Annotated in this window: 51 protein-coding genes and 1 pseudogene (2 of these 52 cut by a window edge); 21 read left to right on the plus strand and 31 right to left on the minus strand. The window is 59.7% G+C overall.

Translation table 11 applies throughout. The features are described from left to right. Both IEY47_RS00245 and IEY47_RS00250 read right to left on the minus strand, forming a co-directional pair. Positions 1–424, minus strand: the 5' portion of a protein-coding gene (locus IEY47_RS00245; RefSeq protein ID WP_188981751.1) for an alpha/beta family hydrolase. Its footprint begins 209 nt before the window's first position; only the first 424 of its 633 coding nucleotides appear in the window; its start codon is at positions 422–424; its stop codon lies beyond the left edge, outside the window. A gap of 93 nt (positions 425–517) precedes the next feature. Beyond that, positions 518–946, minus strand: a complete 429-nt coding sequence (locus IEY47_RS00250; RefSeq protein WP_188981146.1) for a 3-isopropylmalate dehydratase — start codon at positions 944–946, stop codon at positions 518–520. Between the two features lie 179 nt (positions 947–1,125). Here IEY47_RS00250 and IEY47_RS00255 point away from each other — a divergent pair, with 179 nt between their 5' ends. Next, positions 1,126–1,806, plus strand: a complete 681-nt coding sequence (locus tag IEY47_RS00255) for a DUF4197 domain-containing protein (RefSeq protein WP_188981147.1) — start codon at positions 1,126–1,128, stop codon at positions 1,804–1,806. Between the two features lie 90 nt (positions 1,807–1,896). Here the strand turns inward: IEY47_RS00255 and IEY47_RS00260 are convergent, their stop codons facing one another. The 3 genes from IEY47_RS00260 to IEY47_RS00270 form a co-directional block, all read right to left on the minus strand. Further along, positions 1,897–2,331 carry an HIT family protein gene (locus IEY47_RS00260; protein ID WP_188981148.1) on the minus strand — a complete coding sequence of 145 codons (435 nt, stop codon included), beginning with the start codon at positions 2,329–2,331 and terminating at the stop codon, positions 1,897–1,899. A 233-nt stretch (positions 2,332–2,564) separates the two neighbouring features. Next, positions 2,565–3,278: a CatB-related O-acetyltransferase gene (locus IEY47_RS00265; protein WP_188981149.1), complete on the minus strand. Its 714-nt coding sequence runs from the start codon at positions 3,276–3,278 to the stop codon at positions 2,565–2,567. 417 nt (positions 3,279–3,695) lie between these two features. Beyond that, a complete protein-coding gene (locus IEY47_RS00270) occupies positions 3,696–3,926 on the minus strand; it encodes a hypothetical protein (protein ID WP_188981150.1) in 231 nt (76 codons plus the stop codon). A gap of 212 nt (positions 3,927–4,138) precedes the next feature. Here IEY47_RS00270 and IEY47_RS00275 point away from each other — a divergent pair, with 212 nt between their 5' ends. Together IEY47_RS00275 and IEY47_RS20575 are read left to right on the plus strand one after the other, a co-directional pair. After that, complete coding sequence (locus tag IEY47_RS00275; RefSeq protein ID WP_188981151.1) at positions 4,139–4,453, plus strand: hypothetical protein; 315 nt, start codon at positions 4,139–4,141, stop codon at positions 4,451–4,453. Positions 4,454–4,628: 175 nt separating this feature from the next. After that, positions 4,629–4,760: a hypothetical protein gene (locus IEY47_RS20575; protein WP_268240404.1), complete on the plus strand. Its 132-nt coding sequence runs from the start codon at positions 4,629–4,631 to the stop codon at positions 4,758–4,760. Positions 4,761–4,766: 6 nt separating this feature from the next. On the opposite strand, the gene IEY47_RS00280 is transcribed toward IEY47_RS20575, so the two are convergent. Further along, on the minus strand, positions 4,767–5,240 hold the full coding sequence (locus IEY47_RS00280) for a GreA/GreB family elongation factor (protein WP_188981152.1): 474 nt from the start codon (positions 5,238–5,240) through the stop codon (positions 4,767–4,769). Positions 5,241–5,476: 236 nt separating this feature from the next. On the opposite strand from IEY47_RS00280, the gene IEY47_RS00285 reads away from it, so the two are divergent. Further along, positions 5,477–5,989 (plus strand): C40 family peptidase, encoded by a 513-nt coding sequence (locus IEY47_RS00285; protein WP_229779108.1) that lies wholly within the window; start codon positions 5,477–5,479, stop codon positions 5,987–5,989. Between the two features lie 60 nt (positions 5,990–6,049). Here IEY47_RS00285 and IEY47_RS00290 read toward each other — a convergent pair whose 3' ends face one another. The 6 genes and pseudogenes from IEY47_RS00290 to IEY47_RS00315 form a co-directional block, all read right to left on the minus strand. Further along, positions 6,050–7,882 carry an ABC transporter ATP-binding protein gene (locus IEY47_RS00290; RefSeq protein ID WP_188981153.1) on the minus strand — a complete coding sequence of 611 codons (1,833 nt, stop codon included), beginning with the start codon at positions 7,880–7,882 and terminating at the stop codon, positions 6,050–6,052. Positions 7,883–8,041: 159 nt separating this feature from the next. Beyond that, positions 8,042–8,596, minus strand: a complete 555-nt coding sequence (locus tag IEY47_RS00295) for a peptidylprolyl isomerase (RefSeq protein WP_188981154.1) — start codon at positions 8,594–8,596, stop codon at positions 8,042–8,044. Between the two features lie 42 nt (positions 8,597–8,638). After that, positions 8,639–9,556 (minus strand): LysR family transcriptional regulator, encoded by a 918-nt coding sequence (locus IEY47_RS00300; RefSeq protein ID WP_188981155.1) that lies wholly within the window; start codon positions 9,554–9,556, stop codon positions 8,639–8,641. Positions 9,557–9,672: 116 nt separating this feature from the next. Continuing rightward, complete coding sequence (locus IEY47_RS00305) at positions 9,673–11,169, minus strand: MFS transporter (protein WP_188981156.1); 1,497 nt, start codon at positions 11,167–11,169, stop codon at positions 9,673–9,675. Between the two features lie 96 nt (positions 11,170–11,265). Beyond that, positions 11,266–12,387 (minus strand): GNAT family N-acetyltransferase, encoded by a 1,122-nt coding sequence (locus tag IEY47_RS00310; protein ID WP_188981157.1) that lies wholly within the window; start codon positions 12,385–12,387, stop codon positions 11,266–11,268. A gap of 298 nt (positions 12,388–12,685) precedes the next feature. After that, positions 12,686–13,990 (minus strand): annotated as a pseudogene (locus tag IEY47_RS00315) (MFS transporter); the annotation flags it as partial. Positions 13,991–14,230: 240 nt separating this feature from the next. Between IEY47_RS00315 and IEY47_RS00320 the strand changes: the two are divergent. Together IEY47_RS00320 and IEY47_RS00325 are read left to right on the plus strand one after the other, a co-directional pair. Continuing rightward, positions 14,231–14,944, plus strand: a complete 714-nt coding sequence (locus IEY47_RS00320) for an AzlC family ABC transporter permease (RefSeq protein WP_188981158.1) — start codon at positions 14,231–14,233, stop codon at positions 14,942–14,944. Further along, positions 14,941–15,270: an AzlD domain-containing protein gene (locus tag IEY47_RS00325; RefSeq protein WP_188981159.1), complete on the plus strand. Its 330-nt coding sequence runs from the start codon at positions 14,941–14,943 to the stop codon at positions 15,268–15,270. Before IEY47_RS00320 ends, IEY47_RS00325 begins: the two co-directional genes overlap by 4 nt. A gap of 35 nt (positions 15,271–15,305) precedes the next feature. Here the strand turns inward: IEY47_RS00325 and IEY47_RS00330 are convergent, their stop codons facing one another. Beyond that, complete coding sequence (locus IEY47_RS00330) at positions 15,306–15,875, minus strand: GNAT family N-acetyltransferase (RefSeq protein WP_188981160.1); 570 nt, start codon at positions 15,873–15,875, stop codon at positions 15,306–15,308. Between the two features lie 388 nt (positions 15,876–16,263). On the opposite strand from IEY47_RS00330, the gene IEY47_RS00335 reads away from it, so the two are divergent. From IEY47_RS00335 to IEY47_RS00370, 8 genes are all read left to right on the plus strand, one after another. Next, on the plus strand, positions 16,264–19,737 hold the full coding sequence (locus IEY47_RS00335; RefSeq protein WP_188981161.1) for a hybrid sensor histidine kinase/response regulator: 3,474 nt from the start codon (positions 16,264–16,266) through the stop codon (positions 19,735–19,737). Positions 19,738–20,288: 551 nt separating this feature from the next. Beyond that, positions 20,289–22,859 carry an intermembrane phospholipid transport YdbH family protein gene (locus tag IEY47_RS00340; protein ID WP_188981162.1) on the plus strand — a complete coding sequence of 857 codons (2,571 nt, stop codon included), beginning with the start codon at positions 20,289–20,291 and terminating at the stop codon, positions 22,857–22,859. Beyond that, a complete protein-coding gene (locus IEY47_RS00345; RefSeq protein WP_188981163.1) occupies positions 22,859–23,047 on the plus strand; it encodes a YnbE family lipoprotein in 189 nt (62 codons plus the stop codon). Before IEY47_RS00340 ends, IEY47_RS00345 begins: the two co-directional genes overlap by 1 nt. A gap of 11 nt (positions 23,048–23,058) precedes the next feature. Then, the gene (locus IEY47_RS00350; protein WP_188981164.1) at positions 23,059–23,400 is read left to right on the plus strand and encodes a YdbL family probable chaperone protein; all 342 of its coding nucleotides are present in this window, start codon (positions 23,059–23,061) and stop codon (positions 23,398–23,400) included. Between the two features lie 213 nt (positions 23,401–23,613). Beyond that, positions 23,614–24,990 (plus strand): oxygen-independent coproporphyrinogen III oxidase, encoded by a 1,377-nt coding sequence (hemN, locus tag IEY47_RS00355; RefSeq protein WP_188981165.1) that lies wholly within the window; start codon positions 23,614–23,616, stop codon positions 24,988–24,990. A gap of 78 nt (positions 24,991–25,068) precedes the next feature. Then, complete coding sequence (gene fnr, locus IEY47_RS00360; RefSeq protein ID WP_188981166.1) at positions 25,069–25,800, plus strand: fumarate/nitrate reduction transcriptional regulator Fnr; 732 nt, start codon at positions 25,069–25,071, stop codon at positions 25,798–25,800. Between the two features lie 214 nt (positions 25,801–26,014). Then, positions 26,015–27,097: an HPP family protein gene (locus tag IEY47_RS00365; RefSeq protein WP_188981167.1), complete on the plus strand. Its 1,083-nt coding sequence runs from the start codon at positions 26,015–26,017 to the stop codon at positions 27,095–27,097. Positions 27,098–27,210: 113 nt separating this feature from the next. After that, positions 27,211–28,449 carry a DUF2254 domain-containing protein gene (locus tag IEY47_RS00370; protein WP_188981168.1) on the plus strand — a complete coding sequence of 413 codons (1,239 nt, stop codon included), beginning with the start codon at positions 27,211–27,213 and terminating at the stop codon, positions 28,447–28,449. Positions 28,450–28,651: 202 nt separating this feature from the next. Here IEY47_RS00370 and oadA read toward each other — a convergent pair whose 3' ends face one another. Both oadA and IEY47_RS00380 read right to left on the minus strand, forming a co-directional pair. Beyond that, positions 28,652–30,460 carry a sodium-extruding oxaloacetate decarboxylase subunit alpha gene (gene oadA / locus IEY47_RS00375; RefSeq protein WP_188981169.1) on the minus strand — a complete coding sequence of 603 codons (1,809 nt, stop codon included), beginning with the start codon at positions 30,458–30,460 and terminating at the stop codon, positions 28,652–28,654. Positions 30,461–30,470: 10 nt separating this feature from the next. After that, positions 30,471–31,886 carry an acetyl-CoA carboxylase biotin carboxylase subunit gene (locus tag IEY47_RS00380; RefSeq protein WP_188981170.1) on the minus strand — a complete coding sequence of 472 codons (1,416 nt, stop codon included), beginning with the start codon at positions 31,884–31,886 and terminating at the stop codon, positions 30,471–30,473. A 246-nt stretch (positions 31,887–32,132) separates the two neighbouring features. Here IEY47_RS00380 and IEY47_RS00385 point away from each other — a divergent pair, with 246 nt between their 5' ends. After that, positions 32,133–33,119, plus strand: a complete 987-nt coding sequence (locus IEY47_RS00385; protein WP_188981171.1) for a LysR family transcriptional regulator — start codon at positions 32,133–32,135, stop codon at positions 33,117–33,119. Between the two features lie 266 nt (positions 33,120–33,385). Beyond that, the gene (locus tag IEY47_RS00390; protein ID WP_188981172.1) at positions 33,386–34,630 is read left to right on the plus strand and encodes an NAD(P)/FAD-dependent oxidoreductase; all 1,245 of its coding nucleotides are present in this window, start codon (positions 33,386–33,388) and stop codon (positions 34,628–34,630) included. Here IEY47_RS00390 and IEY47_RS00395 read toward each other — a convergent pair whose 3' ends face one another. Next, positions 34,631–34,948, minus strand: coding sequence for a DUF3817 domain-containing protein (locus IEY47_RS00395; protein WP_188981173.1), 318 nt, complete (start codon positions 34,946–34,948; stop codon positions 34,631–34,633). A gap of 314 nt (positions 34,949–35,262) precedes the next feature. Here IEY47_RS00395 and pdxY point away from each other — a divergent pair, with 314 nt between their 5' ends. After that, a complete protein-coding gene (pdxY, locus tag IEY47_RS00400) occupies positions 35,263–36,153 on the plus strand; it encodes a pyridoxal kinase PdxY (protein WP_188981174.1) in 891 nt (296 codons plus the stop codon). 49 nt (positions 36,154–36,202) lie between these two features. Here pdxY and dusA read toward each other — a convergent pair whose 3' ends face one another. Then, positions 36,203–37,204, minus strand: a complete 1,002-nt coding sequence (gene dusA, locus IEY47_RS00405) for a tRNA dihydrouridine(20/20a) synthase DusA (RefSeq protein WP_188981175.1) — start codon at positions 37,202–37,204, stop codon at positions 36,203–36,205. A gap of 748 nt (positions 37,205–37,952) precedes the next feature. Between dusA and IEY47_RS00410 the strand changes: the two genes are divergently transcribed. Beyond that, complete coding sequence (locus tag IEY47_RS00410) at positions 37,953–38,888, plus strand: sigma 54-interacting transcriptional regulator (protein WP_229779111.1); 936 nt, start codon at positions 37,953–37,955, stop codon at positions 38,886–38,888. Positions 38,889–38,974: 86 nt separating this feature from the next. Here IEY47_RS00410 and IEY47_RS00415 read toward each other — a convergent pair whose 3' ends face one another. Both IEY47_RS00415 and IEY47_RS00420 read right to left on the minus strand, forming a co-directional pair. Continuing rightward, a complete protein-coding gene (locus IEY47_RS00415) occupies positions 38,975–39,376 on the minus strand; it encodes a FliM/FliN family flagellar motor switch protein (protein WP_188981176.1) in 402 nt (133 codons plus the stop codon). Positions 39,377–39,526: 150 nt separating this feature from the next. Continuing rightward, entirely contained in the window at positions 39,527–40,975 is a 1,449-nt protein-coding gene (locus IEY47_RS00420; RefSeq protein ID WP_188981177.1) for an EscN/YscN/HrcN family type III secretion system ATPase, read from the minus strand. A 450-nt stretch (positions 40,976–41,425) separates the two neighbouring features. Between IEY47_RS00420 and IEY47_RS00425 the strand changes: the two genes are divergently transcribed. After that, the gene (locus IEY47_RS00425; protein ID WP_229779142.1) at positions 41,426–41,935 is read left to right on the plus strand and encodes an RNA polymerase sigma factor; all 510 of its coding nucleotides are present in this window, start codon (positions 41,426–41,428) and stop codon (positions 41,933–41,935) included. Beyond that, positions 41,935–42,525: a GNAT family N-acetyltransferase gene (locus IEY47_RS00430; protein WP_188981179.1), complete on the plus strand. Its 591-nt coding sequence runs from the start codon at positions 41,935–41,937 to the stop codon at positions 42,523–42,525. The genes IEY47_RS00425 and IEY47_RS00430 overlap by 1 nt, the downstream gene beginning before the upstream one ends. A 46-nt stretch (positions 42,526–42,571) precedes the next feature. Here the strand turns inward: IEY47_RS00430 and rssC are convergent, their stop codons facing one another. Together rssC and rssB are read right to left on the minus strand one after the other, a co-directional pair. Continuing rightward, positions 42,572–43,054: an anti-sigma factor antagonist RssC gene (gene rssC / locus IEY47_RS00435; RefSeq protein WP_188981180.1), complete on the minus strand. Its 483-nt coding sequence runs from the start codon at positions 43,052–43,054 to the stop codon at positions 42,572–42,574. Then, a complete protein-coding gene (gene rssB / locus IEY47_RS00440; protein ID WP_188981181.1) occupies positions 43,051–44,235 on the minus strand; it encodes a two-component system response regulator RssB in 1,185 nt (394 codons plus the stop codon). Before rssB ends, rssC begins: the two co-directional genes overlap by 4 nt. Positions 44,236–44,495: 260 nt before the next feature. Between rssB and IEY47_RS00445 the strand changes: the two genes are divergently transcribed. Further along, entirely contained in the window at positions 44,496–44,795 is a 300-nt protein-coding gene (locus tag IEY47_RS00445) for a PilZ domain-containing protein (RefSeq protein WP_188981182.1), read from the plus strand. A 43-nt stretch (positions 44,796–44,838) separates the two neighbouring features. Here the strand turns inward: IEY47_RS00445 and IEY47_RS00450 are convergent, their stop codons facing one another. The 10 genes from IEY47_RS00450 to IEY47_RS00495 form a co-directional block, all read right to left on the minus strand. Beyond that, entirely contained in the window at positions 44,839–45,537 is a 699-nt protein-coding gene (locus IEY47_RS00450; protein ID WP_188981183.1) for an MlaA family lipoprotein, read from the minus strand. A gap of 129 nt (positions 45,538–45,666) precedes the next feature. Beyond that, positions 45,667–47,160 carry a M81 family metallopeptidase gene (locus IEY47_RS00455; protein WP_229779113.1) on the minus strand — a complete coding sequence of 498 codons (1,494 nt, stop codon included), beginning with the start codon at positions 47,158–47,160 and terminating at the stop codon, positions 45,667–45,669. Between the two features lie 260 nt (positions 47,161–47,420). Further along, positions 47,421–48,881 (minus strand): amidase, encoded by a 1,461-nt coding sequence (locus tag IEY47_RS00460; protein ID WP_188981184.1) that lies wholly within the window; start codon positions 48,879–48,881, stop codon positions 47,421–47,423. Next, positions 48,878–50,047 (minus strand): M20 aminoacylase family protein, encoded by a 1,170-nt coding sequence (locus IEY47_RS00465; RefSeq protein WP_188981185.1) that lies wholly within the window; start codon positions 50,045–50,047, stop codon positions 48,878–48,880. Before IEY47_RS00465 ends, IEY47_RS00460 begins: the two co-directional genes overlap by 4 nt. A gap of 34 nt (positions 50,048–50,081) precedes the next feature. Then, positions 50,082–51,761, minus strand: a complete 1,680-nt coding sequence (locus IEY47_RS00470; protein WP_188981186.1) for an ABC transporter ATP-binding protein — start codon at positions 51,759–51,761, stop codon at positions 50,082–50,084. Further along, a complete protein-coding gene (locus IEY47_RS00475) occupies positions 51,761–52,657 on the minus strand; it encodes an ABC transporter permease (RefSeq protein WP_229779115.1) in 897 nt (298 codons plus the stop codon). The genes IEY47_RS00470 and IEY47_RS00475 overlap by 1 nt, the downstream gene beginning before the upstream one ends. Further along, complete coding sequence (locus IEY47_RS00480) at positions 52,657–53,598, minus strand: ABC transporter permease (protein ID WP_188981187.1); 942 nt, start codon at positions 53,596–53,598, stop codon at positions 52,657–52,659. Before IEY47_RS00480 ends, IEY47_RS00475 begins: the two co-directional genes overlap by 1 nt. Positions 53,599–53,686: 88 nt before the next feature. Next, entirely contained in the window at positions 53,687–55,285 is a 1,599-nt protein-coding gene (locus IEY47_RS00485; RefSeq protein WP_188981188.1) for an ABC transporter substrate-binding protein, read from the minus strand. Next, positions 55,282–56,691 (minus strand): amidase, encoded by a 1,410-nt coding sequence (locus IEY47_RS00490; protein ID WP_188981189.1) that lies wholly within the window; start codon positions 56,689–56,691, stop codon positions 55,282–55,284. The genes IEY47_RS00485 and IEY47_RS00490 overlap by 4 nt, the downstream gene beginning before the upstream one ends. A 101-nt stretch (positions 56,692–56,792) precedes the next feature. Then, on the minus strand, positions 56,793–57,671 hold the 3' portion of the coding sequence (locus IEY47_RS00495; RefSeq protein WP_188981190.1) for a LysR family transcriptional regulator. It continues 42 nt past the right edge of the window; the window shows 879 of its 921 coding nt (coding positions 43–921); the start codon falls outside the window, past its right edge; its stop codon occupies positions 56,793–56,795.

Here is a 57,671-nt window from a genome sequence, read left to right on the forward strand (position 1 = left end):
CGCCTTGCAGGATCAACGTCGGCGTTTTCAAATCGGCCAGATGCGCGACACGCGGTTTGTCCTGTTTGCCCGGCGCATGAAACGGGTAGCCAAGGCACACGAGCGCATCCACTTCGAGCGCATCCGCGAGCATGCTCGCCATGCGCCCGCCCATGGACTTGCCGCCAATAGCGATCGGCCCCTGTCGCGCCTGCCGGACGTGCGCGTAAACCGCCTGCCATTGCGAGAGCAGACTCGCCTGTGGACTTGGCGGACGTTTGCGACCATCGTGCCGCCGCGCCGCCATATAGCCGAACTCGAAGCGAACACAGTTCACACCCTGGCTCGCCAGCCCCAGTGCCATATGCTCCATGAACGGACTATCCATGGGCGCCCCCGCACCGTGGGCCAGGATAAGCGTCCAGGGGCCGCATCCCTCGTTCATCAGCAGGGAGAACTCATTCACGTCGGCGGCTCCATCAAAAAGCCGCCATTATAGGCGGCAATGTCGTCGGAATAGCCGAGCATACGCGTAGCGTCAGGGGGCTTTGGAATCGTCCGGGCGAATGTCGAAACCGCTGCTGGCTTCGCTGACGATCCTGAAGACATAGCGCTGGCCAGGTTCCACGGTCACCAGCTTTTCCCGTTTCAAACGGGCCTTTGCGCACAGACCTTCACCAGCATGATCTCTGCCAATACCGACAATGTGCTGGCCTGGCTCGACGTAGAAACTTGCCGACTCCCCTCGCCCAATGCGCGCCGCGACCTGGCGATCGATCAAGAACTCGACGAAACATCCGCCTCCCAAGTAGCCAACGTCGCGGTTGATGCGCACCTCTCCGCGTTCCCCGGCCGGCTCCTGATGCGTCATCAATCGTTCGGACGGCACTGGGGTGATCTCATCGACCTGGTATGACGAACAGCCGGCAAGAATGGCCAGCGGCAATGCGGCAAAAATCGGACGCATTATTCCCTCCTTGGGAAACGAGCGAAGCGGTAGGTATGTGACCGTGCATCACAAGTGAAGTGCGACCGGTGGTTGGGCACACTACGCTTTTGCGCCATCATTCGCCCATGCAGCCGTTGGCTGTGAAAGCATCCGGCCCGCGGCAAGGCCGGACCCGACCATCTCTAGAAGGCTCCCTCATGCACCGACTTCTCCTAGGTCTATGCGCCACGCTCTTCTGCGTCAGCGCTTCTGCCCTATCGCTTTCCGACGTGTCCCAACGCGACGCCTCGACCGGCCTCAAGGACGCCTTGTCACAAGGCGCCCAGATTGCCGTTAAGCAGCTCGGCAGCCCCGGCGGCTTCAATGACAATCCTGACGTTCGTATCGAGCTGCCGGGCAAACTCGGTAAAGCCGCCAAGACCCTGAAGATGCTTGGGCTGGGGACTCAAGTGGACGCGGTGGAAAACAGCTTGAACGCGGCGGCTGAGGCCGCGGTTCCACAAGTGCAAGCGATCCTGCTGGATTCCGTGAAGAAGATGACGATCTCGGACGCCAAAGCGATCCTGGCCGGCGGTCAGGACTCAGCGACCCGTTACCTGGACAGCAGTAGCCGTGAACAGATCCGCGCGCGCTTCCTGCCTATCGTCAAGCAGACCACCGACAAAATTGGACTTGCCCAGCAATACAACGCGCTTGCGGGACGGGCCGCATCAATCGGTGCAGCCGATGCTAATAGCGTTAGCGTGGAGAACTACGTCACTGAGCAGGCGCTCAACGGGCTGTTCGACATGATTGCGCAACAAGAAGCGAATATCCGCGAAAATCCTGCGGGCGCGGCGACCGCTATCGCGCGAAAGATCTTCGGCGCCGTTCAATAAACGTCGATGCTGGCCGCGCGGTGCCCTGTACAAACGACCGCGTTAGCCAGCAGAGCGCCGGCTTAAAACCCGATTGCCGCGCTCGATCGCTCAGCCGATCCGCTTGACCAGGCGCTCCTGCAAAGCAGCAAGCTCCGCGGGATCGCCCTTGCCACTTGCATGAGCGCCTATGCCTTGGCTCTCCCAGCGCGGCACGATGTGCATGTGGATGTGGAACACCGTCTGCCCGCCCGCTGTGCCGTTGAACTGCATGACTTGCACGCCGTCCGGCTTTAGTTCATCGACGATGATCCCCGTAAGCCGTTGCACGGTCGCCATCATCTTCGCCAGGGTGTCGCCATCCACTTCCAGCAAGTTGCGCGCCTTCGCGTTCTTGGGAATGACCAGCGTATGCCCGTACGCCTGTGGGAACAGATCAAGAAACGCCAGAACGTCGTCGTCTTCGTAGATCTTGTAGCAAGGCGCATCGCCCCGAATGATCGCGGCAAAGATGTTCTGCGAATCGTATTCGCCGAAAAGGCTCATGGTGTTTTCCTTGTATGGTCGATCGCTAACCGAGCGGCTTCAAAACCTCGACGGGGATGATGCCAGCCCGCCGTTTGCATCGAAAGCGGCCAACCTGCCGATGGAGAGTACGTTGGGTCGAAAAGGGCTTCCACCCTTCACCTCGACACGACTCGAGTCGTGCACTCTCGAGGTAAACGGAAAATTACGCTATTGAACGGTTGATCCACGCTACTGACGGGAACGGTTGCGCCTCAGTACCCGGAAACAGCTGGTACGGGTGCACTGGCGTGAGGGTTGCTCTCGCGTGCAGGTGCGCCGAGCTTTTTCTCAAGCCCATCGATATTGCCGTTGCGCACGAGTGCCGCGCACTCCCTGAGCTGCTCGACCGGCGCATTCCACCACTGCAGCTGCTCCAAGCGCTCTATGTCGGCTTCAGCGAAGCGGTGCTTCAATACTTTCGCCGGTACACCGCCGACGATTGCATAAGCAGGGACGTCTTTGGTGACGATTGCGCCGGCCGCAACGATGGCACCGTTGCCAATCGTCACGCCGTCAAGCACGACGACATTCGCGCCGATCCAGACATCGTTGCCGATGGCCGTGCGTTTATATTCGTTAAAGTGGTCACGGTCAGCGAAAGACTCACCGCATTGTTCCAGCGTGGAATAGAAAACCGGATGAGTGCTGAGCATGCTAATCGGATGATCGCCCATCCCGCCCAGCCGAGTGCCGGGGCCGATGCTGCAAAAAGCACCAACGGTGATATTGGACGCTTTGGTACCTGCGAAGTAGGTGAAGCGACCGACACTCGCATTAGTCAGTTTGGTCCCCCCCCACAGCCGAACGTTCTCGCCGAACGTGACGTCAGGGGACGCATAGCTACTCAAGCTGGAACGGAACCCCGGCGTCTGCCGAGCCCGCTTTTTCAGTGACAAGACCCATTTGATGCGATCGATCAATTCCATACTTACGTTCCTACTCAGGATGGAGGTGTGACCGAGCATACGCACGCAACTACAAATCCCTTGGTGCTGGCTGTTCACTAGCACCGTCGATCAAGCTTGCAAACACTCGCTTTTCATAATGCCAGCGAACGCGGCACTCGATAAAGTCGGTTGCACGCCTGCCGCAACGGCCCCCTATAGAACGCCTCGCCCTCGTTTGGTTCGATCACCGAATGCGTGCTGACACAAACCTCAACCGTGACAGGCGTCCCACGGGCTACACTCCACGATCAGAAATGGTGACTTTGCCACATTTCCATTTCACTTTTAGGCAGCCAGCGCTACTTCCCTTGTTGTGGAATCGCTCACTCCAGCGAGGCTGCATTACCGCTGTCTAAAAAACAAAGACCTCAACAGCGAGAACACCGACATCCAGCCCTACCGATTCAGCTTGCGCTCAGCGGCAGCTGCCTTTTCGTTGATGGCTTCAACATCCTGCTCTTTCTTTCGGTTCGACGAAGGGGTAATCGTGCTATCTATCCCATCAGGCTTTCCATCGTCCTGCTTCTCGAAATCCCTTCGAACGACATCGACTGGGCGGCCAGCCTCGTCGCGAGTCGATGCATAAGATTCCGAAGCATTGCCGTTTTTATCGCGGGCATCAGTCATAGCGTTCTCCTTCAGTGTGATGTTTCGAACGCTTTGCGCGCGACGGAGTTCGACACGGCGTTTGGATGGCACTGTCGCAAGCCATGAACCTCCAAACATGATGCGCTGCGGATCACACGATTCGACAAAGCGATTGCCGCTTGTCGTACAACGCCTGAACTAACGGCTCCATACAGGTTCCGAAACTTCAGTTTCATGACACGAATCAAGTTATGCGTACAACGCTCATCAATTTCGCTAAAGCACTGGAAGGCCATTACCAGGTCATGACCGAGGAAATGCCTGATGGCATTGCTGTGGTCATTCGGTCCTTGGATGGAAGATGGGTGACCGAGCGTCGCTTCACGCGTCGCCAGACAGCCAATAAAGAACTGTTGGATATCATCCTTTCCGACGTCAGGAACCAGTTGCTTCACAGCGACCAGCCCCACGCAATGCTGGGCACGTCGCCCTCGCCGATTTCCGCGGCGATGGCTACGATCGACGAGTCCACAGCGGTGGCGACTGCGTTTCCTTTGATTCGCTGAGTAAATCTGCTTCGCCTGAATAGCGTAAGCCAGGTCCATGACTCAGCACGTCTGGCGCCCTCGTCTTAGTCACCCGCCGTCAGCCACCATGCCATCAGGCGCCACCGGCCATTGCCATCGAACGTTAGCCTCCCACATGCCCTCCAATGTTTACCTAGAGCCACTTGAGAGCACCATGCAGCCTATGAATCAAACCCCCGATACGTCAAAGGACGAAGAGCCTGACGTCACCATGACCGATGCACGCGAGAGCGAGACCGACCTCGACCCGGACGATGAATTGGATACTTCGCGGGATGATCGCTGATCATCATCAAGCGATATGAACGATGCTGTATCGGTGCCGACGTCCACCCACATTCACATCGACCTCGTCATCCAACGCCATGCCGAGTATCGCTGCTCCCAACGGAGAACGCGGCGAGATGACGAGAACCTCTGCACCATGCAATGTCACCTTGAGCCCTGCGCCGTCCGGCCCTAGAAAAACCCATCGTTCGGCGCCTTCGCTCTCCAGAAGAACCAGCGCACCTACCCTCACTACGGCGTACTGCGATCCCGCCTGCAGGTTGCGGTAGGCCGCCAACGCCGTCTCGATTTCGGCCAGACGCCGCCGCTGACCATCTGCCAGATAAGCGGCTTCCAATCCGCGGGTGTCGTACTTGTTCTCGGCCTTGCTCTCTTCATGCGTAGCCGCTTCATGGGCCGCCTTCAGCGAAGCGTGCGCCACCGCTCGATCGTGCTCCAGCTGCTCGACGATGAGCGCTACGACGCGTTGAGTCTCCATTTCCTCTTCCTTACAACTGTCGCCTCGTTTCATAGCCTACGCATCACGCCGATTGGCAGGACGTGCACGCCCAAGCGACCTTCCGTCATAAATTCGACAAACATGCGGAACAAAATGGACAATCCCCTGGTCCGCTAGCGGGACGTGCGGAGCACTCGTTTCTTCAATCTCTAAGTTTCCAAGGCGCCACTAACGGAGAAGGTGGGCCCGGTTCATATTTTCAGGTTATTCAATAAGTGAAAAAACTTCTCGCCTCTTTTCTTTTGGGCGGGTCGCTGCTTTTAGGCGTCAATGTTGATGCCGCAGCGTCCTATCGGATTTACCTTCAGAAAGACATCACCCCGTCCACGACACAGGCCGTCGTCGATCGCGCGATGAGCGCCCTGGGCACACCCTACCGTTGGGGCGGCAGCACCTTGGGAAAGGGTTTTGATTGCAGTGGGCTCGTCAAATATGCATTTGGCGATGTCGACGATCTCGACCTGCCACGCACGTCGCGTGAATTGTCCCGCTTCGATGGCCCCAAAGTCTCGCGGAGCAAGCTGAAACCTGGAGATCTACTGTTCTTTAAGATTCGCGGTCGCTCGGTCGATCATGTTGCCATCTATGTCGGTGAGGGACGCTTCATCCACGCCCCCCGCCGCGGCGCCAAAGTGCGGATCGATCGCCTCAGCAACCGCTATTGGCAAAAGCACTTCCAGCTGGCCCGCCGTGTCGTTCCGGCAGAGACACAGCTCGCGGCGAAGTAGCGTCTGTAGCTGCTCAGGCTATCGCAGCGGATTGACCTCTCCTGCGATAGCCTGCAGCGTTTAGTCGACGCCGACGAATCCACCCGTTTGATGCGCCCATAGCCGAGCGTACAGGCCGCCCTGTTCGACCAGTTCTGCATGGGTACCTGCCTCGACGATTCGGCCGTGATCCATCACCACCAGGCGATCCATTCGGGCGATCGTAGACAAACGGTGGGCGATCGCGATTACCGTCTTGCGCTCCATGAGCACTTCGAGGCTTTCCTGAATGGCGGCTTCCACTTCCGAATCCAGGGCGGAGGTCGCCTCATCCAGAACCAGGATGGGCGCGTTCTTCAGCAGCACCCGCGCAATCGCGATGCGCTGCCGCTGACCGCCCGACAGCTTCACACCACGCTCCCCCACCTGAGCATCTAAACCGACGCGGCCTTCGCTGTCCCGTAGCTCGGGCACGAAAACGTCGGCTTTCGCCTTGCGCAACACTTCGGCTATCTCGGCTTCGGTGGCATCCGGTCGACCGTACAGCAAATTCTCGCGAATTGACCGATGCAGCAGCGCGGTGTCCTGGGTCACCACGCCGATTTGCTCACGCAGGCTGTCCTGTGTCACCTCCGCGATGTTCTGGCCGTCCACGCGAATGACGCCACCCTGGACGTCATACAAGCGCAGTAGCACGTTCATCAAGGTTGACTTGCCAGCCCCCGAAGGACCAACCAATCCGATCCGTTCACCGGGGCGCACGGTGAGATCGAGGCCATCGAACACCTGCTTGCCTTCGCCATAGGCGAACCGTACGCCGTCGAACTCGACACCGCCTCGGGGTACTTGCAACGCTTGTGCGCCGGGTCGGTCCGTGAGGGTGATGGGCTGCACCGTGGTACGCATGCCGTCTTGCACCGTACCGACATTCTCGAAGATGCCGTTGACCACCCACATGATCCATTCGGACATGTTGTTGATGCGAATTACCAGCCCCGTCGCCAGCGCGATCGCCCCGGCGCTAATGCTGCCCTGGCTCCATAGCCACAGGGCCAGCGCGGTCGTACCGGCGATGAGCACACCGTTCATGCAGGTGATGGTGATATCCATCGAACTGACCAACCGGGACTGCTGGCGAAAGCGATTCACCAGATCCCCCATCGCCTCCCGCGCGTAGCCTTCCTCGTCACGCGAATGGGCAAAAAGTTTCAACGTGAGGATGTTCGTATAGCCATCCACCACCCGCCCCATCACCTTCGAGCGCGCCTCCGACGCCGCCGCTGAGCACGCCCGCACCCGGGGTACGAAAAAGCACAGCACGAAGATATAGCCAACGATCCATCCCAGCAGCGGGATCGCCAGGCGAATGTCCGCCTGAATGAACAGGAACAACGCGCTGCCAGCGTAGATGACCACATGCCAGAGCGCATCGACGACCTGTACCGCGGACTCCCTCAGCGAAGGCCCGGTTTGCATGACGCGCTGCGCGATGCGACCGGAGAAATCGCTCTGGAAGAACGCCAGACTTTGCCGCAAGAGATAGCGATGGTTTTGCCAGCGAATGAGGTTGGTCAGGTTGGGCGCCAGGGCCTGGTGAGTCAGAAGATCATGCAGCCCGAACGTGATCGGACGAATCAGCAAGGCCACGACGGCCATCCAGACCAACTCCCCCGAGTGAACCTCGAAAAAGTCGCTTGCAGGCGTTTCCTGGACGAGATCGATCAGTCGTCCAAGAAAGCTGAACAGCATCACCTCGATAAGCGCGGCGAAGAAGCCCACTACCATCAGCGCCAGCATGACGGGCCAGACTTGCCGTAGATAGTGCACGTAGAAGCCGATGATCCGACGGGGCGGCGGATGCGCGGGGGCTTCCCGGAAGGGGTTTATGAGGGACTCGAACAGGCGAAAAATCATCCGAAATATCCTTTCGTGCGCACCGTCGAAACAAATGCGCGAGTCGATCCGGGCGACGCGGCAGCTGGAGTGCCGCCCCGCTCGAAGCGAATGTTGGGGCTCGTGGAATCGGCGTTATCGGCCTATAGCAGATGAACATCGCGCCCTCAGCGCAACCGCCTACAGGCGCTTAGCGTGCTCAATCACAACGGGCTCGCGTGGGACGTTTTGCATCATGCCGCGGTTGCTGGTGGGCACACCGGAAATGCGATCGACCACCTCCATTCCCTTGGTCACTTTGGCGAAGACCGCATAGCCGAAATCGCGCGCACCGTGATCGAGGAACGCGTTGTCCTTGCTGTTGATGAAGAATTGCGACGTCGCGGAATCCTTCGCCTGCGTGCGCGCCATGGACAAGGTGCCACGCACATTGCGCAGGCCGTTGTCCGCTTCGTTACGGATCGGCGCCCGGGTCTCTTTTTGCTGCATGTCTTTCGTAAACCCGCCACCCTGGACCATGAAGTCAGGAATCACCCGGTGGAAAACGGTCCCGTCGTAGAAGCCGCTGTCGACATAGGCGAGAAAGTTTTGAGTGCTGATCGGCGCTTGATCGGCCAGCAGTTCGATCTCGACGTTACCCTGGTTGGTTTCCAATACGACCCGCGGGTTTTCGGCCGCCATCAAGGCGCTAGAGAGAAAAAGCGTGCAGGCCGTCAGAACGAGTTTCTTGAACATTGGAGCTCCAAAAATGGTGGATTGCGGAAGGTTGAAATAGGATCAGGCCGATACCGCCGCTGCCATCGCTGGCGGTGCGGCATCGAAGCGCTTGATGAGTTCGACGAGAATTTGGGTCGCCGGCCCTAGCGGTTTGTCCTTGTTGGAGTAGAGATAAAAACGTGGATGTCGCCGTCCGCCCTCTTCCATCACGAGCGGCAAAAGCGTTCCCTCGACCAGTTGGCGCTCGATCATGTGAACGGGCAGCCAGGCGAAACCAAGACCGTTACTGACGAACGTGGCCGATGTCGCCAGGCTTCCTACCGTCCAGCGTTGCTCGGCGCCGAGCCAGCCGACATCCATGGGCTGTTTGCGACCTGAATCCCGCACCACGACCTGCATCTGGGTCTGCAAGTCCTGGAAGGTCACCGGCCTGCCCAGTTTGTGCAGCGCATGCTCAGGATGGGCTACGGCAACGAACTCGATATGGCCCATTTCGAACCCCAGGTAACCAGTTATGTTGGTGGCCGTAATGGCTAGATCAGCCGTGCCCTCCCGCAAAACTTCCTCGACCCCCGACAGCACCTCTTCTCGCAGCCTAACGCGACAGCCGCGGCTCTGCGGCATGAAAGCCGACAATGCATGCACGATGCGCGTACTAGGGTAGGCGCCATCGACCACGAGCCGGACCTCGGCTTCCCACCCCTGCTCCATGTGGTGCGCCAAATCTTCGAGCTGGCTGGCTTGATTGACCAAGTGACGCGACCGCCGCAGCAATACGCTACCGGCATCGGTCAGGACCGCTTTACGACCATCGATACGCAGCAGCGGGACACCAAGCTGCTCCTGCATGCGCGCCACGGTATAGCTCACGGACGATTGCGATCGGTGCAGCACCCCTGCCGCCTGGGCGAATCCGCCGTTATCGACGACCGCTTGCAGCGTCCGCCATTGATCGAGTGTCACCCGCGGGGCTTTCATCACCTACTCCCAAGTCCTGCTGCGAATACGTCCGTCATGGTCAGCCAGGCTTTTAAATCGGCTGGCCCGATAGGTTAGCCCGTTAAATTGCCAATCACCATCGACCGTACCGGTCTTTACACCCTGTCGTGTACTGCAACTGCCGACAACGGCGTTGCCACGGATTCCAGCGAACGGCGCTCGGACGCCACGCCCCAGCGTGCCTGCACACAGCCCGCCACGATCATCAGCACCGCACCGATGATGTAGCCGACATACACGCTTCCCCGCTCGGCCGTTTCGATCAGATGGCCGAACAGCAACGGCCCAATGATGCCGCCCAGCCCCGTGCCGAATGCGTAGAACACCGCGATGGCCAGTGCGCGGATTTCCAATGGGAAGGTTTCCGCCACTGTCAGGTAGGCCGAGCTTGCGGCGGCCGATGCGAAGAAGAAAATCACCATCCAGCACAGGGTCTGCTGGGTGGCATCGAGCACCTCCAAATAGAACAGATGCCCACTGCCCAGCAGCAGAACGCCGGACAGGATATAGGTCGAACTGATCATGATTCGCCGTCCGACCACGTCGAACAGGCGCCCTAACAAGATCGGGCCGCAGAAGTTACCAAGCGCGAACGGCAGGATGTACCAACCCACCTCGTGCGAGGGAACGCCATAGAACTCGGCCAGCACCAAGGCGTAGGTGAAGAAGATCGCGTTGTAGAAAAAGGCTTGCGAGGTCAGCAGTGTCAGGCCTACCAGGGAACGCTGCCGGTGCCGTTGCAGAAGCGTATGGACGACTTCACCCAACGGCGTGCTTTGCCGGGCACGCAGGCGTATACGATCCTCGGCACCGACTGGCGCGAGGGTATATCCCTGTTTTGTGAACCGTGCCTCGATGTCTTCGACGATACGTTCGGCCGCTTCCGGCTGGTTGTGGATCAGCAACCAGCGCGGGCTTTCTGGAATCCACAGGCGCATCAGAACGACGACGATGCCAAGCGCACCCCCGATGCCGAAGCAGAGCCGCCAACCCAGCTCCTGGGACAGGAACTGCGGGTCGAGTAGAAACACCGCGCCTAAAGCACCCAACGCTGCACCGACCCAGAAGGTGCCATTCACGGCCAAATCCACCCAGCCACGGAAGCGAGCCGGCGTGAATTCCTGAATGGTTGAATTGATCGCGGAATACTCACCCCCAATGCCGGCCCCGGTGAGAAAGCGAAATAAAAGGAAGCTCCACAAGCTCCAGGAAAACGCGGTGGCGATAGTGGCCGAGACGTAAACGGCAAGCGTGATGAAAAACAGCTTGCGGCGCCCTAACCGATCGGCGAGCCAGCCGAAGTACAGGGCGCCGAGCACCGCACCGGCGATGTAAGCGCCGCCCGCAAGCCCGATATCGGTATTGCTCAACCGCAATACCGGACTGTCCCGCAACGCGCCGGCGACCGAGCCGGCGAGGGTCACTTCGAGCCCGTCGAGAAGCCAGGTGATCCCAAGCGCGACGACCAGCAGCGTGTGAAACCGGCCCCAAGGCAAACGGTCGAGCCGAGCCGGCAAATCCGTTTCGTACACCCGTCCACTAGACCCGGCCGGCAGGGCGACGGTATGCGGATGGTCGTGCGGTGGGGCCATGTCCGCGTTCTCACGTTTGTCCAAGGTCGACAACGTTGAGAACGAAGCTCCGTGGCCAGAGTTCAGAGTCCCCTATCGCCGGCGCGCCGCCAGCACTCAGGAACCGGTACGAAAGGGCAAAGCCTCCGCCGCCTGCTCCGCATAGGCATGTACGCCCACGCGTTCCTGTTCCAGGAAATCGGCCACGGCGTCGCGTAGGCCTGGGTGAACGAGGTAATGCCAGGAGCGTGTCAGTACCGGCTCGAAGCCCCGAATGAGCTTGTGCTCGCCTTGCGCGCCCGCATCGAAGTGGGCGTAGCCGTTGGCGATGGCGTAGTCCATCCCCTGGTAGAAGCACGTCTCGAAATGCAGCCGATCGTACTCGGCCAGACACCCCCAATAACGGCCATAGAGGGTCTTGGCGCCACACAGGAAAAACGCCATCGCGACTGGGGTCGTGCCCTGCTTGGCAAGCACCACGCGAATCGCCTCTGGCATGCGCTGCGCTAACAGGCTGAAGAACGCTCGCGTCAGGTACGGACGCTGCCCCCGAACGTGATAGGTCGTCGCGTAGCACGCGTAGACGAAGTCCCACTCGGCTTCGTCAAGCGAGTCGCCTTCACGCCATTCGAATGCGATGCCCTGCTCGGCCACCTGCTCGCGCTCTTTGCGCATCTGCTTGCGTTTGCGCGACGTGAGCGCGTCGAGAAAGTCCCGAAAGTCCCGGTACCCCCGGTTATGCCAATGAAATTGACAGCCCAGCCGTTCGAGCCAGCCCGGCTGGGTTTCCAGCGTGCGATCCGAGTCCGGTTGCGTGAAGTTCACGTGCAAACCGGAGAGCCCCCAAGGCGCCAGCGAGGTGACCACATCGCTCAACAGTGCCGCGACAGCCTCGGGATCACCGAGCAAACGCGGCCCGGATACCGGTGAGAACGGAATGCCTACCAGCAATTTTGGGTAATACGCGATGCCAGCACGGTCGCAGGCATCTGCCCAGGCGTGATCAAACACATATTCGCCGTAGGAATGCTGTTTTAGATAGGCTGGAAAGGCGGCGGTCAACCGTCCCTCGCCATCGAAGTGGACCGCATGCCGGGGCGTCCATCCCGTGCGCGACCCTACGCTTCCACTGTCCTCCAATGCGGACAGGAACGCGTGGCGAAGAAACGGCTGTGAATCCGGCAGCAAAGCATCCCACTGCTGAGGGTCGAGCTTTGCAAGTGATTCGAGCATAGGCATAAGACGGCTCGTCTCGACGATGATGCGGCATGATTGCACGCGCCCCGCCTGGCCTAAAACCCTTCACCCAGACGAATCATGATTCGAGCGCCCATAAAAAACCCCTCCGAGGAGGGGCATAAAGAGGAGCAGCACACATGAGGGATGACAATGACAGTTCCATCGTCTCACCCCGTCACGATCGTCTTGAACCCATCTTGGCTAGCCGAGATGACACGCGTGCGGCCGTTGCATGAACATTCCGAGTCACGCGGCGCGGTTACCCAATCGATTCCGCATCGCTTGGCCGGCGCGCAGCCCACGCACGAAAACGCTGTATGAATTCAGGCACCGCGCAGAACAGGTACGCGTTGAGCGCGATATTCAGCAGCGACGCCGTTAGAAACAGCTCGGGAATCGAGCGATCGAGGACCGAAAGCACCACGATCGAAAACAGCGCGGACACGACCATGAACAAGGCGTTGAGAATATTGTTCGCAGCGATGGTCCGCGCCCTTTGATGGGCGGGCGCACGCGCCTGGACCAGGGCGTACAGCGGCACGATGTAGATGCCACCGAACGTACCGAGGCCGAGAATGCAGATCAACGCGCCCCAGGCCTCCCAAAATGCCAGGAGCCCCCACCAATCGTAGGGCACTTGCGGCACCGCCAGCGCACCGGTCAGCCACCACAGCGCCGCCCCGAAGACGCTCAGCCCAATTGCCCCTAATGGCACGAGCCCCATCTCAACGCGATGGTTCGACAGCTTTTCACAGGCCACTGAGCCAAGCGCGATACCAAGGGAGAACGCGGTTAGGATCAATGTCACCACGCTTTCGTCACCATGCAGGTAGTCCTTGGCATAGGCCGGTATCTGGGTCAGATAGATCGCGCCGAGAAACCAGAACCAAGCATTGCCGATCAATGCGCGTGAAACCGACTTGTGTTGTTCGAACAGGCCAAGGCGCACGATCGAGAGCGTCTGCCGCAGCGGGTTGCGGTCGATGACCATCTCCGGATAAGCCGCAGGTGCAGGCGGAATGGAACGACAGGCCAGATATGCCAGCGCCGCAATCAATAACACAGAGCAGGCGACGACGGTCGCGTAATGCTCGCTGGCCAGCATCACACCTGCTGCGATCGTACCGAACAAGATGGCGAGAAAGGTGCCCATTTCCACCAGGGCATTGCCACCAATGAGCTCATCCGGCGCGAGATGCTGCGGCAGAATCGAGTACTTCACTGGGCCGAACAGCGCAGCCTGGAGCCCCATCAGGAACAGAACGGCCAGCATTAGTGTCAGGTTGCCCATCAACAAACCCGCCGCGCCGACGATCAAGATCACCACTTCGGCGAGCTTCAACGCCCGAATGAGCCGATCTTTCGGATATTTCTCACCCAGCTGCCCACCCAGCGCGGAAAACAGAAAGAATGGCAGGATGAACAGTAGCGCACACAGGTTCACCAATACGCTCTTGTCGCCGGCCACCCCAAGCTTGAACAGGATGGCCAGGATCAGCGCCTGCTTGTAGACATTGTCATTGAACGCTGCCAAGGCCTGTGTGATGAAGAATGGCAGGAAGCGGCGGGTCCGCAGCAGCGCGAATTGCGAGTGACTGGCCATGAGCGTTGAAGGCACTCCAGCGAAGGATGGCAATGATCGGACGATCCAATCGAGGCTGGCCGCGATGAGCGTAGCCTGCATGAACCGCTGGGCAGCATAAGGCCGCGCGACCAGGATGGAAACGACCTCGACCGCACGATACCAAGGGCGGAATAAAAGAAAATGACGAGACGTGAGAGCAACATCGCTCAATGCACCACATAGATCGGATGCTTGCCCTACACATCGAAGGAGACACTCATGCCCCGGTCGAAAGAATTCCTGCATGGCGCGCGCGACACATTGCCATTGATCCTGGGCGCGATACCGTTCGGCATCATCTTTGGCGCGCTGGCGATCGCGGCAGGTTTCAGCACGGGAGAAGTCATGGCTCTGTCGCTTTTGGTGTTCGCAGGCTCTGCGCAATTCATCGCAGTCAGCTTGGTCGCTACAGGGGCTGGGATCGGGGTCATCTTGCTCACGACCTTCGTCGTTAATCTGCGCCACACCTTGTACAGCGCGACGCTGCAACCGTTCATAAGGCACTTGCCGATACGGTGGCGCGCGCCCCTCGCGTTTTGGTTGACGGACGAGACCTTCGCCGTCGTGCAGCAGCGCTACGCCACGGTCGCCGCCTCGCCCCACAAGCACTGGTACTTTCTGGGCTCGTGCCTGTCGATGTACAGCAGCTGGCAGCTGTGTTCATTCGTAGGTGCGGTCTTCGGGCAGGCCGTACCGAACCTCGCCGCCTGGGGACTGGATTTCGCGATGATCGCGACCTTCACCGGGATCGTCGTCCCTATGCTGCGTTCCTACCCGCAGGTCGCTGCGGCAGTCGTCGCAGGTGCAACCGCGATGCTGTGTTACGCCCTACCCTACAAACTGGGTCTCGTCGCTGCCGCATTGGCCGGTATCGTGGTAGGCACTGGATGTGAGCGCCTACGCGCTGCGCAAACGGGGAGCGCGCCCCGATGAATGCCTGGTTGATGATAGGTGGGATGCTCGTGATTACCTTCGCTACACGTTATAGCTTCTTCGCCTGGCCGGAGTTACGCTTTCCCCCGCTGCTGCGGCAAAGCTTGAACTACGTGCCGATCGCCATGCTGGCGGCGATCGTGGTGCCAGGCATGTTCATCCCTGATGGCCAAACGCTGAACGTCTCATGGCGTAATGCCTATCTGTTGGCCGGCCTGTTCACCGTCGCTGTCGCCGCCATTACGCGCCACTTGCTGGCGACAGTCGTTTGCGGCCTGGCGGCGTTCTTCTTGCTCCGATGGATGCTCGGGCAGTTGCCGCTGTAGGCGTCTTCTCAGGATCGAATCCGCACTCGCGTTGATCAGCCGGAAAAGCCGGCTTCCAACCGAGCTTTCACATTAGGCCACTCGCGATCGGTAATGCTGAACAGGACGGTATCGTCAAGGCGCCCGTCGGCAAGGCGACGGTGGTTGCGCAACAAGCCTTCGCGTACCGCACCCAGCTTTTCAATGGCGGCCTGCGCTCGAAGGTTGCTGGCAGCCGTCTTCATTTGCACCCGTACAAACTGCCAATTCTCAAAGGCGTGGCGCAGCATCAGGTATTTAATCGTTGCGTTGAGACCACTGCCGTGTTGCGCGACATCGAGCCAGGTCCAGCCGATTTCCGCTGCTGGCAACGCGTTCATGAAATCACCGAAACGCGTCGTGCCGACCAACGTATCGCCCAGCCGAATGGCGAACGGCACGACGAGATTATCCCGTTGATCGGAAATGGCCTGGCGGTACCAGTCCGGACGCAAAGGCCCGTTGATGTAGCGCAGTTCTTCGCGGTTACGATCAGCCAGGCTGACCAGCTCCGCAACGTCCGTCTCGGCCAGCGGGTCCAGGCGCAGAGCGCCGCGTTGCAGGGTGACGGGCTGTGGTTCGAACATTAGGGCGATCTCTCGAACGAAAGGGACATCCGACGAAGCACGCTAACAGGCGCGAAGATTCGACTCAAGGCAACTTCGCACCGATGAATAACGCGCCCTGGCTGCCACGCTTCCATGGTTGAAAACCAACGGGCGCTCAGCATGGAAACGAATGAAGGGCTACTCGGAAGCTTACCCTTCCAAACCGACATGCGCTGAAGATTTTTCCGCGGGCGCGTCGTTGCCTGACACGACGCAACGACCCTACCCCGCACCTATCGACCGCGCGCCGAGCGCGCCGCGATCGATGGCGCCGGGGCACGTGCATTGCTGATTCGGTCGTGACGCCACGCGCCGCGCCGCATAGACTTCCGACGCAAAGCGTCGCCGGGAAGGCCACGGAGCTTGCATGACCCTATCGATCGGATTGATCACCCTCATTGCCCTGGCCTACATGGCGGTGCTCTTTGCCATCGCCTTCTACGGTGACCGCCGCAAGACCCCGCTTCCAGCCGGCCTGCGCGCCTGGGTGTACAGCCTGTCGCTGGCGGTCTATTGCACGAGTTGGACGTTTTTTGGCTCGGTAGGCCAGGCGGCAGAGCAGCTGTGGTCGTTCCTGCCCATCTACCTCGGTCCCGCGCTGCTGATGCTCAGCATGCCCTGGGTGCTGAAAAAGATGGTGATGATCAGCAAACAGGAAAACATCACATCGATTGCTGACTTCATCGCCGCGCGATACGGCAAATCACAGGCGCTGGCCATCGTCGTTGCGTTGATCTGCGTGGTGGGTGTGTTGCCTTACATCGCCCTGCAGCTCAAGGGCATCGTTCTGGGCGTGAACCTGTTGATTGGTGCCAATGCCGATTCTCCGACCACCCAGGCCCAGGACACCGCCCTCATCATTTCCGTAGTGCTTGCACTCTTCGCAATCCTGTTCGGCACGCGCAGCCTGGACTCCACCGAACACCACCGCGGACTGGTTCTCGCGGTTGCGTTTGAATCGATCATCAAATTGCTGGCGTTCCTCGCGGTGGGTGTCTTTGCTGTCTACACGATGCACGATGGCTTTGGCGACCTGTTGAGCCGGGCCCACGCCGACGCGCGACTCGACGCGTACTGGGCGGAAACGGTCAATTGGCCCTATCTGCTCGTGCAGGTCGGCATGTCGATGATCGCGATCCTTTGCCTGCCTCGGCAGTTTCATGTCGCCGTCGTCGAGAATACCGAAGCGCGCGACGTGGACGTGGCGCGCTGGGTGTTTCCCGCATACCTGTTGCTCGCAGCCTTATTCGTAGTGCCGATTGCCCTGGCCGGCCAGATGCATTTGCCGGCAGGCGTGATCCCGGACTCCTTCGTCATCAGCTTGCCGCTGGCAGAGGGGTATCCGATGCTGGCCTTGCTCGCCTTCATCGGCGGCGCATCGGCAGCCACCGGAATGGTGATCGTCGCCAGCGTGGCACTCTCCACCATATTGACCAACGACCTGCTGTTGCCATGGCTGTTGCGACGGCAAAACGCCGAGCGGCCATTCGTGCTGTTCCGCTTCTGGATACTGACAGCGCGCCGGGTCAGTATCGCCCTCATCGTCCTGCTGGCCTACGTCTGTTACCGGCTGCTGGGCCCTACCGCCAGCCTGGCTACCATTGGCCAAATCGCGTTCGCCGCCATTGGGCAGCTTGCCCCAGCCATGGTCGGCGCGCTGCTGTGGAAACAAGCCAACCGCCGAGGTGTATTCGCGGGACTGGCCGCGGGAGCGACCTGCTGGGGATACGTGTTGGTCCTGCCGCAGCTCTCGCGCGCGTTGAATTGGCCACTGAGCACCTTCCCGGGTCTGGAATGGCTGCTCTACCAACCCATCGGTATCAGCGTGGACCCTATTACCCGGGGGGTCGTAATTTCGCTTTCGGCCAACTTCCTACTGTTCGCGGCGGTATCTCTGCTATCGCGGACACGCGTTTCCGAGCATTGGCAGGCCAGCCGTTTCGTTGGTCAGGAACTCGGCAATCGGCTAGGTCAGCGACCACTGCTCGCTGTGCAGATTGCCGATCTTATCCTGCTCGCCGGACGCTTCGTCGGCGAAGAGCGCGCACGCGCCAGTTTCCATGAGTTCGCCAATGCTCAAGGCACACCGCTGACGCCCTCCCAGGCCGCGAACGGCGACTGGATCGCCCATACCGAACGGTTGCTGGCTGGGGTGCTGGGCGCGTCGTCGACACGGGCGGTGGTCAAGGCCGCCATCGAAGGCCGGGAGATGCAGGTGGAGGACGTCGTACGTATCGCCGACGAGACCTCCGAAGTGCTGCAGTTCAATCGAGCACTGTTGCAGGGCGCAATTGAAAACATCACGCAAGGCATTAGCGTTGCAGACCACGAGCAGCGGCTGGTGGCCTGGAACCAGCAATACCTCAAGCTCTTCGAATACCCGGACGAGTTGATCCAAGTGGGCCGCCCTATCGGCGACATCATTCGCTTCAATGCCGAGCGCGGTCTTTGCGGGCCAGGCGATCCCGCCGAGCACGTGGAGAAACGTCTTTTCTGGATGCGCCAAGGCACCCCGCATACGTCCGAGCGCTTGTTCCCCAACGGCCGAGTCATCGAACTCATCGGCAATCCGATGCCCGGTGGTGGCTTCGTCATGAGCTTCACCGACATCACCGAGTTCCGGGAGGCGGAGAACGCCCTCAAGGCGGCGAACGAAGGCTTGGAACAACGCGTGACCGAACGCACCTGCGAACTCTCGGAGCTGAACGCTGCACTCAGCAAGGCCATGGCTCACGCCGAAGCGGCCAACCAGTCGAAAACGCGATTTCTCGCTGCGGTCAGCCATGACCTCATGCAGCCACTGAACGCTGCGCGTCTGTTCTCCGCGGCACTGGCGCATCAGGAGGCGCTAGGCGCCGATGCCGCCTCGCTGGTTCGCCAGCTCGACAGTGCGCTCCGCTCGTCCGAAGACCTCATCACCGATCTGCTCGATATCTCGCGCCTGGAAAGCGGCCGGCTCAACCCCGAGCGCAGTGTGTTTCCTATCCAGATGCTGTTCGAGACACTGGGCAGTGAATTCACGGCATTGGCGCAAGAACAAGGCGTCACGCTGCGAATCGTATGCAGTGGCGCCTTCGTCGACAGCGATATCAAGATGCTGCGACGGGTCCTGCAAAACTTCCTGACGAACGCCTTTCGGTACGCTAAAGGCACGGTATTGCTCGGCATACGGCGGGACGGAATGCGGCTTCGGGTGGAGGTGTGGGATCGCGGCCCCGGCATTCCCAAGAACAAGCAGCAAGAGATCTTCGAGGAGTTCAAGCGCCTGGATAGCCATCAGACCCGCGCCGAAAAAGGCCTTGGGCTGGGTCTCGCCATTGCCGATGGGCTTTGCCGCGTGCTGGACCATCCCCTTTCAGTCAGGTCGTGGCCTGGGCGAGGTAGCGTGTTTAGCGTTGCCGTGCCGCTGGCCGCGCGTCCCGTCACGGCTGTCACCGCGCCGATTGCCGTGCAGAACGACAGCGCGTTGTCTGGCTTACGCGTCCTCTGCGTCGATAACGAAGAAAGCATCCTTGCCGGTATGCACAGCCTGTTGACGCGTTGGAATTGCACCGTGTCCGTCGCGCGTAACCGCATGGAATGTGGACAGGTGCTGGACGGCGCTCAGCCGCCACAGCTCATCCTCGCCGATTACCATCTCGACAGTGGCGATACCGGAACCGCCGTGGTGGATTGGATCCGCTCAGCAGGATTGCCAGGACTGCCCGCCGTGATCATCAGTGCAGATGGTCATCCGGAACGTATTGCCGAAATTCGCGCGTGCCATTGCGACTATTTACCCAAGCCATTGAAGCCGGCAGCGCTGCGCGCACTTATCAGCCGTCATCTCATGAAAGCCTAAGGGATACTGGCCACTGGAATACGCCGTCTGGTTCAAAAAAATGCTTGCCATGACGGCATGCGCACGATCTAGAAATGGCTCAAAAACAATCCACAAAAGCTGTGGATAACTTCGTGGATAAGATGGTGGAAAGTCTCCGAAACCCTTGTTTCACGGGCACTTCACTTAAATTGACGCTTTTTTCATCACTCCAAAAAATCTATATTTTTCAGCAACTTGCGAAACACACTTCGTCAAACCCAGTGTTTTCGGGCCTCTGTGAATGTCAATACCTTTACTGCTTTGTGAATGTGCACAACTTAAATTAAGTGGGCACACACATGCCCCCAAACGGGGCGAAGCGTCGTAGCCCTTGCCGGGTGCGGGATGCCTGAAAATCAAGTGGAAATATCTCCAGTAGTCAGCCTGCACTAGCCCTTGATCTTGTAAAAAAGACATTGCAGGCTCGGCGCGTTGTCAACCCATTTTGCGCTTCGTGTGCCCCCTCTTTCAGGAACAAGGTCCGACGTGTGGTAAGAGACCGGTCCACCTCCCTTTTTCGTAGAGCGGCGATGAGCGCCGCAAGCGCGCTTGCGGCGCTTCTCGTACTTTTATTGATTGCCTATGCCATAGCCGTCGCGGGACTCAAGCGCCAAGGTATCGAACTGGCCTGGCACGGCTTGGGATGGGCAAGCGCGGGCCCCACCGTCGACTATCTGGCAATACGCCAGACGAACGCCGGAGGTGAATGGTTTATAGAACTCGAATCGCTGCGCGTAGGATGGCAAACCGCCTGGCTGCCCGACGACGTCCAAGTTGCCGACGCGCGTATTGCGTGGACGCCCTCGGCCAAAGATTCGGTACCTGATACCCCTGCAGAACTGGATATCGCGCAATTACCCCCGCTGCCCCAGTGGCTACCAGAGCACGTGAACATCCGGCATTTCACCGCAGCGCTGCCCTGTCCCATGGGCCGTTGCCAGCTGAACGGCAACATTCAAACGACCCACGACGGCGCAGGTGGACCGCTAGAAGTACACATTCAACTGGAACGTGCAGCGCATACAGCGGCGCTGGATCTTGAATTAACCAGGTCGCTCGATCGGGTGGGTGTCGTTGGCGATCTTGTATTGGATGGCGTCACTCGCGGGCGTGTAGATACGGCGTTCGAGCTCGACCCCATGCGGCAACGATGGACGGGGCTTCTCGATATTTCAGAGCTGCGGGAAGCGCCCTGGTTGTGGGAGTGGGCAAAGGAATGGCTGACGCTACCGGATGACCGTTTGCCGCCGCAGGACATGACGCTGGCCGCAAATTGGCGACTGGACCTACCGCCGGGCCCTATTGACGTCCAGCGATTGATGGCGGCGAACGGAAGCGCCGCGGTACGGCTGACCGTGCCAACACCCTGGCCCGTGCCGGGCGTTGGCAGCCTGTACGGTAGGCTCGATACCGAATGGTCCGCCGCGGATGGACTCTGGCTGCCACGAAGACTGGACGCCGATCTCCTTCTCGATGAGCCACAAGGCGATTGGCTGAAAGGCATTCCCAGCGGCATGCGCCCTTCACGCCTGGGCTTCAGTGCGCGGCCGCTTCCAACGGCGGCTGCGACCGCGCCAGGCGTGCTGCCGGTCAAAGTGGACGTCCAGGTTTACGGCCCTACCGAACTGCGCGTACAGGGCGATGCGCAGGTCGATACGGCCAATCGCAGCCTTGCACTCGACAATACCCGTCTCACTGCGAAAGCGGCCTCGATTCAATGGGGCGACGTGACCGTGCTGGGCCTGGACATGCAATTGGCGATGGACGCGAAACTCGATCCCGACCGTTTCACCGCGACACTGAATAAAGGATCGCGCGTGCAAACCCGAGAACTCGGGACAGCGGATGCTAGCGGCGGGCTGACACTGGAGCGGCTGGACCTGACCGCAACGCCCATTCACGTTGCCACCGGCTTCGATACGGGTGGCGGTCTCGGCGCGCTGACGTTCAATGGCAACGTGTCGGTGCGCACCGAACGCTTCGTGCAGTCCGCCCTCAAGCCCCAGGGCTGGCGATGGCAAGGCACGGTCCAAGGCGATTTGGACCGGCAGCGCTTGCAGGGCACGTTAACCGGCGACAGCGGGATCGGCATACAAACGGATATCACCAATCGCGCCGGCCAAGGTCAGTCCATCGTTCTGCAAGGCAATGAGCTCTTTTTCCGAGCCGGTAACCCGATACGCGAAAGCCTTGCAGCATGGCCGGAGACGCTGACCCTGGGAAATGGTCGCTTGCGGTGGAATGGGAACCTCACCCTGGCGCCCGGACGGCCCCTTACCGCGACCTTAGTCGCGGATGGCAGCGGTATCGCGGGCATCTACGATCGCTTCGAGTTCGAAGGAATGGATGTGAAAGCGACCGTAAGCATCGAGAACGATCGTTTATCCATTACGTTGCCTGCGGCCCAGGTCAGGGAGTTGAATCCAGGGCTGCCGATCGGGCCGCTCCATTTGGCGGGCGGCTATGCTGCGTCCCTGGACGCGCCTACCCAGGGCAGCTTGCACTGGCAACGTGCGCACCTGCGCTTTGCCCAAGGCCAATTCGAACTCGCGCCAGACCAATGGGACCTTGCGCGCAATACGGGCCGGACACACGTCCGCATGGTCGGCCTGGACCTTGCCGAGCTTTTACGGCTCTACCCCACCGAAGGCCTGACTGGCTCCGGTACGCTTGACGGAGAGATGCCAGTGAGATTCGCCGGCAAGGGGCCAATCATCGAGAACGGCAAGGTAACCGCCCGGTCGCTTGGCGGCGTGTTGAGCTTTCGGTCCGAGCGCATTCGTGCACTGGGCAGCACCAACCCGGGCATGAAGCTGGTGGCCGATGCCTTGCAGGACTTTCGCTATCGCGCGCTGAACAGTGGCGTCGACTATGCCGAAGACGGCACACTTCAACTGTCCCTGCGGCTTGAAGGTAGCAATCCGGCTATCGAGAAAGGACGGCAGATCAACTTCAACATCAACCTGGAAGAGGACATCCCGGCCTTGCTGACCAGTCTGCAACTCACCGATCGCGTGAGCGAAACCATTCAGCGACGTGTCCAGGAAAGCCTGCAACGACGCAACAAACCGGCCGCGCCTGCCACGGAGGTTACCCCCTGATGCCGCTACGCTTGCTTAGCCCTGTGCTTCTGACGTTATTCATCTGCGCCTGCACCCCGACCGTGCAGCTCGCCGTGCCAAACGAGCCGATCAACATCAACCTGAACGTCAAAATCGAGCACGAAATCTATATCAAGGTCGACAAGGCGTTGGACGGCATCATCAGCGAATCCAGCGGACTGTTTTAAGGAGCCTGCCCATGCGTTTGAAATTTCCCTTCATCGTTGCGCTGCTCGCCGCCATCAGCGTTCCCGCGTTCGCGCTTAACCTCAACGAGGCCATGAGCGCGCTAGGTGGCGCGAAGGAAAGCGGCCAGGTAGGCGAACAACCCAACGGTTATTTGGGCGTGGTTCAGGCCAGCCCGCGAGCCCAGGAAATCGCCGAACTCATCAATGGCGCACGCCGCGCCGAATACCAAAAAGTCGCGCAGCAAAACGGTATTCAGCTGGGTGACGTCGAAGCGATCGCCGGACAAAAAGCACTGGACCGCACGCCATCAGGGCAATACATCCAGCTCAATGGCAAGTGGGTGAAGAAGTAGGCATAGGACAGGCGACTGAAGTCGCCCCTACAGGAAGCGGGCGTGCGGAAACACTTTTGATTTTGTCGGGGTGACGGGACGGCCATCCGTGGGGCGGCCATCTGCGGGGCGGCCATCCGCTGTAGTCGCCCCTACAATTTCCTTGACTCAGGTCAATGGCCTCAGCCGAAGCCTCATTAACATGGCGGGCATCCCTGCTTCCCGGAGCCCGCCATGCTCGATGCCATCCGCTGGGACGGCGACCTGATTCGTCGTTACGACCATGCCGGCCCGCGTTACACCTCCTATCCCACTGCACTTCAGTTCCACGATGGCATTGGCGCGTTCGACCTGCTTTCAGCCCTGCGCGACAGCAAGCGCGCCGGCCGGCCTCTGTCGCTGTACGTGCACGTGCCCTTCTGCGCGAACATTTGCTACTACTGCGCCTGCAACAAGGTGATCACCAAGGACCGCTCGCGCGCCACGCATTACCTGGCACGCCTCGAGCACGAGATCGGGCTGGTGGCGTGCCATGTCGGTGCGGGCCAGAAGGTTCAGCAAGTGCATCTAGGTGGCGGTACGCCGACCTTCCTTAACCACGACGAATTGCGGCGCCTAATGCGCACGCTGCGCGAACGGTTCACCTTCGACGAAGGGGGCGATCTAGGTATCGAGCTCGATCCCCGCGAAGCCGACTGGTCGAGCATGGGCCTGCTGCGCGAGCTAGGATTCAATCGCGTGAGCCTGGGGGTACAGGACCTCGATCCAACCGTACAACGCGCCGTCAACCGTCTACAGAGCCTCGACGAAACACGAACCTTGATCGAGGCGGCCCGTACCCTGCAATTTCGCTCGGTTAACCTCGACCTCATCTACGGCTTACCCAAGCAAACACCCGAAGGCTTCGCTCGCACCGTCAGCGAAGTCATCGCCCTCCAACCCGACCGGCTGTCGCTGTTCAATTACGCGCATTTGCCGCAACGTTTTCTGCCTCAACGGCGCATCGAAGCCGCTGACCTACCGCAGCCTGCCCAAAAACTCGACATGCTCCGGCGCAGCATTGAACAGCTGACCGAGGCCGGTTACCGCTATATCGGCATGGATCACTTTGCGCTGCCAGACGACGAGCTCGCGATTGCCCAGGAAGATGGCCGGCTGCACCGTAATTTCCAGGGCTACACGACGCATGGGCATTGCGACTTGATCGGCCTCGGCGTCTCGGCTATCAGTCAGGTCGGCGAACTCTACTGTCAGAACGATACGGACTTGAACCGCTACCAGAGCAACCTCGATAGCGGCCTGCTACCTACCGTACGCGGTGTTCGCACCGGTGCTGACGACCGTGTTCGCCGTGCCGTGATCATGGAATTGATGTGCGCCTTCGGGCTGTCGTTCAGCGACATCGAGCAGCGCTTCGGCATCAACACTCGGACGTACTTCGCCGACGCATGGCCTGGCCTGCAGCAGATGGCCCGCGATGGGCTGCTAACGTTGAACGACGACGGTATCGACATCCTGCCAAGCGGGCGCTTGCTCGTCCGCTCAATCTGCATGCTGTTCGACCGCTACCTCAACGAGGCACGCCACAGCGGGTACTCGCGTGTCATCTAGGCAGCCAAAGACCACACTGACAGAGTGCTTATGTCTGCGTTAATCTCTGTGACTTCGATCACGAATGGAACCCCGAGCATGTCCGACTCCCCTCCCCGGACTTCCCACCAAGCTCACTGCAAGGATTGCAGTCTGGCCTCGCTATGCCTGCCCCTGTCGCTGGAGCTCCACGACATGGATGCGCTGGACGACATCGTGAAGCGTGGTCGCCCCCTGAAGAAAAATGAATACCTCTTCCGACAAGGCGATGCCTTCGGTTCAGTGTTCGCGGTTCGTTCGGGCTCCCTAAGAACGTTCAGTGTCACGGATAACGGCGAGGAACAAATCACCGGTTTCCACCTGCCGAGCGAGCTGGTGGGCTTGTCCGGGATGGATGACGAGCGTTACCCCGTCGCGGCGCAGGCGATGGAAACCACCTCCGTGTGCGAAATCCCGTTCGAGCGCCTCGACGAACTGGCGCTGCAACTGCCGCAATTACGCCGCCAGCTGATGCGGGTCATGAGCCGTGAGATACGCGATGACCAGCAAATGATGCTGTTGTTGTCGAAGAAAACCGCGGATGAACGCATCGCGACCTTCCTCGTCAACCTGTCGGCACGCTTCCATGCGCGCGGGTTCTCCGCCAATCAATTCCGCCTTTCGATGTCCCGCAACGAAATCGGCAACTACCTTGGGTTGGCGGTAGAGACCGTTTCCCGGGTGTTCACCCGCTTTCAACAAACAGGGCTGATCGAAGCAGAGGGCAAGGAAGTGCACATCCTCGATCCTATCGAGCTGTGCGCCCTTGCAGGTGGAGCGGTGCGCGGTTGAATTCGGCGTTTGCGACGCGCCTCTTAGGGTGAAATCTCACAGGGCTTCCCCCCAAAATGATCGCTTTGGCCTAACAGGCGTTTAGCGATGGATCACACCGCGACACGGCTCACCACTCTCTAAGCCAGATCATCGCTGCGATTCATAATTAGCAACATTTTGGTGCATTTGGTACGTTACACGCCCCATTCGTGTGCCACTCACCAACGCAACCATGTTCATTTCCTGGCTGAAACGCTTCAGTCCCCGCCCGCAAACGACGCCTCTTCCCGAGCAGCTGCTGAGCTGCCTAGGCGCCTTCATCGGCCTCGCCATCACGGCGTGGATTTGCCGCACCACATTGGGTCATTCCAGCAGCCCATGGCTCATCGCACCGATGGGCGCTTCGGCGGTGCTCTTGTTTGCCGTGCCGTCCAGCCCGTTGGCCCAACCTTGGTCGATCGTTGCGGGCAACATGCTTTCTGCCCTTGTCGGCGTCGCCTGCGCACACGTCATACCGCTGCCCTGGCTGGCTGCTGCTACGGCCAGTTCACTTGCGATAGCGGCCATGTTTGCCGGCCGATGCGTTCATCCCCCTGGCGGTGCTGTCGCGATGACCGCCGTCCTGGGCGGTGAGCCCATCGCACACCTGGGCTACGCCTTCGCGTTGATACCGGTGGGCCTGAGTTGCGTTTCCATCGTATTGATCGCTCTAACTTTCAACAGGTTGCTCAAGCGCAATTACCCCTCACCCGTCCTCGATGGGTCGGCGAGAACGACCTCGGATATCCGTCCAGAAGAACGCGTTGGCATCCGTTCCGAGGACGTACGCGCCGCTCTGGTGGACCGCCATCTGCAGCTGAACATCAGCGAAAAGGATCTGGAAGGGCTGTTGTTCGAGACTGAAAAGAAGGTATATCGCAGGCGTTTCGGGGGTATGCGCTGCGAAGACATCATGTCCCGCGATGTCATAACACTGGATGTTGGCGCGTCTGCCGGCGCGGCCTTGAGCCTGATGGCAACGCATGGCCTGGACAGCCTTCCCGTGGTGGAAAACGGCGCGTTCAAGGGTGTACTGGCCGCATCACGACTCTATGAGCTCGCAGGGAAACCGGACATGCCGCTAGATGAATATCTGCATTCCGTGGCGCCGGTGTATCCCGATCGATTCATCGAAGACCTCATGACGCCACTTGCAGAGGCGCACGGCCATCGGCTACCGGTCGTGGACGCCGACGGTCAATTGATCGGAATGGTCAGCCAAACCGATCTCGTCGCCGCGCTGTTCAGAACGTCGCTGGAACGCCCATCCGCATAAGGGTGAATACGCGGTATTCGAATGGCCAGCCATTTTGACGTCGCGCAGGCCCACAACCGAAACTCTTCTGTCACCCCCAAGGTCGATTGCAGGTCGTATCTGGAGCGGTATGGATGTTCAGACTCAAGGTTTGGTTGGCGCGCCTGCGCAAGCAGTTATGGTTTCGCCCTACGCTCTGGAGCCTGTTGGCAACCGCGGCCGCCCTGCTTGGCACCTTGGCCAACAGCTACCTTCCTGAATCCAGCGTTCCCAGTATCGAGCGCGACACACTGCAGAACCTGCTCACCATCATCGCGTCGAGCATGCTGACGGTAACCACGTTTTCCTTATCGATCTTGGTGGGCGCCTTTTCCTCCGCCTCTAGCTCAGCAACGCCGCGTGCGACCCGGCTGATGGTCGAGGACGACAGTGCGCAATCGGCCATTGCCAGCTTCATCGCCGCGTTCATCTATTCGATCATTTCCCTATTGGCACTGGGCATCGGCTACTACGGACCCTCAGGGCGTTTCGTCCTGCTGATCGGAACAGTTCTCGTGACGGCGTGGGTCATCGTCGCCCTACTGCGCTGGCTGCAAACCCTGGCATCGCTTGGTCGAATGGGCGATACCATCACCCGTGTCGAACGGGTCGCTGCACGTTCGTTGGAAAGTCACCGACGCCAGCCTTACCTGAACGCAGAATGTGGCCCCCGCGAGGTACACGGTTGGCCGGTACACGCCTCTTCCAGTGGCTATCTCGCCTTCATTGATGTGAACTCATTGCAGTCGCTCGCACAGCGTCTGGACCTGAAGTGCCATGTGCGGGTGCGCCCCGGAGGCTGGATCGATCCAAGCGTTCCCATCGCCATCCTCGACCGGGAATGCAGCGATACGACGGAACGTGACCGTATCCTCGATGCATTCCATATCGCCACTGAGCGCTCCTTCGAGCAGGACCCTCGCTTCGGACTGCTAGTCCTGAGTGAAATTGGCCAGCGCGGGCTCTCTTCCGCCGTCAACGACAGTGGCACGCCCATCGCGGTGCTTTCATCGCTGACCCGGGTATTCATCGATGCCGCACGTATTGAACGGTCACCTGCCGAATGCACACGCGTCACTGTCGTGCCACTCGATGAGCAAGATCTCATGGAAGATGCTTTCGGGGCGCTGGAGCGTGATGGCGCCGCGTCGCTCGAATTGAACGTACGGCTTCAGAAAATGCTCCATGCCATCGCCCGCAATGGCAGCGAGCCGACATCGAAGGCAGCCCAGGGCTTGGCTCAGCGTGCCTGTCGACGCGCAACAGCCCGACTGCCATCCGAAGACAGCGAGCGGTTGACGCAGGTTTACGTCGATACGTGGGGAACCGAGTAAACCGTTCGGTGGGTGACGCCTGCGGCTAACCCACCCTACGGTGGCGTGCCACGTTCGCCGATTGACGTGAAAACCGTAGGGTGGATAACGGCGCAGCCTTATCCGCCGTAACCTCAATGCAACGCCACCAGAAACGCAGGGTGAAGTCCCGCAGGGCTTCCACCGGGGTCTACACCTGTCTTGCGTCGGCTCCAGGCATCCGTCAGCCCTCGATCTCCACCAGGACTTCACCGGGATTGACCCGATCACCCTTGGCCACATGCACGGCTTTGACGGTGCCGGCAATGGGCGCCTGGATTTCAGTTTCCATCTTCATTGCCTCAGTGATGAGCACGGCCTGCCCCGCTTTCACGGTATCGCCCTCCTTCACCAGCACATCGACGATATTGCCCGGCATGCTGGTGCTGACGTCGCCAGGGCCGCCCGCCGATTTGCGTTTGCTGCCCGAGCCGTCGCCGACGTACTCGTTCAAGGACTCGAACACGACTTCTTCGGGCATGCCGTCAATGGTCAGGTAGATCTGCCGCTTGCCCTCGCCACGCACGCCAACCCCGGTGATGTCGACCCGGTAACTTTCACCATGCACATCGATGACGAACTCGGTGGGCACGCCTTCTGCCGACGCTGCTGGAGCACCCGCTTCAGGGATCGGCAGCAACACCTCCGGCTCGAGCGTTCCCGCCGCCCGCTGCTCCAGGAACTTGCGCCCGATATCAGGAAACATGGCGAAGGTCATAACGTCTTCTTCGGATTTCGCCAATTCACCGATATCGGCGCGCAGACGATGCAGTTCCGGTTTCAACAAGTCCGCCGGGCGCACCTCGATGACGTCTTCGTTGCCGATGGCGCGCTTGCGCAGGAGTTCGCAGATCTCACCTGGCGCCTTGCCGTAGCGGCCTTGCAGGTAGAGCTTCACCTCGTTGGTGATGGTCTTGTAACGCTCGCCCGCTAACACGTTGAACACGGCTTGGGTGCCGACGATTTGCGAGGTTGGCGTTACCAGAGGGGGGTAGCCCAGGTCCTTGCGGACTTTCGGAATCTCGTCGAACACCTCATTGATACGGTTGAGCGCGCCCTGCTCCTTCAGCTGATTCGCGAGGTTGGAGATCATGCCACCCGGCACCTGATTCACCTGCACACGCGTATCCACCCCGGTAAATTCGCTTTCGAACTGGTGGTACTTCTTGCGCACCGCATGGAAGTACATGCCGATGTCCTGAATCAGCTCGAGATCCAGCCCCGTGTCGTACTCGGTCCCGCGCAATGCGGCCACCATCGACTCGGTCCCCGGATGGCTCGTGCCCCAAGCCATGCTGGAGATCGCTGTGTCGATGTGGTCGGCGCCGTTTTCCACCGCCTTGAGTTGGCACATGCTCGCTACACCGGCAGTGTCATGGGAATGGATGAACACTGGGAGCGTCAGCGCCTGCTTCAGCGCTTTGACCAAGTCACCGGTAGCGAACGGCGTGAGCAAACCGGCCATGTCCTTGATGGCGATGGAGTCGACGCCTAGCTCCGCCATCCGTTTGGCCTGTGCGACGAAAGCCTCGACGGTGTGTACCGGGCTGGTCGTGTAGCAGATCGTGCCCTGTGCATGTTTGCCGGTCTTTTTCACGGCGGCGATGGCCGTTTCCAGGTTACGCACGTCATTCATCGCGTCGAAGATGCGGAACACATCGATACCGTTTTCTGCGGCACGCTCGACGAAGGCCTCGACGACATCGTCGCTGTAATGGCGGTAGCCCAGGAGATTCTGGCCGCGCAGCAGCATTTGCAGCCGTGTGTTCGGCAAGGCTTCACGTAACGCTCGCAGACGCTCCCAAGGGTCTTCCTTGAGGAAGCGCACGCAGGCGTCGAAGGTGGCTCCGCCCCAGACTTCCAGCGACCAGTAGCCGACTTTATCGAGCTTGTCGCAGATGGGCAGCATGTCTTCCAGGCGCATGCGGGTGGCCAGCAACGACTGATGGGCGTCGCGCAGGATGGTGTCGGTTACGTGGATTTTCTTGCTCATTGTTCGTTCCTCACAGACCGGAGTGCGCGGCGATTGCAGCGGCGATGGCGATGGCCAGATGCGATGGGTTGCGCTTGATCGAGTAGTTCAGCAGTTCGAGGTGGCTTTCCACGAAACTGGTATTGAAGCGACCGCTCCGGAATTCCTGATTGCGTAGGATCTCTTGGTAGTACGGCGAGGTGGTACGTACCCCTTGCACACGCATGTCGTCCAAGGCCCGCAGGCCACGATCCAATGCCTCTTCCCAAGTCAGCGCCCAGACCACGAGCTTCAAACACATCGAGTCGTAGTACGGCGGGATGGTGTAGCCGGTATAGATCGCCGTATCGGTTCGCACGCCAGGGCCACCGGGTGCGTAGTAACGCGTGATCTTGCCGAACGAGGGCAGGAAGTTGTTCTTTGGATCTTCGGCATTGATTCGAAACTGCAACGCGAAGCCCCGGTGCTGCACGTCGTCCTGCTGGATTGACAGGGGCAGTCCCGACGCAATGCGGATCTGCTCCCGCACGACATCGATACCGGTAATCTCTTCAGTAATGGTGTGCTCTACCTGCACCCGCGTGTTCATCTCCATGAAATACACCTCGCCTTCCGCGAGGAGGAACTCCACGGTACCTGCATTCTCATAGCCCACGGCCTGCGCAGCGCGTACGGCGAGGTCGCCGATGTAGGCACGCTGTTCGGGGGTAAGCTGCGGGCTCGGTGCGATCTCGATGAGCTTCTGGTTGCGGCGCTGGATCGAGCAGTCCCGCTCGAACAGGTGCACGGTATTGCCGTGGCTGTCGGCCAGGATCTGCGCTTCGATGTGCTTGGGGTTAACGATGCACTTTTCGAGAAACACCTCGGCCGACCCAAACGCTTTGGTCGCTTCGGAAATTACGCGTGGGTAGGCCTGGGCCAACTCGTCACGCGAGTTGCAGCGCCGGATCCCACGGCCACCACCGCCCGACGTCGCCTTGAGCATCACGGGGTAGCCGATGCGGTCGCCTTCGCGCAGTGCCTCATCGACATCAGCTACGTTGCCATCGGTGCCCGGCGTGCACGGTATGCCAGCCGCCATCATGCTCCGACGCGCTTCGGTCTTGTCCCCCATACGGCGAATGACCTCAGCGCTCGGCCCAATGAACTTAATGCCACGTCCGGCGCAGATCTCGGCCAGCTCCGCGTTCTCGGACAGAAAGCCATAGCCGGGATGCAATGCATCACAGCCGGTTTCGACCGCCAAGTTCACCAGCTTGCGTGGATTGAGGTACCCCGCCAGAGGGTCTTCACCGATGTTATGCGCCTCGTCCGCCCGCTTGACGTGCAACGCCATGCGATCGGCTTCCGAATAGATCGCGACCGAACGAATACCCATCTCGGCACACGCTCGTACGATTCGGACGGCGATCTCGCCACGGTTGGCGATCAGTATCTTCTTGATCACGGTGCATCACCCTCGATCAGCCAATTGTTTTTATTTAAGGCCAGAAGCGACCCCATTGCCTCCAGTCCGGCGCTCGTTCGTCGTGATCGAACGACCCTAGCGGGCGACGTACAGCGCGCCGCGCATTCATGTAGTCAACGCTGGAGAACACTACCCGGCATCAGCAATTAACTAAAATAAATATTTATTGGGCCTTGCATAAGCAATCACTTATGTTCATTCGCTTTAGCCTTAGGAGACAAAGCCATGCGTAAAGCGCTCCTGCGTATGACACTGCGCCAACTTCAGGTCTTTCGCGCTGTGTGCGACAGCCTGTCCTACAGTCGCGCCGCCGAAGAGATGTCACTGACGCAACCGGCCGTAAGCCTGCAGATCCGCCAACTCGAAGAGCTGATAGGACAGCCGTTGTTCGAATACACGGGGAAGAAACTTTACCTAACCGACGCTGCCGAGGCGCTGCAGCGAGCCAGCCAGGACATCTTCGGACGCCTGGAAAACCTCGACATGCAGCTGTCAGATTTGCGGGGTTCACTACAAGGCCAATTGAGCTTGGCGATCGAGTCCAGCGCTCAATATTTCGTACCGCATCTGTTCGCGGCGTTTCGCAGGACGCACCCCGATATCCATTTACGCCTCACGGTGGTGAACCATGGCCAAGCCGTACGACGCTTGGGTGGCGACCGCGATGACCTGCTGATCATTTCGCAAATACCGAACGACGTTCCGCTGGATTTCCTGCCCTTTCTCGAAAACCCAATCATCGCAGTCGCGCCCCCCAACCATCCGCTATGCAAGATGGCGCATATCCACCTTGCAGACCTTACGCGCTGGCCGTTGCTCGTGCGCGAGCAAGGCTCGGGAACACGTCGCGCTTGTGAGGAGTACTGCCATCAAAAGCGTGCGCATTTCCCTCATACGTTGGAACTCGGATCTTCCGAAGCTCAACGCGAGGGCGTGATGGCCGGGCTCGGGCTGGCGTTGTTGCCTCGCCATTCCGTGCGCCGAGAGCTGGATAGCGGCTTGCTTGTGGAACTGCCTGTCGCCGAGCTGCCACTCATGCGCAGCTGGTGCGTCGCGCATCCCAGAGGCAAGTACCTGTCCCCTGTCGCGCAAGCGTTTTTTGCCTACATTCGGGCTCAACGCAGCGCCATCGTCCGCATGGCCGACCGATTTACAACGGGACCGGAAGCAGTTGATGATCGACCAGCGCCTGCAAGCCCTGTCGTGCAGTAAAGCCAGTCGACCGTGCGTGACCGGTATGAGTTTGGGCCTCGCTGGAACACTTGGTCCATTTCCACGGTCCGCCACTAAAGCGGTGCTATCGGCGCCACAGCACCAGGTGCAGCTGCTGGGTGGGTGTTGCAGAAACGGCCGATTGAAACCCTCCGTTTTCTTACCAAGGCTATTTCAACCACTGCCGCTATGGCGCATCAAGACGTGAACAGCCGTCGCGCCGTTGACTACACTCGTACAGACGGAAAGGACAATTTGGGCCACGCATGAAATATGAAGTGATCGTGCTCGGGGCGGGAATGATCGGCGTCAGCACCGCGCTGCAACTCATCAAGCGAGGCCATGCCGTCACCCTTGTCGATCGCCGGCCTCCGGGGCTGGAAACGTCTTACGGCAACGCCGGCATCATCCAGCGGGAAGCCGTCGAGCCGTACCCGTTTCCGCGGGATTTCTCGCTGCTGTTCAAGGTGATGCGTAAGGGCGGGATTGATGTGAACTACCATTTGGATGCCCTGCCCCGCATCGCCCCGAAACTATTGCGCTACTGGTGGTATTCGTCACCCCCGCGGTACCGCGAAATCGCCTTGGCCTGGAGCCGCCTGATCGAACACTCGATCAGCGAGCACGCGCCGCTGATCGAAGAAGCCGGGGCGAATGACCTGATCCGCAAAGATGGATGGCGCGTGGGCTTTAGAACCCCGCTAGCCTTCGAGCTCGCGCAACGGGAAGCAGAGCGAGAAAGCCTCGAGTACGGGATCAAACATACGGTTTTGGATAGCAGCGCGCTGGCTGCGGCCGAACCCGGGCTCGTACGCGCGATGGCCGGTGCGATTCATTGGGTCGAGCCTTGGACGGTTCGCAGCCCTGGTACGCTGGTGGAACGTTACGCTGCGTTATTTCAACGCCTTGGTGGGCGTTTTCTGCAAGGTGATGCGGACTCCCTGCAGCAGGTCGGCGCGGGCTGGAGCGTCAAAACCGACGACGGTGACGTATTGGCCGAGCACGCCGTCATTGCCTTGGGGCCGTGGTCTTCACAGATTACCGATAGGCTCGACTACCAGCTGCCCCTGTTCGTCAAGCGCGGCTACCACCGCCACTACCGCGCGGCGAAGACGCTGACCATGCCACTGCTGGATGCCGAAAACGGCGTCATGCTCGCGCCGATGAATGCAGGATTGCGGCTAACCACAGGGGCTGAATTCGCCGCACTCGGCGCACCGGCAACGCCGCTGCAGCTAAGAAAAGCCGAACGCGCCGTGGGCGAACTCATCGACTTGGGCGAGCCCGTCGAACAGAAACCCTGGCTGGGTGCGCGCCCATGCGTCGTGGACATGAAGCCCGTGATTGGCGCGGCGCCCCGCCATCGCGGCCTATGGTTCCACTTCGGGCACGCGCATCAGGGGTTTACGCTGGGCCCTGCCAGCGGGCGCTTGCTCGCTGAGATGATCAACGGCGAATCGCCGTACATTGACCCTACTCCGTATTCCCCGACGCGCTTCATCCGCTCGTGATCAGGCGTGCTCCATGCGGCGCAACGCCCGTAGCGAAAGAATGAAACCGAAGGGGATGAACGCGCAAAGGAAGAATCCGATCCAGCGGCTGGCAGGCCACTGTCCGCGGCTGCCCGCGAGGAACAGCTGCGAAAGATAGAAAAGGAATGCAAGGCCGTGCACCGGCCCGACTGCGGACACCACTTCGGCATGGCCAGACAGGTGCTTCAAAGGCACGGCGATGAATAGCAAGGTCAACAGGGTCAGCCCTTCCAGCCAAGCGGCAAGACGCAGACGGCCGTAAGCGGAAGTATGTTGCGGAGATGGATTGGCAGGCATCGATTTCGTCCACCGAAACGGGTCGGCTCAGGTAAAGCGTCAGGGCGCGGCAGGCCACGGAAGCATAGTGCGCCAGCGGGGGAAGCAAGCGCCGACAGCATACGTTCGTGGCGAAGGCCGGTAAACGCCGAAGCAATGGGAAAACATCATCCTGTAGGAGCCCACCTGTGGGCGATCAGCTTTTAAATCTAATTGCCCAGAAGCTGATCGCCCACAAGTGGGCTCCTACAAAAAAGCGGTCCAACGCCGCTCGACGCCATCTGCCCTACCCCCTACGATAATGGCCAACACGCACCGAATAAGGCCCATCCGTGATGAGTACTCCGGCAGAAACGCCCTTGGTTCTCTCCATCCAATCTCACGTCGCGTTCGGCCATGTCGGCAATGCCGCAGCGGTGTTGCCGCTGCAATTGCTGGGCATCCAGCCGGTCACAGTGAACACCGTACAGTTCTCGAACCACACGGGGTACGGCGAGTTCAAGGGACAGGTCTTCCCACCCGAACATATCAATGATGTTCTCGATGGCCTTCGCGCGCGCGGCGTGCTGTCGCGTTGTTCGGCTGTACTGTCGGGCTACCTTGGTGATGCGGCCATTGGTGAGGTCATTCTTGGCGTCGTGCAGGAAATTCGCCGGCAACGCGCTGACCTACTCTATCTCTGCGATCCGGTCATGGGCGACGTCGGCCGTGGCGTATTCGTACGTCCTGGCATTCCAGAATTCCTCCGTCGCCGGGCATTAGGCGAAGCCAGCCTCATCACGCCCAATCATTACGAGTTCGAGTTGCTTCACGGCGCCCCAGTCACGACAACCGAAGATGCCGTAAGCGCCGCACATGAGCTGCTGGGTAATGCGCTGCACCCGGGTCCGCGCACTATCGTCATCACCAGCCTGCGCACCAACGACCTACCGGACGACAAGCTGAGCACGCTCGTAGTAACCGCGACGGATGCCTGGATCGTTCAGACGCCCTACATCGAGTTGCAACCTTTGCCTAACGGCATGGGCGACGTCTTTTCGGCCATCCTGATTGGGCAACTGGTCAGCGGAATGGACATCGCGACGGCCACTGCGCATGCCGTAAGTGCCTTGTATGCGCTCGTTTCACGCACGCAGGCAGGTAATCGCGATCTCCCGCTGATTGCGGCAAGGGAAGAAATCGTCCGGCCGACTCGATCATTCGTGGCGACGAAAATAGAAAGATGAGCAGGGACGCACGCCGTCATGTACGGCGTAAAGCGTCATCGCATCGCGCTCACCGGCCCTGCAGTATCTCGACCGCTTGATCGAACACGACCAGCGGATCTGCCGCCTTGTGGATGTCCACCGATAGCACCTGCCTAAATCGTCGTGCGCCTGCAAAACCCTGCGCCAGACCCAGGATATGGCGCGTTACGTGATGCGCGGCGCCGCCCTCTTCCAGGTGTCGCTCGATGTAGGGCCGGAGCGCCATCAGGACGTCCGTCCGCGTCGGTTTCGCGCGCGCCGATCCGAACAGTGTCGAATCGACGTCAGCCAGCAAATAGGGATTCTGATAGGCCTCGCGCCCGAGCATGACGCCAGCGAAGGTTCGAAGGTGCCCTTCGCAATCCGCCAGCGTCTTGATGCCGCCATTGAGGATGAATTCCAGAGCTGGAAAATCCGCGACCAATTGCGCGGCGACGTCGTAGCGCAGCGGCGGGATCTCGCGGTTTTCCTTCGGGGAGAGACCGGCGAGAATCGCGATACGGGCATGAACCGTAAAGCTGTCGCAACCTGCTTCGCTGACCTGCCCGATAAAATCTTGCAACTGCGCGTAACTGTCACGCCCGTCGATACCGATCCGATGCTTGACGGTGACCGGAATCGAAACAGCGTCCCGCATTGCCTTTACGCAGTCGGCTACCAGCGCTGGGTGGCCCATGAGGCAGGCGCCGATCAAATTGTTCTGTACTCGATCGCTCGGGCAACCAACGTTGAGGTTGACCTCGTCGTAGCCCCAGGCCTGGGCTAGACGCGCACATTGTGCAAGCGCATCGGGATCACTACCGCCCACCTGCAGCGCCAACGGGTGCTCGACATCTTCATAACGAAGGAAGCGAGCCGTGTCGCCATGCAGCAGCGCTCCGGTGGTTACCATCTCGGTATAGAGCAAGGTATGGCGCGAAAGCAGTCTCATGAAGAAACGGCAGTGCCTATCGGTCCAATCCATCATGGGGGCAACGGAAAAACGCCTCGAAAAGGCGCTAATGGATTCACGGTTTTGAAGTTGAGACATGATCGGTTTGATTAGACATACAGTTCAGCGAGCGCGAAGGGTACACGAACGCTCCTCTCGCTGCAGGCCTACATATCGGGTAAACAGACTTTGGCGTTGCTATTCATCGCCATTGCCAAATGATATTCGCAGGCAAAAACAAACTTAAATTCTGACCGATCGTTCAAACAAATGGCATGCATAATCGCTAGTGCGCGGTGTTGTAAGGGTATTGGATACTCCCAGTGCGGTTAAACTTTCCATCGCCTAGCTGAAATTTCAATCCGAACAAGACTGTTTTAATACACACTTTCAAGAGGGACATGTGTTTAGCCGTAGTTAAAAAAAGCAGATTTTCACACGCCACATTCGCCCCGACTCAGCGCGACATTTTCTATCAATTGATAAATCATATTGATCAAAAGGCAACCAAATTTCGTGATAGGCTTCACGCTATCCGGGGGTTGTGCGACATTATCTTCTCTGCAAGCGTCACCGGACAGCTGCCAATAACGACCGTTCGAGCACTAGATACTTATGCTAGAGCACTTAGCCGTTATGTTGCAGCGACGAAATATTTAAGCCCTACTGAACTTTGAAAATCCTGCTTATCTAAAGCTGTCCATGGGCCCCACCCACTGGACTTCTAATAAAAATTATTAATATCAATATGCAGTATTGAAAAGCTGTGTTTTAAATTCTTCGCCTGGCTATCTAATTTCTATTCTCTTGCGTGATGCTGCTCTAGCTATCGATGGATTAGGCCGCTATGGAACAAATGCTTCGTTTTGCCAGACTCGGCAATTCCGCCGAAGCGGACGGACTCGATTTGGAAACTGTCGCCTCCGTAGCCGCACCGTTAAACGTAGACATACTCCTCCGAGGAGAAACGGGTACCGGTAAAGACACACTTGCCGAGATGATCCACAGCCTCTCGGGACGAAAAGGACAATTCGTGGCGATCAACTGCGCCGCCATCCCGGAAACCCTTGCTGAAAGTCAGCTGTTCGGGGTGACGACCGGGGCGTTCACTGGAGCAACCCAATCGCGCCCTGGCTATATCGAAACAGCGAACAAGGGAACCTTGTATCTCGACGAAATCGATAGCATGCCACTCAACCTGCAAGCCAAATTACTGCGTGTGTTGGAAGCACGTGGCGTGCAGCGTTTGGGGTCGACTCAGTTCATTCCTGTGGACATGAACGTCATTGCCTCCGCGCAGAACTCTTTGACCGAAATGGTCGAGCGCGGTCAATTTCGGCAGGACCTCTATTTCCGCATAAATGTCGTGAGTATCGAGCTACCGGCCTTGCGAACGCGTCGTGAGCGCATTGCGCCGCTGTTCATAAGCTTTATTCGGCGCGAGGCGAGCGAACTTGACAGGACGACTGAATTACCGTCTCCCAAACTGCTGCAGGCGTTAGTCAGCTATTCCTGGCCGGGTAACGTGCGCGAACTTCGCTCCGCTGCCAAGCGGTACGTGCTGGGGCTCAACCCCCTGCCACATGTTGAGTCCACGCGTAGTAGCAACCGCCTGAAGCTCAAAGACAACCTCGAGCAATTCGAGAAGTTGCTGATCGAGGACTGTTTGCGTCGTCACCACCGCTGTATCAATGCGGCTGCATCCGAGCTCGCCATCTCCCGCCGTACGCTGTATCACCGAATGAAATACTTGAATATTTCCCGACGCGATGAAGAGGCTTGAGAGCTGCATCAAGTGTGTAACGCGTGTCCCTCGTCTACAGCGGCGGTATCGCCTGGCGCTGCCAGGACAAGCGCCGATTCGGACGGTTATCGCTTGACGTCCATTCGCGTGATTTGCAGACCCAGCCGGCCCTTGATGTCGACCAATTCGCCATCGGCGACCACCCGATCATCGTAGTACAGCGATGCCAGCCCTGGCGCTGGACCCTCTACATCCAACACTACGCCCGGAGCCAAGCTACGTAGCTCCGCGAGGGTAATGCGCAAGCTTCCGCACCGTACCGTCAGCGCCAACGTAATGTCGTCGAAGCGATCCAGCGCATCATCCGAGGTGTGCGCGCGCTCGCTTAACTCGGCTTTTCCACCCTGCTCGAACGACTCGTGGTATTCGTCCTGCCCTTCTCCTATGGCGGTGTCCTCCTCGAAGTTCGCGGTGCGGCGATTCCATCCATTCAAGGTCCGGTTTTCGCCAACGTTTTTGCTACCCATGATGCTCTCCTGGAATCTTACGGCCATGGAACGTTACGTCACTTCAGGCTACGGCTACGCCCGCCATCGTTGCCTCCCGTCCCTACGCACTCTTTGCACTGTGTTCGGCTTGCCTGCTGAGCCTCCGGCCCAACGCGTTGAATAACGCGTTCACGCACGCAAGGTTGGATCTAGCGGGATATTCGATCTGCATTGATCCGAATCCCGTAAGAGCGAGACATTCCTGGTTAGACGACTTACCTCGCAGGACAGGTGTGCTGTAAAGCGTTGTAAGTAATCGACGGTATTCGATAGCGACTCCGGCACCCGAAGATCCTGACGAAGAAACGTTTCGACATGCAGCCGCACGTAGAGCGCAAGGTCAGTCAGCGAATCGACACCTGGCCGGTATTCCCCCAGGCGCAGCATCGATTCGATACGCTCGTAGGACGTCAGGAGGTGGCGCAAACCATCGCTGGCGGCAACATGCGATGCATGGGTAACGCTCGTCGATGTGTGTGACAAGCTCGCCAATACATCGATGGCTGGGTAATGGCCCTGTGCAGCCAACTTGGGCGATAGCACGACGTGTCCGTCCAATTGCGACCGCAGGGCATTGTTAAAGGGATCGTGCCGTGGATCTTCAGTCGATACCGTATAAATCGCTGTGATTGCACCCTCACTCGACAGGCCAGCACGCGCGATCAGGCTCGACAGTCGATCGTACATGAACAGCCGCAGCTCGTCCTCCGCTTGGGAAGGGTCCGAGGCAAGCGCACCTTCTTCATGTGCCACAACGAAGTTACTCAATGAATCGATTAGTAGCAGCACTCGACGACCCTGTGCACGATAGCCCTCGGCCAGTGCTGTAGCTGTAAAGGCGGCGCGCGCCCGCTCGCTGCTCGACCGTTCCGCCGTCGCGCATACCAGTACCGTCCGGGATCGCTGTTCATCATCCAATTCCCGGTCGACGAACTGACAGAGCGCGCTTCGATGCTGACCAATTAATCCGAACACAATCACGTCGCATTCGACGTTGCGCGCGATCTCCGCCATCAAGGTGGTCTTGCCGCATCCAGGACCCGCAAAGAGGCCCATACGCTGCCCTTCGCCCAGAGTCAGTAGCCCATCGATGGCGCGCACACCGGTCGGTAATGCCTTATTGATCGGCGGGCGAACTATCGACAAGGGCGTTTGCTTGATTACGGATAACGCGTCGGCGATGTCTGGCTCGGCACATGCGCCTGGGCCATCGCCTGCCAGTGATAAACCATAGCCATCGAGCGTCTGCCCCAGCAACGCGTCGCTGGCCCGTATTCGATGCGGCACGCCTAGCGCCTCCACCAACGCGCCCGCCTTGACGCCCTGCACGCTACGGAATGCCGCGAGCGTTGCGGTCGTACCTTTGTCGCCGCCGATGACCTCGGCCAAAAGCGGCTCGCCAGCCAGACGGAGCACACGGCAGAGATCCCCGGGCTTAGTACCTTGGATTCGACATTGCAGGATGCCATTGTCTTCATCGACCTGCAGCACCGCCCCGCAAACTCGGAGCAGCGGTTTGGATGACTGTTCTACGCGCGGATCCTGAGGCTCATCGAACCGTATTAGCGCTTCCTTCACGGGCACCTCTTCCTCTATCGAATCAGCCAACGGAACAACACGCTCGACGTATCGCAAGTAACCCAAACTGAAGCATGTTTTTGCGATGGCACCGAGTGCCAAAGGGATGCGGCATTCCAACTTCGTCGAATGGGCTCAGCCAGATCTCCGTCGCCCGTGGGTGGCTCGACCTTACTTAACGGTTCCATTCGAAGGGCGTGCGCTTTTTCAACTCTTTAAATTGCGTGCAATTTTTTGCGTAGTACAAATGTGCTATGTGCAGCTTTTTGCGTAAATCGACACGACCTATTTTAAAAAAACGATATTTTTCAAGAACATAGGAAATAACAAGTTGTGGCACTGATCGTGCTCTCTCTACTCGGCCAGCTAATGCGTTCGGCGAACAACACGTAGACCGAAGAGGGAAACCGAGTGACAAACAAGAAGGTGAACTCCGGCGGTAACCAGCTTTTGAATAGCGGCGCAGGTGAACTGGACTTCGGCGCGAACCGAAAACTGCGCAGCTTTGTGAAGAAACGGGTGCTCAACCTCGATGACGCCGACGACATTCTGCAATTGACCTATTTGGAGGCCTGGCGGAACCGACACAAATTCGACGGTCGCGCACGGCCGGAAACGTGGCTGTGCGGCATAGCCCACAATCTGATTCGAAACCACTTTCGGCGTCACTACGCCAGGCCACCTCATAGCTCTCATGATGAGCTGGAGACGCACGAACAGCCTGTCGAACCGAGCGACCTGAGCATCCAATTCGAACGGCATCAACTTCTAGACAAGACGATAGAAGCTATCGCCGAGCTTCCACGGGATATGCGCGAAACACTTTGGACGGCTATCGAGACCGATGGCAGCTACCGCGATACCGCAGAACGCCTCGGGGTTCCGGTGGGAACCGTTCGCTCGCGACTCTCCCGTGCACGCGAGCAGCTCAAACGTAGCGTCCACGGGGAGGCCAGCTAATGAGCACACCGAAGGCGGGTGATGCGCTGCCGCGGGGTATTCGTGAATTCCGACTGGACGACCTCGATAGCATGACCGAAATCTTTAATGAGACGGCTCTTCGCGGGATGGTTTCAGCCGCGACAAGAACCGTTTCGCTGGAGGAAATGACCTTTTACATCGACTACTTCATGCGCCTGCATAATCCGGTTTATGTCCTCGAACGGCATGGTGAGGTGATCGCCTGGTTGACAGTCAGTTGCTTCAGTTGGGGCGGCCTGCAAGCCTGCCGAATTACCGGCGAGGCCAACATTTACGCGCGCGATGATGCGATCGGACGCGGTATAGGCGCGCGTATGGGCCGAGCGGCGGTGATATTGGCCGAACGGTATGGCTTCGAAACCTTGGTGGCTTGGATCGTCGAAGGCAATCACGCGAGCGATCAGGTCGTTCAGGGAATGGGGGCCGAAAAGTGGGGATACTTTCCTGGCATTGCACGGTTTCGTGGAAAACGGACAAGCGTCGCTTTGTACGGCTTGGGCCTTACACCACTGGAAATGCGGGATGCCTTTCCGCTGTACGACCGCCAAACCTCCGCCGTACTGGCTTGACGCCAACCCGTAAAAACGAAGCTATTTCACAGAGAACGGCAGAAAACTAGCAACGCTCGAGCGCGCTGACCAAGTCGCGAAAGGCTTCGCGGTTGGAATCGTTTAAACCCATGAGAATTCGGTGCGCCTCGAGCACTTTGCGGCGCACGATTTCTTCAGTCTGATCTTGCGGCGGGAGGTCTTCCAAACACTCGGGACACGGCAATGGATCACCCACAACGTTGAACACCTTATCGAAGCCCATCGACTCGAGCAAACGAGTGATATCAGGATTCGTCGTGACCACCGTTGGCAGCAAACCCACTTTCTGGCGCGAAAGGATCGACACCTTGGCCAAGAGTCCCAGGGTGGTGCTGTCGACGCTGCGCGCCTCGGTAAGGTCGATGACGATGGCGGAAAAATCCATCGACGAAAAGATCTTCTCGATCGTGGCATCCAGTGCCGAGCACAGTGTCAGACGGATTTCGCCGACGAACTTCAGGACGAAAGTCCCGCTCTGCTCCGCGTACTGGATTTTTCCGGTACTCATGCAAGGTTCCTGCTCAATACCAACAAGGCGATGTCGTCCGGCATTTCGCCCAGTGAAGTCAAACCAAAAACGCGACTCAACCCTTCCAGGCGGCCACCCGCCTCGCCTACCAGGCGGGGCAATGCGAGCTCTTTATCTTTGAGCGTATCGCCAGGCAAAAGGTCCAGAATGCCGTCCGAGAGCAACGTCAGGCTGAATGCCTCGGGCAGTTTCAACTCGTGATCCTGATAGGTGGCATCTGGAAAGATGCCCACAGGAAAACCGCCGCCCTGCAAATATTGCGCTTGCCCATCGCTATAGAGCACCGGCAATGGCAGATGCCCTCCAATACTGTAGGTCAATACCCCGCGACTCTCGTCGATCACGCCGCCGAGCATGGTGACGTGTTTGCCCAGCTTGCAATTGATGAGCCCGCGATTGATATGGCCGAGCACATCAGACGGCTTGAACTCCGGCATACTGCCCTGACGCCGGTATTCGTAAAGCAAACGGGTCGTCATGAACTTCAATAGAACGGTGACGAAGGCGGATGACGCGCCATGGCCGGAAACGTCAGCCAGGTAGAACGCGATACGGTGATCGTCGACACGGAAGTAATCGACGAAATCGCCAGAGAGATAGAGCGACGGAAGGATCTGATGCGCGAACTGCAGACCACCCTCTTGCCAAGGCGTTACAGGCAACATGTTCATTTGCACGTGCCGGCCTGCATTCTGGTCTTCCTGAAGCAGGTTGAGACTTGCCTGTAACTCGTGATTGGCCTTTTCCAGCTTTTCCCGGTACCGCTTGTTTTCCTTACGCAGCATCGAACGATCGAGCGAGCGCTTGACCGAATGCTCCAACACGGCAAGGTCTTCGAGCGGTTTGATCAGATAGTCGGACGCGCCCAGGCGTAGCGCCTCGACAGCGTCACTCATGACGCCAGCGCCGGACAGGACGATTACGGGCGTCTCGGATTCGAGGTGTGAAATGCGACGGATGAGCTCGAGCCCGTCGATCCGGGGCATCCGCAGGTCGCAAATCACCAGATCAGGCAAGCATTCCTCGAAGACCTGTAACCCTTGCATGCCATTGCTGGCTTGCAACACGTTGAAACCACTGTCTTCCAGGTAATCCGCGATGCTCGCACGCACCACGTCGTCGTCGTCGATTATCAGCAGCGTAGCGCTAGGGGTAGGCATGTAGTTTCCAGGCAAGCGGCGTCACTCGTGGCGACCGCAGCATCAGACAGATTGCCAAAAGCGCCGTACGGGTTCGCTTCAGGCGCAGACGGTACTCCCATCCGTGAGGCGATTCAAGCATGCTCCGATACGCGCAGCGTGCCTTTACACCGCCAAGATCCGAAGGTTATAACCCAGAGGACTTCCTGCCGCTTTGCTCGAATAACAAACGAATAAAACGGCCAATTTTCACAGCGGCTATCTCATAAGAGGCATTAACGATGAGCCAGAGCGATCGTTCATTCAGTGAGAAAAGAGATTTCATCCGTATGCGGCTCGATACGAACGTGACGCTGCGGTATCTGGATCAAGAAATCGTAGCCAAATGTATCGACCTCTCCAGCACGGGGATGCAACTGGAAGCCGATTCGACACTGCAGGTTGGCGACCGTGTTCAGGTTCTGATCAGCTCCTCCCACGCGGAGCTCAAGAGCCTTGAAGCCGATGCAGAGGTCATTCGCGTCTCTGCGCTTGCTGATGGCAAACAGGCCGTCGGGCTATCTATCCTGTCGATGAGTTGACCGAAGCCGATCCGGAGGCGCGGAGCCTCCGGATCGCACCCGATTAGAAGTCGTCCTCGACTTCCCCATCGTTGACGCGGAATTCGCGGTTTTGCAGATAGGCATTGCGAACGAAGATGTACTTGTCCCCCGTCACCATCCGCTCCGCCTGCAACAAGCCTGCACGCGTATCCACCACACCGAGTCCCCAAAGCGTATTACGTACCGGCACATCGTCGACGTAGGGATAGACGCTCACATAGCTATCCGGCACCCGACCAACCGCGTCGCGGACCGAGCTTGGACCGAAGAACGGCAATACGACATACGGACCGCTCCCCAGCCCCCACTTGCCAAGCGTCTGGCCAAAATCTTCGTCACTGCGTTGCAAACCCATGCGAGTTGCGACGTCGAACACGCCCAGTACCCCGAACGTGCTATTGAAGATGAAGCGACTGGTATCGACGCCAGCATCATGAAATTTGGCCTGCAGCACGTTGTTCAGCAAGTTACGCACTTCACCCAGGTTGCCGAAAAAGTTGCTGACACCATCTTCAACGAACTGCGGCGTCACCTTCTGGTAACCCTGCGCGATTGGCTTTAGTGCGTAGGTATCAAGCGTATCGTTGAAGGTAAAGATCGGCCGGTTGACGGATTCCCAGGGATCTTCATCCGCTGCGATAGCCAGGGTCGGCAACAGTACGAGACCTGCGCTCATGCAAAAGCGTGTCAGGCGAGCAAACCACGGGGCGCCAGTGCGCATAGATGAATCTCCTTGAATCGATGCAGGCGGCCTCCAGCGTCGAGGCTGGGGCAAACTGGGCGAGTTTAACCTCTGCGCCCAGGCAATTGACCATGCCAAGCTGCGATTTACCCTCCTGCATTCATCAATTCATTGCGCCGCTTGAAACACCGGCCCCATCGGTTTCATGCGAATACCGGGCGCTAACCGCGTCCAGGGTAGATCAGCCGGGTCCGCTAGCATCGGCCCAGGCGCCTTGGCCACGAGAACGGCTTCGGCGATGGGCTGGAAATCTGCACGGAAGTGGACCGAACTCTTATTCACCAGAATCTTCATCCGCTCCGGCTCCACGCCGGCGATTCGGTACAGATTGCGATCCAGCATCTGCGCTTTGGTCGAGCTGACCACGATTCGCACGCCACCGATGCGCAAACACGCCACCGGGCCGAGTTCGTTCGTCATGCCATTCATCATCGGGCCGTCGTAGCGACACATGCCATCAGATAGATATTCGACTTCGAAAGTCCCTTCGAGCGGGCTGTCACCTGCCACGCCGGAATCGCCGGCCAACGCCAGCGTCAGCGTCGCACCGATACCGGCCGCATGCGCCTTCGCTGCTGCCGAGGGATCGAAAATCAGCCCGATCGCCGCGTCCTGCGCCTTGTTGGCCAGCAGCGCCTTGAGCATGCCCATGGTGTTGGAATCACCGCCAGCGCCAGGATTGTCCTGCGTGTCAGCGATGACCACTGGCCTCCGCGCACTGGCACTGACCTCGATTGCGCTCCGGACCGCCTCGTCCGGAGACAGAAACGGCACTTCCCACAAGGCTTCCTCGGCAAGCATGCGTTCGTACAACTGCTCGACCGAGTCGACAATCACCGACTCGTCATTGCCGTAGCCCCAGATTACCGGGCCGCACTCCGGAAAATCCGCTGCCGGGAAGCCAGGCGCGAAGGACAACGAAAGCTCCTGCTTCGTCTCGAACATCTCCATGCCAGCGTAGAAGCTGCACGCGGGCTCCAGCAGCGTACACATGCCATTGATGGGAATGAGGAACGGCAGGCGGCGAGATGCGCAGTGCAGCGTCTCGCCAGCGAACAGCCGCTCCAGCAGTCCTGCCGCCCGTGTGCCCGTTTCCGCCATGTCGACATGCGGATACGTCCGATAGGCCACCAGCGCGCTGGCGTTCGTCAGCATGTCATGGGTCACGTTTGCGTGCAGGTCCAGCGAAACCACGACGGGCATCTCGTTGCCGACAATTTCACGCAAACGCCGAAGCAGCGTGCCCTCCCCGTCGTCCGTATGTTCGGCGACCATCGCCCCGTGCAGGTCGAGATAGATCGCATCGAACGTTTCCGCACACGCAGCCTCCAGAATCTCGTTGGCGATACGCTCGTAGGCCGTTTCGGTGACGTGCGCCGACGGACTGGCGCCAGCCCAGATCACCGGTATCAGAGAATGACCCGCAGCTTCGGCAGCCTGGATGAACCCACCCGCCGGAATGTTCACGTCCCGCAATGCCAGCAACGCCTCGCCTCGCACCATTGCAGGGAAGCCCTCACCGCGCTCGAAGTTGGGATAGTCGGCCTTCGAAGGGGCGAAGGTGTTGGTTTCGTGCTGGAAACCTGCGATCAGGATGTTCACCGATACCTCCTATAGCAATAAGCGGTTGTTCTGGATGGAATAAAAATCAAGGTGGCTTTTAGGGCGGAACACCGTCGCGCGGCTAACTCGGTCTATTGTAGGAGCGGGCTTGCCCGCGAATGCGATGGCAAAGCCAGCTAAGCTCTAGCGGCTGAAATTGCTTTCGCGGGCAAGCGGATCGCCGCCCCGCCAGCGCCTACAAAAGATTGCGTCTGCCGCAAGCCAGCTACGCTTCCCAAAAAGCGTCGTATCGACCCTTATTAACCGAGCCAACCCGGTCGGCGTTGCCGAAACCCACCCACTTCCCTTTCGTACGCCGCCGCGACTGCCAGCACCTCACGGTCGGCACGCGGTGGGCCGATGATGGAAATGCCCATGGGCAAACCGGCCGCATTGAAGCCCACGGGCACGCTGATGACTGGCAAGCCCGCGAGGCTCGCGCCGATCACGCCTTCCATCCAGCGGTGATAGGTGTCCATACGCCGACCGCCGACGACCTTGGGCCAGTGCTCGTGTCTGTCGAACGGAAACACCTGCGCGCTCGGCAGCAGCAGAAAATCGAACTGTTCGAACAGGCGACACATCGCGCGGTACCACTGGCTACGTACCACCGAAGCCTGTTGTACGTCACGCACGCTCAGCGAAAGCCCCTGCTCCACTTCCCATTGCAGCTCAGGTTTCATCAGCGCACGCTTGTTTGGATCGTCGAAGGCGGCGCCTTGTACGCCGGATACCGCGAACTGGCGCAAGTGACACCAACAGGTCCAAAGCGAGGCCATGTCGAAACGCACCGTAGCCCCTGTGACGCTGCCGCCCAACTGTTCGAACGCAGGAAACGATGACTCGCAAAGCGCCATGACACCGGGGTCCATCGGCAGATAGCCGTCGTAGTCGCCCAACCAGCCGAATCGGGGCGCGTTAACTGGCGCCAGGTCAATAAAGCTCGAACCATCACCGTCCAGTGACAACGGCGCACGCAGGTCACGACCGGCCTGGATGGCAAGCAAATGAGCCACATCCGCCACCGTGCGCCCCATGGGCCCTTCGGTACTCAACTGGTTGAAAAATAGATCCGGCGCATGCCCTGCTGGTACGCGCCCTTGCGAAGGCCGAAAACCGACGACGGCATTGAATGCAGCCGGGTTACGCAACGACCCCATCATGTCGCTGCCATCCGCAACCGGCAGCATATCCAGTGCCAACGCTGCGGCCGCCCCACCGCTAGAGCCCCCCGCGGTTTTCGAGGGATCGAAGGCACACCCGGTCGCGCCGAAGATCGGGTTGTAGCTCTGCGAGCCCAGGCCGAACTCCGGCACATTGGTCTTGCCGATGACAATCGCACCCGCTGCCTTCATCCGCTCCACGACGATAGCGTCCTGGTCCGGCACGAAATCAGCGAACAGCGGAGAACCAAAGGTCGTGCGGATACCGCGTGTCAGCGCCAAGTCCTTCACCGCCAGAGGAAAGCCATGCATCCAGCCATGGTCGACGCCACTCGCCAGCTCGGCGTCCCGCACACGCGCCTGCTCCAGCAAGGACGCTTCGGGCTGTAAGGACACGATGGCGTTAACGACCGGATTCAGGCGCTCGATACGGCGCAGATACGCCTGCATCACCTCGACACAGGACAGGTCGCGCTGGTGGATCAACCGAGACAGCGAAACGGCGTCCAGCGCGGTCAAGGCATCGCCGTCATCTGGACGCTCGGTGGATGTCTTCATGCGCGTGGCGCCAGCCGGCGCTCGACGATACGTGCGAACAGGCTCGCGCCCAGCGGCAGGATTTCATCTCCCAGCACGAACGCCGGGTTGTGCAACGGCACGTTGCCGCTGTGGCCAACGCGGCAATAGGCGCCCGGCACCTGCTTGAGCATGTCTGCGAAGTCCTCACTACCGGTAACCGGTTTCACCGTCGTGTTGACCTTGGCATCACCGACGATCTCACGCGCCACCGCTTCCAGTTCACGGGCAGGCCCTTCGGCGTTATCCAGCACGGTGAAGATGTCGCGAATGTCGATGTCGATCTGCACGTCGAAGGTCGCTGCAACACCGGCGACCACAGCCTGCATCCGCTCACGCATCTGTGTGCGGACGGCATCGGAGAACATACGCACAGTGCCGGCCAGCGTGGCCGTTTGCGGGATCACGTTGTAGGCCGAGCCCGCATGCACCTGTGTGATGGAGAGCACCGCCGGCTCGAACGGGTTGACGTTGCGGCTGACAATGCTTTGCAACGCCTGGATCAACGCCCCGCAGACAATGACGGGATCACGGGAATGGTGCGGCGCAGCACCATGGCTGCCTCGCCCTTTGACGGTGATATCGAAGAAATCCGCACCGGCCATCGCAGCGCCAGGGAAGATGGCCACCTCACCTTCGGCATGCTGAGGTGAGTTGTGCATTCCGTAGATCTCATCCATCGGGAAACGCTCGAACAGCCCTTCCGCAATCATCCGGCGCGCGCCGCCCAGCCCCTCTTCAGCGGGTTGAAAAACCAGCACCGCCGTACCAGCGAAGTTACGCGTTTCTGCCAGATAGCGCGCAGCGCCGAGCAGGATTGTGGTGTGCCCGTCATGGCCGCAACCATGAAAGCGCCCTGGATTACGTGACGTAAACGACAGACCAGTGCCCTCATCCATAGGTAACGCATCCATGTCTGCGCGCAAACCGACACGACCACCCGGCCCAAGCGATCCATGAACCAGGCCGACGACGCCTGTACCACCAATCCCCGTATGCACCTCGTCGACGCCGTACTCGCCCAACAGCCGTGCGACGAGGCTCGCTGTACGCGTCTCCTCGAAGCCGATCTCCGGATGCGCATGGATGTCATGACGAATGGTGCAGAGCTCTTCGAAGTAACTGTCGATCAAGGCCAGGTTGGTCATCGGTTCGTTCCTGTCGTTATTAGTCGATCTGTCGTTAAGCTTGGGCGCGAACCAAAGGCGCACGCGCAGTGAAATCCCAGTGCCGCCCCGGTGCGGCATCCATCAATGAACGGGTGTATTCCGCCTCGGGATTTGCCAGCACCCTATCGGCCGGTCCGTACTCAACGAGCTTGCCGCGCTGCATTACCAGTACGTCGTCGCAAATCTGCGCGGCGACCCTCAGGTCGTGGGTGATGAACAGCACAGCGACACCGAGACGGGCCTGAATGTCATCGAGCAGTTGCAACACCTGCGCTTGTACCGAGACGTCCAGGGCAGACACGGCCTCATCGGCAACGATGACTTCCGGCTCCATCATCAATGCCCGGGCAATGGCGATACGCTGGCGTTGCCCACCTGAAAACTGGTGCGGATAGCGTTCGATGGCGTCCGGCGGTAGCCCGACCAGTTCCAGCATTTCCCGCCCTTTCGCCAGGGAGGCATCGCGTTCGGCACCGAAATTCATCGGGCCTTCGATGAGGCTGTCGCCAATGGTCCGCCGCGGATTAAGAGAACGGTTCGGGTCCTGGAAAATCATCTGGATGCGTTTACGATGGGGCTTGAGCATGGCGCGGGACAGCTCGGAGATTTCCTTGCCGTTGACCCGGATGGTCCCACCGCTGGGTGCTTCCAAGCGCATGACGCAGCGCGCGAGCGTCGATTTGCCCGAGCCGGACTCGCCTACGATCCCAAGCGTACGCCCACTCTTGAGCCGAAAACTCACGCCATCCACCGCCCGCGTGCCTTGCGTGCGAGCGGTCAATTTGGCCAGCAGTCCGCCACCGGCTTGGAAGACCTTGTGCAGATCATGTACGTCCAGCACCACTTTCGGGCTCGTCTCCGCCCTTGCTGCACGTGGCACGAGGCTTGGCACCGCGTTCAGCAATGCCTGCGTGTAAGGCTCACGAGGCGCGCCCAAGACCTGCTCGACAGGCCCCGTTTCCACCACATGGCCCCTTTTCATCACGCAGACGCGGTCGGCGATGTCCACCACCACACCCATGTCATGGGTAATGAACAGAACCGCCGTACCGTGTTTCTCCTGCAACTCCTTAATGAGCGACAGGATCTGTTTCTGCGTGGTGACGTCCAGCGCCGTGGTGGGTTCATCGGCAATCAGCAGCCGGGGTTCGAGTATCAGCGCCATGGCGATCATCACTCGCTGCCGCTGCCCGCCAGATAACTGATGAGGGAAGCTCGAATACATCCGCTCGACGTCCGGCAGGTGCACCTGCTCGAACGCCTCCAGCACCTTGCGATGGCGATCGCGGGACGACAGATCGGTATGTGTCGCAAGAACCTCATCCAGCTGGCGCCCAACGGACAGCACTGGATTCAGCGCAGTCATCGGCTCCTGGAAGATCATCGCCATACGCTTCGCCCGCATATCCCGCAGCGTCGCTTGCGAGGCCTGCATCAGTTCGTCGCTATCCAGCCGAATGCGTCCGGAACGCGCGATCAATGCGCCCTTCGGCAGCAGCCCCATTACCGCCAGCGAGGTAACGGACTTTCCCGAACCGGACTCGCCGACGAGACACAACGTCTCGCCCGGATAGATTTCGAAGGAAATGCCCTTGAGGATCGGATCGGAGGCCGAAGCATCGGTACCCACGACAAGATCGTCGACGACCAATACCGGCTGATCGCCCTGGCGAATCGGTGAGACGGTGTTCATCAGGCATTCCTCCGCTTCATCTTGGGATCCAGCGCATCACGGGCGCTATCGCCCAGCAGGTTGATCGACAGAATGCAGGCGGACAGCAGCAGGCCCGCCCAGAAGATCAGTGACGGCTTGAGCTGAAAGTACACACGCCCTTCGGCCATGATGTTGCCCCACGACGGCGTTTCGGTACCGATGCCCGCGCCGAGGAACGACAGGATCGCTTCCGTCAGGATTGCCGAGGCGCAGATGTAGGTGCCCTGCACGATCAGCGGCGCGATGGTGCTCGGCATCAGGTGCCGGCGCATGAGGGTGAAAGTCGACGTGCCCATCAACATAGCGGCTTCGACATAAGGCTCTTCGCGGGCGGACAGCACCTTCGAGCGAACCAGGCGCACCACCTGCGGAATCTCCGGCACAGTGATCGCGATCATCACGGTCCAGAGGCTCGCGCTGGTCAGCGACACGATGGCGATCGCCAGCAGGATGCCAGGTATTGCCATCAGGCCATCCATGACCCGCATGAGCACCGCGTCTACGCCTCGGAAATAGCCAGCCAACAAGCCCAGCGGCAAACCGATGGCAATGCTCATGACCACGACACCGACACCGACGATGAGAGAGACCCGCGCGCCATAGACGATCCGTGACCACAGGTCACGACCGAAGGCATCGGTGCCGAGCCAATACTCGGGGCTCATGGGCTTGAGGCGATTCGCCGGGGACAACGCAAGTGGATCGTGGTTGGCCAGCCAGGGCGCCAGAACCGCAATGGCCGTGATAACCAACAGTACGATCCCAGCCAGGATCGTCACGGCTTTGGGTCGCTGTTTGAATACGCTCGACATCAAACGGTTCATAGCGCCACCGCTAGGTACGACGGCCTTTGCCGTCAGGGTCTGAGTAGTCATCAGTAACGGATCCTCGGGTCGGTCAGCGCGTACGACAGGTCGATCAACAGGTTGATGAGCACGTAGAACCCGGCCGTGAGCAGGATCAGGCCCTGAATCACCGGATAGTCACGCGCCAGAACCGCATCGACAATGAGGCGGCCCAGTCCAGGAATGTTGAAGACACTCTCGGTGACCACCACGCCGGAAACCATCAACGCGAACCCAGTACCGATCACCGTGATGATGGGAACCGCCGCATTGCGCAGTGCATGGCGGAACAGCACCAGACGCTCGGCAAGCCCCTTGGCTCGAGCGGTACGGATGTAATCCTCATCCAGCACCTCGAGCATGCTGGCGCGGGTCATGCGAGCAATGAGCGCGATGTAGATCGAAGACAAGGTCAGCGCCGGCAGGACGATGCGCTGGGCGAAGGGCCCGACGCCGTCGAACAGACTGCGAAAGCCCTGCACCGGCAACCAGCGCAACTCGATGGCGAAGATCTGGATCAGCACGTAGCCGATCACGAACACCGGTACCGAGAAGCCGACGACCGAAGAAGACATCACGAAGTTGTCGAGAAAGCTGCCGTGGCGCCAGGCCGCGATCACGCCCAGCGGCACCGCGATCAGCACCGTAAAGATGATCGCCACGATCGCCAGGGAAATCGTCGGTTCGAGACGTTGGTTCACCATCGTCAGCACGTTCGTCTGCGAAATCAGCGAAGTGCCGAAATCACCTCGAAGGAGCTGGCTGAGCCAGACGAAGAACTGCTCGTAGATCGGCCGATCGAGCCCGAGGGCGGTACGAATACGCGCCAGTTGGTCGGGCGTCGCCATGTCACCGGCAATGATCGCCGCGGGGTCCCCCGGTGAAAGCCGCAACAACAGGAACACGAACAGGGCGACCACGAACATCACCGGTATGGCGGCGAGTACGCGCCGGACGAAATAACTGAGCATGGCGTCTCCTCGGTTTATGAATACAGCTTGGGTCCGCAGAGTGGGCCAAAGCGGATTACCGCAGGGCCTACCCAACGATCCAATCCCGTCAAGGCGCCCGCTTGCTCACGCCCCAGAACTCCGGCACCTGTGCCGGTCGAACGCCGTCCAATCCCGCACTCCAGGCGCTGACCAGACGGAACTGCCCCAATGGCACGTAACTCACCGTGTCCATGGCATGCTCATGAATGCGCCTTGCAATCTCACGCTGTGCTGCCGGGTCCGTGGCAGCGGCATATTCGGCACGCATCGCATCAATCTCGGCGTCGGTCGGCCAGCCGAACCAGGCCTTCTCACGTCCCCCACCGTTCAGCATCGGGTTGACGATCGGGTTCCAGACCTCCTGCACGATCCAGTTGGTAATGAAGAAATTCCAACCGCCCTTGTCCACCGGACCTTGATTCGCTCGCCGCGCGACGATGGACTGCCAGTCCATCGGCAAAAGCTGCACGTTGAACCCCGCCTTGCGCAACTGCTCGGCCACGACCACCGGCTGCGCCGTGAGAACCGGAACATCGGTTGCCTGCAGCAGCGTCACCGGTGTGCCGTCATAGCCTGCAGCATCGAGCATCGCCTTGGCCTTTGCCTGGTCACCGGAAGCCATGACGTCGTCCTTGCCCTCACCCTCCGCAAGGGCTGTGCCACACCCGTACATCTCACTGCAGGTTTGGTAGTAATCAGGGTTACCCACCATGGCCGCGAGCACGTCGGCCTGGCCGATCGCAGTCAGCGCTGCGCGCCGGATGGCGGGGTTGTCGAAGGGCGGCAGCAGGAAATTCATCCGTCCCATGGTTTGGTAGCCGAGGGCATTCAATGCCTGATGACGAATCTCTTCATTGCCCTCCAGCAGCGGCAAAAGATCGGTCGGCACCTGCTCGAAGAAATCGATATCGCCCGATAGCAGTGCATTCATCGCGGTCTGTGCATCGGACATGGCCACGAATTCGACGCGGTCGACGAGTACCTGCTTGCCTCCCCCCGTACCGCTTGGCGCCTCTTTACGCGGCACATAGTCGGCGAACTTCGCATAGACGGCCTTCACGCCCGGCTGGAACTCATCCGCGACGAAACGGAACGGGCCCGAACCGACCATCTCGCTGAGCGCCGTATCCGGGGCGGTCGATGCCAGGCGCGCCGGCATCATGAACGCCGCGATACCGGACGGCTTGGCGATCATTTCCAGCACGTGGCCGAACGGCTTGGCCAGCGTGAGCTCGATCGTGCGTGCGTCCGCGGCGGTAAGGCTCTTGGTGTTGTCCATGAGCATCTGCCCGCCAGCGTCGCGAGCGGCCCAGCGCTTGAGAGACGCCACGCAATCCGCCGCCGTTACGGGCGTACCGTCATGCCACTTGAGTCCTTCGCGGAGTGTGAAGCGATAGATCAGGCCATCATTGCTGACCGTCCAATCCGCCATCTGCGGGGCCGGCTTGTCGTTGATATCCATGCCCAGCAAGGTGTCGAACACCATGTAGGCATGATTACGTGTGACATGGGACGTCGTGATAACGGGATCGAGCATACGCAGTGGCGAGTCCATCACCGCGCGGATGGTCTCCTGCGCGCTCGCTACGAACGAAGCACTGCCGAGGGCGAACGCCACGGCACCACACGCCGCCCAGCGCCTGATAGAACGGACTTCGATCGTCATGCCGCCTGTCCTTCTTTAGCCCGCAGAACCGGCATGCGCCGCTCCACTTCACCGAACAGTTCGAATGCCCGCCCAAGGCCCAACACTTCGAGGTCGTTGAAACGAGGCCCGACGATTTGCAGGCCAATCGGCATTCCGTCATGGCTCCAGCCAGCATTGATTGAAAGGCCCGGCTGCTCGCCCATGTTCCATGGCACGGTATAGGCGATGTGTTCGAAGTTCTTTCTCGGATCGCCCAGCGGCGAGTGCGCTTCCGCCGGAAATGCCACGATTGGCGTTGTCGGCGACAGCACCGCATCCACACGATCGAACACCGCTTCGGTGACCGCGCGCATCGCCAGCGTCTGCTCGAAACCTCGCACGACAGTAACGCCATCGATCTCGGCACCGCCACGCGCCCACTCCAGAACGTAGGGCAACGTGCGCTCGCGCTGTTCGGGCGAAAGCCGCAGCATCTGGCTCCATTGCCGCGCCTGCCAGAACTGGTCGAGCCCATCGAGCATCTCCCGCGTCAGTACGGGCTCGATCTCGACGATAGTGGCGCCCTGCGCTTCGAAGCATTTGGCTGCGCGCTCTACCGCGGCGCGGATTTCATCATCCAGAGGCATGCCGCAGCCCGCAGACATCATCAGTCCAATCCGCAGCCCCTTTACCGAGGTTGGCAGATTCAACCAGTCGATATTTGATGGCGGTAGACGCGTTGCATCGCGTCGATCGGTTTTCGCCAACTCCGCCATCATTAACGCGGCATCCGTCACGCTACGGGTCATCGGGCCGGCGCAGCGTCCCACGTAGTACGGGTTGATTGGGATGCGCCCCAGCGTCGGCTTGAAGCCTACGATGCCGCACCAGGCGGCAGGCAACCTGATCGACCCACCGATATCCGTACCAACGTGCAGCGGGCTGAAACCCGCCGCGGCGGCGGCACCCGCCCCCGAACTGGAACCGCCGGGGTTACAGGCCGGGTGCCATGGATTGCGCGTGGTGCCATGAAAGCTGGAGACGCCGGACGACAACATGCCGAAATCTGGGCAAGTGGTCTTGGCAAAAATGAGTGCACCGGACTCTCGCATGCGGGCCGCTGCTGGCGCATCCACGGTCGCATCGATCAAAGGGTTCGCCAGCGTTCCGGATGGGACCGGCAGCCCCGGCGTGGCGATCAGCTCCTTCACGGTAACGGGGATACCATCGAGTGCGCCCATCGGCTGCCCTTTTGCCCAGCGTTCGGTAGACGCAGCCGCTTCAGCGCGCATGGCCTCCGGCGTATAACCGTAAAGCGCGTTGATGTGCGGCTCCCAGCAGGCGACCTGAGCTTCGATCGCCTCGAGATATTCGAGGGGCGACAGGGAACGCTGGCGAAACAACTCGAGTACTTCCGTGGCATCGAGCGCGGCGAGATCGTGCATGGCGTGGTCCTCGTTCGTGAATGGGCGGCGTCCCCGGTCTGATCCGACGACGCCCCCAGTCTAGGCGGGCGTTTCCCGTGAACAGGAGTTCAATTTCGGCCTCAGCCTGCACACATAAGGGCTACACCCTCCTCCTCCCGGAATGCCTGTTCGAAGCGGTCGAGCGTTGCCTGCACGGCAGCGTTAGGCTGAGCACGAGCGCTCGTGCAGAGGTCCAGCGTGACGTTGCGCAGGGCGGGTTCTTCGATCGCCAGCGCCTTGAACTCGCCACTCGCGCACTCGTGCTCTACTGCGAGGCGCGGCAACACCAAGGCGGCTGCTCGCGCCCGGAGCAGCGATTTCTGCATCTCGATGGAAGGCGTGACATAGGCCGGGCGCAATAAGGTGCCACGCGCTTCGGCCAGGCGATTGAGCGTGCGCCTTACCCCATATCCGGTATCCGGAAGCGCCAGGGGCAACCCCAGCAATGCTTCGAAGCGAACCGATTCGAAACGCGCCAACGGATGTTCGGCGCCGACGATGAGGTACTGATCGAGCTGCCCGACACGCGTGCGCACGATGCCCTCTTCCTCCGGGATGAAGAACGCAACGCCAATGTCGCAGGACTGCTCGCGAACGGACTGCACAATTGCTGGCGCACTGGCGATGGTCACGCTGAAGCGTAATCGCGGATGATCACGCCCCAGCTCAGCCAGTACCGGCGCCACCAAACCGGCCGCAAGTCCCTCGCTCACGTGCAACGAGACGTGCCCTGCCCCCAACTCGCGCAAGTCGGTGATGCGATCACGCAGGTCATGCAGCTCACCCAGCGTCCGCTCGGCCTGCGCGGCGAGCAATTCACCCGCCGGCGTCAAACGCACGCCCTTCGGGCTACGCTCGATCAGCGAGGCGCCGAGATCGTATTCCAACTGTGCAATCTGGCGACTCAGCGCCGTGGGTGCGACGTGGAGACGCTCCGCCGCCTGACGAATCGAACGGCA

Source organism: Pseudomonas matsuisoli (genome assembly GCF_014647635.1).
Classification (GTDB): Bacteria; Pseudomonadota; Gammaproteobacteria; order Pseudomonadales; family Pseudomonadaceae; genus Pseudomonas_P; species Pseudomonas_P matsuisoli.

Excerpts from the sequence above, each read along its gene's own strand:
- IEY47_RS00250 (WP_188981146.1), bottom strand. The coding sequence starts at position 946 with ATGCGTCCGATTTTTGCCGCATTGCCGCTGGCCATTCTTGCCGGCTGT.
- IEY47_RS00255 (WP_188981147.1), top strand. The coding sequence starts at position 1,126 with ATGCACCGACTTCTCCTAGGTCTATGCGCCACGCTCTTCTGCGTCAGC.
- IEY47_RS00260 (WP_188981148.1), bottom strand. The coding sequence starts at position 2,331 with ATGAGCCTTTTCGGCGAATACGATTCGCAGAACATCTTTGCCGCGATC.
- IEY47_RS00265 (WP_188981149.1), bottom strand. The coding sequence starts at position 3,278 with ATGGAATTGATCGATCGCATCAAATGGGTCTTGTCACTGAAAAAGCGG.
- IEY47_RS00270 (WP_188981150.1), bottom strand. The coding sequence starts at position 3,926 with ATGACTGATGCCCGCGATAAAAACGGCAATGCTTCGGAATCTTATGCA.
- IEY47_RS00275 (WP_188981151.1), top strand. The coding sequence starts at position 4,139 with ATGCGTACAACGCTCATCAATTTCGCTAAAGCACTGGAAGGCCATTAC.
- IEY47_RS20575 (WP_268240404.1), top strand. The coding sequence starts at position 4,629 with ATGCAGCCTATGAATCAAACCCCCGATACGTCAAAGGACGAAGAGCCT.
- IEY47_RS00280 (WP_188981152.1), bottom strand. The coding sequence starts at position 5,240 with ATGGAGACTCAACGCGTCGTAGCGCTCATCGTCGAGCAGCTGGAGCAC.
- IEY47_RS00290 (WP_188981153.1), bottom strand. The coding sequence starts at position 7,882 with ATGATTTTTCGCCTGTTCGAGTCCCTCATAAACCCCTTCCGGGAAGCC.
- IEY47_RS00295 (WP_188981154.1), bottom strand. The coding sequence starts at position 8,596 with ATGTTCAAGAAACTCGTTCTGACGGCCTGCACGCTTTTTCTCTCTAGC.
- IEY47_RS00300 (WP_188981155.1), bottom strand. The coding sequence starts at position 9,556 with ATGAAAGCCCCGCGGGTGACACTCGATCAATGGCGGACGCTGCAAGCG.
- IEY47_RS00305 (WP_188981156.1), bottom strand. The coding sequence starts at position 11,169 with ATGGCCCCACCGCACGACCATCCGCATACCGTCGCCCTGCCGGCCGGG.
- IEY47_RS00310 (WP_188981157.1), bottom strand. The coding sequence starts at position 12,387 with ATGCCTATGCTCGAATCACTTGCAAAGCTCGACCCTCAGCAGTGGGAT.
- IEY47_RS00320 (WP_188981158.1), top strand. The coding sequence starts at position 14,231 with ATGCCCCGGTCGAAAGAATTCCTGCATGGCGCGCGCGACACATTGCCA.
- IEY47_RS00325 (WP_188981159.1), top strand. The coding sequence starts at position 14,941 with ATGAATGCCTGGTTGATGATAGGTGGGATGCTCGTGATTACCTTCGCT.
- IEY47_RS00330 (WP_188981160.1), bottom strand. The coding sequence starts at position 15,875 with ATGTTCGAACCACAGCCCGTCACCCTGCAACGCGGCGCTCTGCGCCTG.
- IEY47_RS00335 (WP_188981161.1), top strand. The coding sequence starts at position 16,264 with ATGACCCTATCGATCGGATTGATCACCCTCATTGCCCTGGCCTACATG.
- IEY47_RS00340 (WP_188981162.1), top strand. The coding sequence starts at position 20,289 with ATGAGCGCCGCAAGCGCGCTTGCGGCGCTTCTCGTACTTTTATTGATT.
- IEY47_RS00345 (WP_188981163.1), top strand. The coding sequence starts at position 22,859 with ATGCCGCTACGCTTGCTTAGCCCTGTGCTTCTGACGTTATTCATCTGC.
- IEY47_RS00350 (WP_188981164.1), top strand. The coding sequence starts at position 23,059 with ATGCGTTTGAAATTTCCCTTCATCGTTGCGCTGCTCGCCGCCATCAGC.
- hemN (WP_188981165.1), top strand. The coding sequence starts at position 23,614 with ATGCTCGATGCCATCCGCTGGGACGGCGACCTGATTCGTCGTTACGAC.
- fnr (WP_188981166.1), top strand. The coding sequence starts at position 25,069 with ATGTCCGACTCCCCTCCCCGGACTTCCCACCAAGCTCACTGCAAGGAT.
- IEY47_RS00365 (WP_188981167.1), top strand. The coding sequence starts at position 26,015 with ATGTTCATTTCCTGGCTGAAACGCTTCAGTCCCCGCCCGCAAACGACG.
- IEY47_RS00370 (WP_188981168.1), top strand. The coding sequence starts at position 27,211 with ATGTTCAGACTCAAGGTTTGGTTGGCGCGCCTGCGCAAGCAGTTATGG.
- oadA (WP_188981169.1), bottom strand. The coding sequence starts at position 30,460 with ATGAGCAAGAAAATCCACGTAACCGACACCATCCTGCGCGACGCCCAT.
- IEY47_RS00385 (WP_188981171.1), top strand. The coding sequence starts at position 32,133 with ATGCGTAAAGCGCTCCTGCGTATGACACTGCGCCAACTTCAGGTCTTT.
- IEY47_RS00390 (WP_188981172.1), top strand. The coding sequence starts at position 33,386 with ATGAAATATGAAGTGATCGTGCTCGGGGCGGGAATGATCGGCGTCAGC.
- IEY47_RS00395 (WP_188981173.1), bottom strand. The coding sequence starts at position 34,948 with ATGCCTGCCAATCCATCTCCGCAACATACTTCCGCTTACGGCCGTCTG.
- pdxY (WP_188981174.1), top strand. The coding sequence starts at position 35,263 with ATGAGTACTCCGGCAGAAACGCCCTTGGTTCTCTCCATCCAATCTCAC.
- dusA (WP_188981175.1), bottom strand. The coding sequence starts at position 37,204 with ATGTCTCAACTTCAAAACCGTGAATCCATTAGCGCCTTTTCGAGGCGT.
- IEY47_RS00410 (WP_229779111.1), top strand. The coding sequence starts at position 37,953 with ATGGAACAAATGCTTCGTTTTGCCAGACTCGGCAATTCCGCCGAAGCG.
- IEY47_RS00415 (WP_188981176.1), bottom strand. The coding sequence starts at position 39,376 with ATGGGTAGCAAAAACGTTGGCGAAAACCGGACCTTGAATGGATGGAAT.
- IEY47_RS00430 (WP_188981179.1), top strand. The coding sequence starts at position 41,935 with ATGAGCACACCGAAGGCGGGTGATGCGCTGCCGCGGGGTATTCGTGAA.
- rssC (WP_188981180.1), bottom strand. The coding sequence starts at position 43,054 with ATGAGTACCGGAAAAATCCAGTACGCGGAGCAGAGCGGGACTTTCGTC.
- rssB (WP_188981181.1), bottom strand. The coding sequence starts at position 44,235 with ATGCCTACCCCTAGCGCTACGCTGCTGATAATCGACGACGACGACGTG.
- IEY47_RS00445 (WP_188981182.1), top strand. The coding sequence starts at position 44,496 with ATGAGCCAGAGCGATCGTTCATTCAGTGAGAAAAGAGATTTCATCCGT.
- IEY47_RS00450 (WP_188981183.1), bottom strand. The coding sequence starts at position 45,537 with ATGCGCACTGGCGCCCCGTGGTTTGCTCGCCTGACACGCTTTTGCATG.
- IEY47_RS00460 (WP_188981184.1), bottom strand. The coding sequence starts at position 48,881 with ATGAAGACATCCACCGAGCGTCCAGATGACGGCGATGCCTTGACCGCG.
- IEY47_RS00465 (WP_188981185.1), bottom strand. The coding sequence starts at position 50,047 with ATGACCAACCTGGCCTTGATCGACAGTTACTTCGAAGAGCTCTGCACC.
- IEY47_RS00470 (WP_188981186.1), bottom strand. The coding sequence starts at position 51,761 with ATGAACACCGTCTCACCGATTCGCCAGGGCGATCAGCCGGTATTGGTC.
- IEY47_RS00475 (WP_229779115.1), bottom strand. The coding sequence starts at position 52,657 with ATGACTACTCAGACCCTGACGGCAAAGGCCGTCGTACCTAGCGGTGGC.
- IEY47_RS00480 (WP_188981187.1), bottom strand. The coding sequence starts at position 53,598 with ATGCTCAGTTATTTCGTCCGGCGCGTACTCGCCGCCATACCGGTGATG.
- IEY47_RS00485 (WP_188981188.1), bottom strand. The coding sequence starts at position 55,285 with ATGACGATCGAAGTCCGTTCTATCAGGCGCTGGGCGGCGTGTGGTGCC.
- IEY47_RS00490 (WP_188981189.1), bottom strand. The coding sequence starts at position 56,691 with ATGCACGATCTCGCCGCGCTCGATGCCACGGAAGTACTCGAGTTGTTT.